46 protein-coding genes and 2 pseudogenes (1 of these 48 cut by a window edge) are annotated in these 47,052 nt (G+C 41.3%); 20 read left to right on the top strand and 28 right to left on the bottom strand.

The features are described from left to right. Positions 1 to 230: 230 nt before the first annotated feature. The 3 genes from UH38_RS16950 to psbQ form a co-directional block, all read right to left on the bottom strand. The gene (locus UH38_RS16950) at positions 231 to 1,076 is read right to left on the bottom strand and encodes an alpha/beta fold hydrolase (RefSeq protein ID WP_045055854.1); all 846 of its coding nucleotides are present in this window, start codon (positions 1,074 to 1,076) and stop codon (positions 231 to 233) included. A gap of 65 nt (positions 1,077 to 1,141) precedes the next feature. Then, entirely contained in the window at positions 1,142 to 2,260 is a 1,119-nt protein-coding gene (locus UH38_RS16945) for an NAD(P)/FAD-dependent oxidoreductase (protein WP_045055853.1), read from the bottom strand. A gap of 82 nt (positions 2,261 to 2,342) precedes the next feature. Further along, the gene (gene psbQ, locus UH38_RS16940) at positions 2,343 to 2,810 is read right to left on the bottom strand and encodes a photosystem II protein PsbQ (RefSeq protein WP_045055852.1); all 468 of its coding nucleotides are present in this window, start codon (positions 2,808 to 2,810) and stop codon (positions 2,343 to 2,345) included. 240 nt (positions 2,811 to 3,050) lie between these two features. On the opposite strand from psbQ, the gene UH38_RS16935 reads away from it, so the two are divergent. Beyond that, entirely contained in the window at positions 3,051 to 3,470 is a 420-nt protein-coding gene (locus tag UH38_RS16935; RefSeq protein ID WP_045055851.1) for a hypothetical protein, read from the top strand. A gap of 1 nt (position 3,471) precedes the next feature. Here UH38_RS16935 and UH38_RS16930 read toward each other — a convergent pair whose 3' ends face one another. Continuing rightward, positions 3,472 to 3,879 carry a thiol-disulfide oxidoreductase DCC family protein gene (locus UH38_RS16930; protein ID WP_045055850.1) on the bottom strand — a complete coding sequence of 136 codons (408 nt, stop codon included), beginning with the start codon at positions 3,877 to 3,879 and terminating at the stop codon, positions 3,472 to 3,474. 120 nt (positions 3,880 to 3,999) lie between these two features. Between UH38_RS16930 and UH38_RS16925 the strand changes: the two genes are divergently transcribed. Beyond that, entirely contained in the window at positions 4,000 to 5,664 is a 1,665-nt protein-coding gene (locus tag UH38_RS16925) for a response regulator (RefSeq protein ID WP_045055849.1), read from the top strand. A gap of 184 nt (positions 5,665 to 5,848) precedes the next feature. Here UH38_RS16925 and UH38_RS16920 read toward each other — a convergent pair whose 3' ends face one another. The 5 genes from UH38_RS16920 to hpsJ-B all read right to left on the bottom strand — a co-directional run bounded on the left by UH38_RS16920 (position 5,849) and on the right by hpsJ-B (position 11,771). Then, entirely contained in the window at positions 5,849 to 7,234 is a 1,386-nt protein-coding gene (locus tag UH38_RS16920) for a PP2C family protein-serine/threonine phosphatase (RefSeq protein ID WP_045055848.1), read from the bottom strand. A 307-nt stretch (positions 7,235 to 7,541) separates the two neighbouring features. Further along, on the bottom strand, positions 7,542 to 9,137 hold the full coding sequence (gene ftsY, locus UH38_RS16915) for a signal recognition particle-docking protein FtsY (protein ID WP_045055847.1): 1,596 nt from the start codon (positions 9,135 to 9,137) through the stop codon (positions 7,542 to 7,544). A gap of 155 nt (positions 9,138 to 9,292) precedes the next feature. Next, complete coding sequence (nusB, locus tag UH38_RS16910; RefSeq protein ID WP_045055846.1) at positions 9,293 to 9,958, bottom strand: transcription antitermination factor NusB; 666 nt, start codon at positions 9,956 to 9,958, stop codon at positions 9,293 to 9,295. Between the two features lie 49 nt (positions 9,959 to 10,007). Then, complete coding sequence (locus UH38_RS16905; RefSeq protein ID WP_200892482.1) at positions 10,008 to 10,703, bottom strand: DUF502 domain-containing protein; 696 nt, start codon at positions 10,701 to 10,703, stop codon at positions 10,008 to 10,010. A 228-nt stretch (positions 10,704 to 10,931) separates the two neighbouring features. Continuing rightward, complete coding sequence (gene hpsJ-B / locus UH38_RS16900) at positions 10,932 to 11,771, bottom strand: hormogonium polysaccharide biosynthesis protein HpsJ (RefSeq protein WP_045055844.1); 840 nt, start codon at positions 11,769 to 11,771, stop codon at positions 10,932 to 10,934. A 242-nt stretch (positions 11,772 to 12,013) separates the two neighbouring features. Between hpsJ-B and ald the strand changes: the two genes are divergently transcribed. The 3 genes from ald (at position 12,014) to UH38_RS16885 (ending at position 14,757) form a co-directional block, all read left to right on the top strand. Further along, on the top strand, positions 12,014 to 13,105 hold the full coding sequence (ald, locus tag UH38_RS16895) for an alanine dehydrogenase (protein WP_045055843.1): 1,092 nt from the start codon (positions 12,014 to 12,016) through the stop codon (positions 13,103 to 13,105). 78 nt (positions 13,106 to 13,183) lie between these two features. After that, entirely contained in the window at positions 13,184 to 14,053 is an 870-nt protein-coding gene (locus UH38_RS16890) for an MBL fold metallo-hydrolase (protein ID WP_045055842.1), read from the top strand. Positions 14,054 to 14,133: 80 nt separating this feature from the next. Beyond that, complete coding sequence (locus tag UH38_RS16885) at positions 14,134 to 14,757, top strand: MarC family protein (RefSeq protein ID WP_045055841.1); 624 nt, start codon at positions 14,134 to 14,136, stop codon at positions 14,755 to 14,757. Positions 14,758 to 14,794: 37 nt separating this feature from the next. On the opposite strand, the gene UH38_RS16880 is transcribed toward UH38_RS16885, so the two are convergent. After that, entirely contained in the window at positions 14,795 to 16,480 is a 1,686-nt protein-coding gene (locus UH38_RS16880; RefSeq protein WP_045055840.1) for an NAD-binding protein, read from the bottom strand. Between the two features lie 282 nt (positions 16,481 to 16,762). Here UH38_RS16880 and UH38_RS16875 point away from each other — a divergent pair, with 282 nt between their 5' ends. Together UH38_RS16875 and UH38_RS16870 are read left to right on the top strand one after the other, a co-directional pair. Beyond that, positions 16,763 to 17,257: a DUF192 domain-containing protein gene (locus UH38_RS16875; RefSeq protein WP_045055839.1), complete on the top strand. Its 495-nt coding sequence runs from the start codon at positions 16,763 to 16,765 to the stop codon at positions 17,255 to 17,257. A gap of 456 nt (positions 17,258 to 17,713) precedes the next feature. Further along, on the top strand, positions 17,714 to 17,905 hold the full coding sequence (locus UH38_RS16870; protein WP_045055838.1) for a DUF2949 domain-containing protein: 192 nt from the start codon (positions 17,714 to 17,716) through the stop codon (positions 17,903 to 17,905). A gap of 124 nt (positions 17,906 to 18,029) precedes the next feature. Here UH38_RS16870 and UH38_RS16865 read toward each other — a convergent pair whose 3' ends face one another. Together UH38_RS16865 and UH38_RS16860 are read right to left on the bottom strand one after the other, a co-directional pair. Continuing rightward, the gene (locus UH38_RS16865; RefSeq protein ID WP_045055837.1) at positions 18,030 to 19,184 is read right to left on the bottom strand and encodes a pyridoxal-phosphate-dependent aminotransferase family protein; all 1,155 of its coding nucleotides are present in this window, start codon (positions 19,182 to 19,184) and stop codon (positions 18,030 to 18,032) included. Between the two features lie 130 nt (positions 19,185 to 19,314). Continuing rightward, complete coding sequence (locus UH38_RS16860) at positions 19,315 to 20,484, bottom strand: baeRF7 domain-containing protein (RefSeq protein ID WP_045055836.1); 1,170 nt, start codon at positions 20,482 to 20,484, stop codon at positions 19,315 to 19,317. Positions 20,485 to 20,749: 265 nt separating this feature from the next. On the opposite strand from UH38_RS16860, the gene UH38_RS16855 reads away from it, so the two are divergent. After that, entirely contained in the window at positions 20,750 to 21,826 is a 1,077-nt protein-coding gene (locus UH38_RS16855; protein ID WP_045055835.1) for a PEP-CTERM sorting domain-containing protein, read from the top strand. A gap of 266 nt (positions 21,827 to 22,092) precedes the next feature. On the opposite strand, the gene UH38_RS24925 is transcribed toward UH38_RS16855, so the two are convergent. From UH38_RS24925 to UH38_RS16835, 4 genes are all read right to left on the bottom strand, one after another. Next, positions 22,093 to 23,070, bottom strand: coding sequence for a tetratricopeptide repeat protein (locus UH38_RS24925; protein ID WP_052672430.1), 978 nt, complete (start codon positions 23,068 to 23,070; stop codon positions 22,093 to 22,095). A 121-nt stretch (positions 23,071 to 23,191) separates the two neighbouring features. Beyond that, positions 23,192 to 23,653: an FxLYD domain-containing protein gene (locus UH38_RS16845; RefSeq protein WP_045055834.1), complete on the bottom strand. Its 462-nt coding sequence runs from the start codon at positions 23,651 to 23,653 to the stop codon at positions 23,192 to 23,194. 107 nt (positions 23,654 to 23,760) lie between these two features. After that, positions 23,761 to 25,302, bottom strand: a complete 1,542-nt coding sequence (locus tag UH38_RS16840) for a multicopper oxidase family protein (protein ID WP_045055833.1) — start codon at positions 25,300 to 25,302, stop codon at positions 23,761 to 23,763. A gap of 415 nt (positions 25,303 to 25,717) precedes the next feature. After that, positions 25,718 to 26,725 (bottom strand): hypothetical protein, encoded by a 1,008-nt coding sequence (locus tag UH38_RS16835; protein WP_045055832.1) that lies wholly within the window; start codon positions 26,723 to 26,725, stop codon positions 25,718 to 25,720. Positions 26,726 to 26,792: 67 nt separating this feature from the next. Here UH38_RS16835 and UH38_RS16830 point away from each other — a divergent pair, with 67 nt between their 5' ends. Together UH38_RS16830 and UH38_RS16825 are read left to right on the top strand one after the other, a co-directional pair. Further along, complete coding sequence (locus tag UH38_RS16830; protein ID WP_045055831.1) at positions 26,793 to 27,347, top strand: hypothetical protein; 555 nt, start codon at positions 26,793 to 26,795, stop codon at positions 27,345 to 27,347. 283 nt (positions 27,348 to 27,630) lie between these two features. Next, entirely contained in the window at positions 27,631 to 28,485 is an 855-nt protein-coding gene (locus tag UH38_RS16825; protein ID WP_045055830.1) for an SDR family oxidoreductase, read from the top strand. 145 nt (positions 28,486 to 28,630) lie between these two features. Here the strand turns inward: UH38_RS16825 and UH38_RS16820 are convergent, their stop codons facing one another. Both UH38_RS16820 and UH38_RS16815 read right to left on the bottom strand, forming a co-directional pair. Continuing rightward, on the bottom strand, positions 28,631 to 29,080 hold the full coding sequence (locus tag UH38_RS16820) for a hemerythrin domain-containing protein (protein ID WP_045055829.1): 450 nt from the start codon (positions 29,078 to 29,080) through the stop codon (positions 28,631 to 28,633). A gap of 182 nt (positions 29,081 to 29,262) precedes the next feature. Then, on the bottom strand, positions 29,263 to 30,297 hold the full coding sequence (locus tag UH38_RS16815; protein WP_045055828.1) for a hemerythrin domain-containing protein: 1,035 nt from the start codon (positions 30,295 to 30,297) through the stop codon (positions 29,263 to 29,265). A gap of 364 nt (positions 30,298 to 30,661) precedes the next feature. Between UH38_RS16815 and UH38_RS16810 the strand changes: the two genes are divergently transcribed. The 5 genes and pseudogenes from UH38_RS16810 (at position 30,662) to UH38_RS24920 (ending at position 35,137) form a co-directional block, all read left to right on the top strand. Continuing rightward, complete coding sequence (locus tag UH38_RS16810; RefSeq protein ID WP_045055827.1) at positions 30,662 to 31,396, top strand: LmeA family phospholipid-binding protein; 735 nt, start codon at positions 30,662 to 30,664, stop codon at positions 31,394 to 31,396. Positions 31,397 to 31,446: 50 nt separating this feature from the next. Next, positions 31,447 to 31,992 (top strand): DUF2231 domain-containing protein, encoded by a 546-nt coding sequence (locus UH38_RS16805; RefSeq protein ID WP_045055826.1) that lies wholly within the window; start codon positions 31,447 to 31,449, stop codon positions 31,990 to 31,992. Between the two features lie 65 nt (positions 31,993 to 32,057). Then, a pseudogene (locus tag UH38_RS28240) lies at positions 32,058 to 32,462 on the top strand (ribosomal maturation YjgA family protein). Between the two features lie 401 nt (positions 32,463 to 32,863). Beyond that, a complete protein-coding gene (locus UH38_RS16795; protein WP_045055866.1) occupies positions 32,864 to 33,418 on the top strand; it encodes an HPP family protein in 555 nt (184 codons plus the stop codon). Between the two features lie 354 nt (positions 33,419 to 33,772). After that, entirely contained in the window at positions 33,773 to 35,137 is a 1,365-nt protein-coding gene (locus tag UH38_RS24920; RefSeq protein WP_052672429.1) for a serine/threonine-protein kinase, read from the top strand. 5 nt (positions 35,138 to 35,142) lie between these two features. Here the strand turns inward: UH38_RS24920 and UH38_RS16785 are convergent, their stop codons facing one another. After that, a complete protein-coding gene (locus UH38_RS16785) occupies positions 35,143 to 36,036 on the bottom strand; it encodes a c-type heme family protein (RefSeq protein WP_045055864.1) in 894 nt (297 codons plus the stop codon). A 78-nt stretch (positions 36,037 to 36,114) separates the two neighbouring features. Here UH38_RS16785 and UH38_RS16780 point away from each other — a divergent pair, with 78 nt between their 5' ends. The 4 genes and pseudogenes from UH38_RS16780 (at position 36,115) to UH38_RS16765 (ending at position 38,798) form a co-directional block, all read left to right on the top strand. After that, positions 36,115 to 36,996 (top strand): phosphate/phosphite/phosphonate ABC transporter substrate-binding protein, encoded by an 882-nt coding sequence (locus UH38_RS16780; protein ID WP_045055863.1) that lies wholly within the window; start codon positions 36,115 to 36,117, stop codon positions 36,994 to 36,996. 35 nt (positions 36,997 to 37,031) lie between these two features. Continuing rightward, positions 37,032 to 37,700, top strand: a complete 669-nt coding sequence (locus UH38_RS16775; RefSeq protein WP_045055825.1) for an SOS response-associated peptidase — start codon at positions 37,032 to 37,034, stop codon at positions 37,698 to 37,700. A gap of 219 nt (positions 37,701 to 37,919) precedes the next feature. After that, positions 37,920 to 38,323 (top strand): annotated as a pseudogene (locus tag UH38_RS28235) (DUF6932 family protein). A gap of 16 nt (positions 38,324 to 38,339) precedes the next feature. Further along, the gene (locus UH38_RS16765; RefSeq protein ID WP_045055824.1) at positions 38,340 to 38,798 is read left to right on the top strand and encodes a helix-turn-helix transcriptional regulator; all 459 of its coding nucleotides are present in this window, start codon (positions 38,340 to 38,342) and stop codon (positions 38,796 to 38,798) included. 34 nt (positions 38,799 to 38,832) lie between these two features. Here UH38_RS16765 and UH38_RS16760 read toward each other — a convergent pair whose 3' ends face one another. From UH38_RS16760 to UH38_RS16745, 4 genes are all read right to left on the bottom strand, one after another. After that, positions 38,833 to 39,201, bottom strand: a complete 369-nt coding sequence (locus UH38_RS16760) for a DUF1823 family protein (RefSeq protein WP_045055823.1) — start codon at positions 39,199 to 39,201, stop codon at positions 38,833 to 38,835. A gap of 5 nt (positions 39,202 to 39,206) precedes the next feature. Then, complete coding sequence (locus UH38_RS16755; protein ID WP_045055822.1) at positions 39,207 to 39,923, bottom strand: ABC transporter ATP-binding protein; 717 nt, start codon at positions 39,921 to 39,923, stop codon at positions 39,207 to 39,209. Continuing rightward, positions 39,920 to 40,705, bottom strand: a complete 786-nt coding sequence (locus UH38_RS16750) for an ABC transporter ATP-binding protein (protein WP_144405707.1) — start codon at positions 40,703 to 40,705, stop codon at positions 39,920 to 39,922. The genes UH38_RS16755 and UH38_RS16750 overlap by 4 nt, the downstream gene beginning before the upstream one ends. Positions 40,706 to 40,794: 89 nt before the next feature. After that, the gene (locus UH38_RS16745) at positions 40,795 to 41,736 is read right to left on the bottom strand and encodes a branched-chain amino acid ABC transporter permease (protein ID WP_045055821.1); all 942 of its coding nucleotides are present in this window, start codon (positions 41,734 to 41,736) and stop codon (positions 40,795 to 40,797) included. A 46-nt stretch (positions 41,737 to 41,782) separates the two neighbouring features. On the opposite strand from UH38_RS16745, the gene UH38_RS16740 reads away from it, so the two are divergent. Further along, entirely contained in the window at positions 41,783 to 42,475 is a 693-nt protein-coding gene (locus UH38_RS16740; RefSeq protein WP_045055820.1) for a Uma2 family endonuclease, read from the top strand. Positions 42,476 to 42,481: 6 nt separating this feature from the next. Here the strand turns inward: UH38_RS16740 and UH38_RS16735 are convergent, their stop codons facing one another. From UH38_RS16735 to UH38_RS16720, 5 genes are all read right to left on the bottom strand, one after another. Further along, on the bottom strand, positions 42,482 to 42,718 hold the full coding sequence (locus UH38_RS16735; protein WP_045055819.1) for a DUF6887 family protein: 237 nt from the start codon (positions 42,716 to 42,718) through the stop codon (positions 42,482 to 42,484). Next, positions 42,702 to 42,893 (bottom strand): DUF6888 family protein, encoded by a 192-nt coding sequence (locus tag UH38_RS28230; protein WP_144405708.1) that lies wholly within the window; start codon positions 42,891 to 42,893, stop codon positions 42,702 to 42,704. The genes UH38_RS16735 and UH38_RS28230 overlap by 17 nt, the downstream gene beginning before the upstream one ends. A gap of 123 nt (positions 42,894 to 43,016) precedes the next feature. Next, complete coding sequence (locus UH38_RS16730; protein ID WP_045055818.1) at positions 43,017 to 43,967, bottom strand: branched-chain amino acid ABC transporter permease; 951 nt, start codon at positions 43,965 to 43,967, stop codon at positions 43,017 to 43,019. 8 nt (positions 43,968 to 43,975) lie between these two features. Then, the gene (locus UH38_RS16725; RefSeq protein WP_045055817.1) at positions 43,976 to 45,196 is read right to left on the bottom strand and encodes an ABC transporter substrate-binding protein; all 1,221 of its coding nucleotides are present in this window, start codon (positions 45,194 to 45,196) and stop codon (positions 43,976 to 43,978) included. A gap of 231 nt (positions 45,197 to 45,427) precedes the next feature. Further along, a protein-coding gene (locus tag UH38_RS16720; RefSeq protein WP_045055816.1) for a GAF domain-containing sensor histidine kinase crosses the window boundary here: on the bottom strand, positions 45,428 to 47,052 show its 3' portion. 154 nt of this gene lie beyond the right edge of the window; only the last 1,625 of its 1,779 coding nucleotides appear in the window; its start codon lies off the right edge, out of view; it ends in the stop codon at positions 45,428 to 45,430.

Raw genomic sequence — 47,052 nt, 5'->3', positions numbered from 1 at the left:
CCCTGCAAAAATCATCAATCTGACAAAACAATTCTTCTAAACTAGACATAGGACGGAGGCGCTGAATCGTTAAACTTAATTTCAGCTTACTTGCCTCCTCCTTTTCTTATCCCGAACTGACGTTAACTTGGGATGGCAAACAAATCCAATTAGTTCCCGCACGTAATAAAAAATGCTAGGAGCTACAATTCATGAATCGAGCATCCTAGCTAACCCAAACAAATTTATCCTTATACCACACGACGCAGAAAAGGCGACAAGCTTTCCAAAATTACATCGGAGTGATGTTCTTGAGGATAATGCCCTACATCATCTAGCTCAACTAATTCTGCGTGTTTGATAGTTGAGGCGAAGTTTTTTGCCATACTTACAGGCAACCAAGGATCTGTTAGTCCCCAAATAATTGTCGTTGGGTACTGCCATTGTTTAAAACCAGCTTCTATCTCCGCCATTGCTGCAGGCATCTGCATATTGCGAATAGCGTACATCAAACTTCGTCCTGCTGCCGAACTTTTGAGAAACGGTTGCCGATATATATCTAAATCCGCATCTGCTATTCGGTAACGACTGCCACCTTCAAGAGTCCGATCTACCAATAAAGGATCTTGAGTTAGCATATCACCAGCAAACGGCAAACCCCATTGTTGCATTTTCCAGGGCAACTTGGCTGTAGCAGCAATTGGCGTATTGAGAATCGCCAAACTTTCAATTTGTTCGGCATGACGCAAGGCGTATTGCAAGCCAATAGAACCTAAAAAGCCTTGTACTACCAAAGAAAAGCGATCGATTTTTAATGCTGCAATTAGTTCCGCTAACGCTGTAATAAAAGCATCGGGAGTATAAGCAAAATCTCTTTTATCTGGTTTACTAGAATAGCCAAACCCGATCCAATCAGGTGCGATCGCTCTTGTCCCTTTATCTGCTAATGCTGGCATAATATGCCGCCAACTGTAGCTTTGCGATGGCAACCCATGTAAGAGAATGACAGGTAACAAATCTGTTTCTCCTCTAGGAGCAGATTCGCGGTAAAACCATTCTAAAGAGCCGACTTTAATTTTATTTTCGGTAACTTTCACTTCTTTGACTGCAGATATTATTAATTTAAAATCTTCTCGTGAAAGTACACATAAACCAATATTTCTTAGCTAGGCAAAATCATCTGCCGGATCGTTTGCGCTGTAGCAGGCGCTAACAACACGCCGTTACGATAATGACCTGTAGCTAGTAATACGTTGCTAAACCCCGTCAGTGGCTCAATAATCGGCGCTGGACGTGCTTCAGGACGAGGGCGCAACCCCGACCAAGCTTTAATAATATTACCTGCGGCTAAATCTGGACAAAAAGCGATCGCACTTTGCCTTACTTCCTCAAGTTTGACTGCATCTGCAACAATATCCGCTTGTCCTTGGGAAAATTCTACCGTTGCACCAATCCAGTAATCAGTTATAGGCATATTCCTAGTTACGCAAGGCACTATATGCACATCATTACCAGTAATTACAGGTTGAAAATTGCGATCGCCCAAACTATCAGGTAAACGTATTTGTATTGCTTGACCCAAAACAGGTCGAACATCAAGTTTAGGTGGCTGTAGCCTTGAAGGTAAAGCTTGCAGCGAACCAAGTCCAGCAGCTACTACTAACCAATCTACAGCTAAAGAATGCCCGTTACTACCACTAATTTGTACTTGCTCAACGCTAGAGGGAGTTTTTAACTTATAGTTGCTAACATTTGCCCCAAAATGAAAAGCCACCCCTCTTTGCTTGGCAGCATCTACCAAAGCTAAAGTCAAGGCTACAGGATCAACTTGTAAATCTTGAGGTGAGTAAACTGCTGCGGGAATATTTTGACAATCTAGTTGCGGGCAATGAGATTGTAATGTAGCTTTATCCCAAATTTCTAACTGCCAGCCTTGAGACGCACGAATTCTTACTAAATTTTCCCACTTACTTAAATCTTCTTCCTTTGAGCAAAGCATGACAATTCCCTGACGATTGCAAGGAATTTTGCGCCCTGTCAATGCCTCTAATTCTGGAATCAGACTTTGATAGCGTTGGATGCTGCTAGAGCGCATTTGCCACGCTCTACCTTTAATTTTATGGCTAATCGCACCCATCAAGACACCTAAAGCGGCTCCTGTAGAACCTTGTGCTGGAGCTTGCCGATCTATAACTGTAATATTAAGTCCAGGAACTTGACTCAGTTCGTAAGCGATCGCCGCCCCTACGATACCGCAGCCAATGATAACTACATTACTCATAAAAAATAGTTTTAAGTTTTAAATTCTAAGTTCTAAGTCTAATCAACTCAAAACTCAAAACTCAAAACTCAAAACTACTGTGTTACTCCTCTGCTGCTGATTGCGCTTCTTGAGGAACTAACTCTAGGAACTTATTGATATCTGCTAATGTTGCTTGATAACTGCGTACTGCTCCTTGAGTATTGTTTTCTTCAATTGCTTGCTCTACTTTGACTAAATCGTCAAACAATTGCCGCGTAACATCTCTTGCTGCTTTTTGCTGCGAAGGAAGCAAGTTGCGAGTTATATAAGTCATCTTTAACCGCAATTCGCCTAAAGGTCCGTGAATAAAATTCCGCACGCCAATCCAATCGCGTCTTTGAATCAAAATAGGAACTTCACTCATGCGATTGCGTAAAGACACGAGATCGGGTAGATACTCTTGAATTTGCTCGATTTGTACTGGAGTATATGTCTGAGGTAATTTAGCTGCTGTAGGACCACCACAACTAACAAGGAATACTGCCACAATTGCCAGAATCAATGACAGAATCGACCGAGAACGCACCATAACCTAATTTTTATTTGTTAACCAACAGTGTTATTTTAGATCGCCACCGGACGCGATCGCGCAAACAAGGGCAGAAACAATCGATCTGATATCTTGGCGATCGCCAGCTACAATTTTTTCAGCATAAATGCTTATTTAAATACCAAATACAGTTAGAGATTTGATAAGCTAAACACAATAACAGCAAGCTTTATAGCAGTTTATTTTATCTGCGCGTACCATACAGGAGCGTCCGATCTCGTGAATGCATCTGAACAAGCAACTAACCTGGAATTGGTAAGTGCGATCGCCGCCGTAGTAAATTTATTCAAAAACGAGTTTCCCGAAATTAAATCGGATCTCAAACCTTGGCAAAACGATCCTGAAACTAGGGAATTAGTCGATCCTGACTCGATTGATATTGGTTTTCACTTTCCTGGGAGAAGTAAATCGTTCCAAAGTCGCAGCATCCTAATTCAAATTCGCTTCCACCAAGATCCACTAAGCGGCGATCGCACTTGCATCGGTGTGGAAGCTGCTGGCTTCGATCATCGCGGTAAACAATGGCGACTCTCGACAATCGAAAATTGGCAGTGTGAAGGCGAAACTCAACCTCAAGCAGAAGCTAGCGAAAAGTTAAAACAGTTTTGCCGCCAAATTATGGAAATTTTCAACACCTAAATCAAACCTTATTGCAATTGCAAGACGCAGCATAAGCTGTTTGATAAGTGCTAGAACGCTTGCCAAACCAGCTATAACGGTTATCGCGAATTTGTTCGTAAACGCGATCGCCTGCCCATTTCAAGCCTGGAAGCGATCGATAAGCAGTCACAAACACTTCCCCCAAAGGTAACAATCGCCCAATCTCCTCAGCCGCAGCACTACCTTGCCATCTACGTTCTGGGGCATCAGCATCAATCAAAATCATCCCCAATTGGCAATCATCGGATGTAATTCCCCATTGCTCGATCGTTGCTTCATCCTGCATGGGCGCGTATTGAAACAAGTTCCCTCGATCTAGAGTTTCTAAAACTTGTACCAGCGAAGTACAAAGATTGCAGTTACCGTCATAGATGACGTAGTAGGTCATAAAATTAACAAAGATTACAAGTTATTTTTATTCTAGTAAGTTAATTTATGACTTTCGGGTAAGAATACCTGAAATGCCAACAGCGAGCAAAAGCATCTCCAATCAAGTATAAGGGTCACTATGGCTAAACCTGTAATTATGACCGTTGACGACGATCCTGAAGTTTTGAGAGCGATCGCCCGTGACTTGCAAAAAGAATATGGCGATCGCTTTCGCGTACTGCGTGCTGAATCAGGCGCAACTGCCTTGGAAGCACTAGAACAAGTTAAACTCCGCAACCAAACAGTAGCGCTATTTCTAGTAGATCAAAGAATGCCGCAAATGTCAGGAGTAGAGTTTCTCGAACAAGCGCTAGAACTATACCCCGATACCAAACGTGCTTTGCTCACAGCCTACGCGGACACAGATGCAGCAATTAGAGCCATCAACACCACAAAGATCGATTACTACTTAATGAAGCCTTGGGACCCCCCAGAGGAGCGCTTATACCCCGTTCTCAATGACTTGTTAGACGACTGGCAAGCGAGTTTTCATCCGCCATTTGAAGGTATCCGCGTAATTGGCAATCGGTGGTCGCCTCAATCCCACGATATCAAAGACTTCTTAGCCCGCAATCAAGTACCTTATGAATGGTTAGATATCGAATCATCATCAGAAGCGCAAAAGTTAGTAGAGTATGCTGATTGCGATCGCCTGCAATTACCGCTAGTTTTATTTCCCGATGGTGTCAGCCTGCTGCAACCGACAAATATCCAAGTTGCCGAAAAGATTGGTCTGCAAACTCAAGCGGGCAATCCCTTTTATGACCTAATAATCGTTGGTGGCGGTCCTGCGGGTTTAGCTGCCGCCGTTTACGGTGCTTCTGAGGGGTTAGATACGGTCATGATCGAACGCGAAGCCCCAGGCGGACAAGCAGGGACGAGTTCGCGGATTGAGAACTATTTAGGCTTTCCTGTCGGTTTAAGTGGTAGTGACTTAGCGCGGCGGGCGGTAACGCAAGCTAGGCGATTTGGGGTAGAAATTCTCACCCCGCAAGAAGTAACAGGCATCCGCGTTGAAGATCCCTATCGGTTTGTGCAGCTAGCAGATGGCAGCGAAATTAGTTGTCACGCGCTGATTTTAGCCCTGGGTGTATCGTGGCGACGGTTAAACGTGCCAGGATTGGAAAAGTTTACTGGGGCGGGTGTTTATTACGGTGCGGCGCAAACAGAAGCAATTTCTTGTCAAGGTGAAGATGTATATATTGTGGGCGGGGCAAATTCAGCCGGACAAGCAGCAATGTATTTTGCTAAATATGCCCGTCAAGTAATTATGTTGGTGCGCGGCGACTCTTTGACAAAAAGTATGTCTCAGTACCTCATTGACCAAATTGAAAGTACGCCTAATATTCAAGTCAAGGTACATTCAAGTGTAGTTGAAGCGAAAGGGGAAAATAGTTTAGAAGCAATTGTTATTGCCGATGCGATAACTGGCGAAACTCAAACAGTAAAAGCAACTTCGCTATTTATCTTTATTGGGGCAACTCCCCGTACCGAATGGCTAGATGGCGTTATTGAAAGAGACGATCGCGGCTTTATTTTAACAGGACAGGATTTGAAACATGGCGATCGCCGTCCGCAAGGTTGGAAGCTGGAGCGAGATCCGTTTTTGTTGGAAACAAATATCCCAGGAATCTTTGCTGTTGGCGATGTTAGGCATAATTCAGTCAAGCGCGTTGCTTCAGGAGTAGGTGAAGGTTCGATTTGCGTTCAGTTTGTGCATCAATATTTGAGCAAGGTACTGTAACAGTGACCAGTGACCAGTAATCAGTGACCAGGTAGAAGAGAAATAGGAAAATACCTTTATTTAAGTAGCTGATGAATAAGAACTGCTGATAAGGAAATAGTTAGTAGCTCGGACAATTTACAGTAGCTAGCTACTGTTTCTTAACTGGTCACTGGTCACTGGTTACTGGTCACTGTAAAAGTCTCTACTGGATTTGCATTATGACTAGGGTCATGTCATCGGCATTTTGACTTGCTGAACCCATGAATTGACGGACTTTATCGAACAAATATTCTAGAATTAACTGCGGTGATAAGGAACGCTTGCAAGCCCATTGGAAAGCGCGGATGAGGTTTTCTTCGTCAAAGCGATCGCCGCTTTGATTGGCTGCATCAGTTAGCCCGTCGGTATAGTAAATAATCGTGTCTCCAGATGCTAACTGGATGTGAGAGTTTTCGTATTGATTGTGAGTATCTAGCCCGATTAACATTCCCAATGTATCGAGGCGTTTAATAGTGTTAGTTGCAGCTTGCCACAACAAAGGGGGATTGTGGGCGGCATTGCTATACGTCAAAATCTTGGTTTGGGCATCGTATTCGGAGCAAAATAGCGTCACAAATCGATGAGAATTTTCTAAATCGGCGTACATTACCCGATTTAAGTGTTGCAAAATTCGCGCTGGCGAGTGACCGTTTAATACTTCACCACGTAGCATTCCCCGCGTCATTGTCATAATTAGCCCTGCGGGAACGCCTTTACCCATGACATCGCCAATAACTAACGCCCAGCGAGTAGATACAGGTGCGATCGCTTTTGGTTTGAGCGCATCCTCGTTGGTAGGAATAAAGTCGTAGTAATCGCCACCTACACGATTTGCTGGTTGACAAAATGCTGCCAGCGATACGCCAGGAATATTCGGGCATTGGCGAGGTAAAAGTTGCAGTTGAATTTCTGCGCCAATTTCTAATTCCCGATCTAGGCGTTCTTTTTTCCGCAGTTCTACTGTTAGTTCGTCATTTTCAATTGCTACAGCAGTTTGATCGGCAACCAAACGCACTAGCTTTTGTCTTTCTTCCGTCCACGTGTAGTCACGATTGCCGCTAAAAACGTACAATCGCCCTCTTTCGACGTGTCTCACTAACACGGGAGTGCCAAATAGTTGCACGTTTGCGCCCAGATGATTGCTAATTTGAGCATCTATAGTTGCTGTTGCTGGGACTAATTGCGCTGCAGTTAAGGAAGCGGCGATCGCGCTTGTTGCTGCTTCTAGTGCCTTGCGAATGATTTTTTGTTGGCTGCTATCTTGGCAGTGCAATCTTTCTAAGCGAACTTGCCCGTTGGGTTTATATAAAATTAGCGCTCCGCCATCGGCATCTGTCACCCGTGTTGCCATCAGCGGAATCAATTCTAAAAACTGGTTGAGGTTGTTAAAGCTTCTTAGGGCAAATCCTAAAGAGCTTAATAAGTCCTGAATCTTGTGCTGTTCTCGATGCAGACGCGCCACCAGTTCTTTGAGCGCCAAGACTGGATTAATATCTGTAGTAGCATTACTACGGTCAGTAGGTTGAGAGGGCGGTTGAGGCACAGGCACAAGCGTTTATTCCATTTGGCAAGATTGATTTAGCGCTAGAACGCGATCGCGCTATGCAAAATTTTCTGAATTTAGAGTTGGATTATCTTAACTCAAAAGTTACTTATATCGCTGCCTAAATATATCTATATATATGAGATGTTGCCCTACCCAAATAGAACTATTTAGGTTAGCACCTGCGTATGCTACCAAATTCTCAGGAAAAAGCTATAAATTTTTTGTAAATTCTTACGAGAATTTTGCCTGCCTATAACAAACTATGATTCTAAATGGGCGCAAAGCATTGCACCCCTACAGCTTTCCTTACTTAACTACTCAATAGTGCTTCAACAAATTCGTAGCTAGAAAACGGGCGCAAATCTTCAATGCCTTCACCTGCACCAATAAAGCGAATTGGTAATCCTAACTGTTGGACTACAGCTAAAGCCACGCCACCTTTAGCCGTACCATCTAGTTTTGTTAATACAACACCACTCAATTGTGCTGCTTCGGCAAAAACTTCAGCTTGTCTCAGTCCATTTTGACCGAGGGTAGCATCCAAAACTAACAGCGATTCAACTTTTGCCTCAGGGGCTTTTTTGTCTACAATGCGCCGAATTTTGCTTAATTCATCCATCAAGTTTTTCTTATTTTGCAATCTTCCGGCTGTATCTACTAGCAGTAATTCTACAGAACGCGATTGAGCCGCTGCGATCGCATCAAATACTACTGCTGCTGGATCTGTATTTTTGCCTGGGTTGGCGACTACTTCTATACCGCTTCTTGCTCCCCAAATTTTTACTTGTTCGACAGCCGCCGCTCTAAATGTATCTGCCGCACCAATTAAGCATTTATAGCCAGATTTTTGGGCAATATGAGCAAGTTTGCCAATAGTTGTCGTTTTTCCAGCACCATTAACACCAGTCATCAGCCAAATATTCAAGCTATCTTTTTCAGGGACAAAAGTTCGTGAGTATGATTCTAGAGGGCGATCGAGCATATCGCGGAGGATTTGCTTGAGATAGGCGATCGCTGCATCTGCTGGTAATGCTTCTTGTTTGAGCTTATTTTGCAGCGAATTAATAATAAAATCTGTTGCTTCTACGCCTACATCTGCTTGCAATAGCAATGATTCTATTTCTATAACCGCCGCTTGATTGAGCGGTCCTTGACCTACTATTGCTTTTAGCTGGTTGACTAGGTTGCGGCGAGTTTTATCTAAGCCTTGGCGGAGTTTTTTGAGCCAAGTAATTTCTTCTACTGAAACATCTTCTGGGCGACGACCTTGAGCGGCTAAAATTTCTGCAGACCACAAAAATCCTTCGTCAAAGGCAAGTTCTGGGAGTGCTGGTGCTGCAACTTGGGGCTGTTCTACTTCTGGTTCGGCGATCGCACTTGCTTTGAGCCTTTCTAGTCTTGCTTGTCTATCTGCTTCTGCTTGCGCCCAAAATGGTACAGGGGTTGCTGGTTCTACCTCAGACGGCGTGCTAGCTTCAATTTCTCCCTCTGGTTCTGCCTCAGAAGTGTCAATTTCTGCTGATTCTAGCTCTGTACTAGATGTTTCTGAGTCTATTTCTGCTGATTCTACCTCTGTACTATGAACTTCCGCATCTGGTTCGTCTGCTACTGGTTCTACTTCTGTAGCTGGGTTAGGCGGAGTTTCGGCATCTGGTTCATCTGCTGGTTCTTCAGAAGTTGCAGCAACTTCTGGAGGTGCTGTTGTTGCCTGTTGTTGAATGTTTTGATAAGCAGCTTTAGCCCATTGCAAGTATTCTGCGGCTGTATCTGCTTGAGATGAGTCGCTTGGTTCTGCGGGAGATTCTATAACTTCAGGTGGCGACTCTACCTCTGGTAAGGTAGTTTCTGTCTCCTGTGAAGACTCTTCTTTCTCGCTAAATTGTCGGCGGAACCAGTTAAAAACCATTGGACTTTGACTATGTAGAGGTATGGGAAAAACGAACCACAAAGAATCGTTTGCAAAGTGTAGCGTTTAGAGCGCGAAGGAAAATTAAAGTTTAAGAGAGGTTTTGTGCAAGTTCTATTATTTTAGGTGAGATGCAGGCTGAGGCAAGGAAGAAATTAACTATCGCTGCTTGTGGCTGGAGCAACTGAGACTTTTGCTTGGTCAGTTACTCGGCGCATTACGCCATTAATGAATCTGAATCCTTCGTCTTCGCTGTATTTTTTTGCTAATTTTACGGCTTCATCTATAGCGACGCGATCGGGAATACCAAGAAAGAATATTTCTGCTACGGCAATTCTGAGAATATCGCGATCGATTCTTGCTAGTCGATTTATTTGCCAATCTACTAATGCGTCTTTGAGAATTTCGTCTATTTGGTCGCGTTTGGCGCTGACTGTACTGACAATTTGAATGGCGTAGGTGCGAACTTCTGGCTTGTCGTCGGTACTTTGAATCCACTGGGGCATTTGTACGGCTGCACCCAAACGGTTGATCGCGCTTTGGGTCGTTTCGATCGCTTCTGCTAACATGGTTCTGGCTGTTGCCAAATCTGTTGTGCGAGTTTCGCTGCTTAACAGGCGATCGTTGCTGCGTTGCAGTTCTCCTGCTGCTGTCGCTAGCGCGTCTTGGGCTTCTGTTGTCAAAGTTCGGATTGCTGCTTGTAATAAGCTGGCTATTTGTTGCGTTTCTATCTTTTCTTTTGACTGTGGTAACTGGCTAATGCCTAACAAGGCAAGTTCGCGGGCGATTTCACGAGCGGGAGTAGTACGAGAAGATGGCATCTTTAAATAGTTATGAGTTATGAGTTTTGAGTTATTAGAGTGTTAGTACCTATAATTTTGGTTCTGTTATTGGTGCTTCTAGCTGAAGCTCTTTGGGTACAGGTAAAGGAGCTAGTTGGGTGTTGGGGGCTACGATACCGCCTGAGACAATTACTTTAAAGGCATCTTCTATCGACATGGAAAGGTTGATTACTTCATCTTCTGGTACTACTGCATACCAACCAGTAGTGGGATTGGGTGTTGTAGGTACAAATACACTGAGCATTGGACGCACCATTTGCGATTGAATTTCATTGCTCATGCTGCCTGTAACAAATCCGATCGCCCATACTCCCCGTCTTGGATATTCTACTAAAACTACGCGGCGAAATCTGCCATTGGTGTCTTTTAAGATTGTTTCTAATAGCTGTTTGAGGGTTTTGTAAACTGCTCCTGCTAATGGTATTGCTACCAGTAAATCTTCGCCAACATCTAGTAACCAACGCCCAGCAATGTTACGCGCCATTAAGCCAATAATCAAAATACACAGCAAAGGTACAGCCAAACCTACTGCTAGATTCAATAAATTGACTAAAATTGGGTGCATATTATCAAACGGATTTATTTGTTTGGGAATCCGCGTGAGAAAGTTAATTACCCAATTGGCGATCGTAATTGTCAGCCAGATTGTAGTAGCTAGGGGAATCACTACCAATAACCCAGCAATTAAGTCATTCTTTAAATCTTGTTTGAAGCGTTCGAGCACTAATTGCCCACTCTCCTTGTCAATAGTTTTGCGTCGATCCGATCTACAGGCGGTATATTGCTTTTGGCTATCGCTTGAGAGTCATCCAAATCCCGATCCAACCTTTTTGACGTTACTAGCGCACCAAGGTTCACTTCAAAGTAAGCTGACAAAGCACGCTACAGCTTTTAATAGTTAGTTTTGTAACAATTATTTTGATTGTAGCGTAATTCTTACTCTGCTTAGGTTTTATACAGGCTTGCTAGCCGATAACATATTTCTTAGTCCCGTCCAGCCGATCGCAATATAACCAATGGCAATCAGTAAACCGCGAATAGCCATTCTAATGCTAGATTGTAGGGCTTCAAGTCTTGCTTGAGATTGCGCTTTTTGCTTTTGCTGTTGCAGTTCGTCGAGTCTTTCTTTGCCTAAAGTTACAGGATCGCTTTGCTGGGCGAGATATTTTTCTAAAGCTTGGGGATTAGCTTTAAATTCTTGGAGTAATTTTTTTTGTTCGGGGGGCGTGCGATCGCTCTTTATTGCTTGCTGATATAGCTGTTCGTTTTGGAGCAAGGCTGTAACTTGGGCTTTAAACTGATTTTTTTGGTTCTCTAACTGAGCGCGATTTTTCTCGTCTCCTAATTGAGCTTGCAGTTGGTCTAATTGCGATTGCAATTGAGCTTCTGCTTGAGTAGAATCGCGCTCTATGCGTTCTACGGCTCTAGCACTTTCCTGATTCACATTATTGATATGAAAAGGAATAACCAGCAAAAATAGCAGCCCTAACAAGCTAGATAACAGGAGCGCCCAAAATTTTAAACTCAACCATAATGGCGGCTTAGTTAGAGCATTATCGCTGCGATCGTACAACCAATAGCCAATTAACAGCAGCGCCAATCCAATCATCGGCGTAATTCCCCTGTCAACCATAGCTGTTGCAAAGCCAATTTGCCACAGTCCATCTCGTGGTTGGGCAGGGAAAGCCAGAATTATAAAATCTAACAAAAAAGACAAAATCAATATACCCCCAATCAGCTTGAGAAGCTGGGCGACAAAGGGGGCTATTTGAGGATTACCGATCGCTTTCATAAAAATTAAAAATATTACTAAGTTTAGGAGGTATTTTGCTGGCGATCGCCAGACAACTATTTTTCCGATTTCAACAAGATGTTACCACAAAGCAATTTTTAACCTATTTGGTAGCAATCTGCACGAGACATGAGTATTTAATCTTACATTGGCGATCGCCAAGCGCCTATTTGTAGTAATTCCTGCCCTCTGCTGCTAGAACAAACAATTAAGCTATAAGTAGAATCTCAAGAGATAAAAGCATGGAAATAGGCGTTCCCAAGGAAACAAAAGACCAAGAGTTTCGCGTGGGGTTAAGTCCAAGTAGCGTCCGAGTGCTAACAGAGAACGGTCATACAATAAAAGTAGAAACTCAAGCAGGTAATGGCGCTGGATTTACAGATGCAGATTATCAGCAAGCTGGAGCGCAAATTGTCTCCTCAGTAGCAGAGGTTTGGCATCAAGAGCTTGTAATCAAAGTTAAAGAACCGATCGCCTCAGAGTACCAATTTTTGCAAAAAGGGCAATTATTGTTTACCTACTTGCATTTGGCAGCAAATCGGACATTAACAGAGCATCTAATTGATTCTGGAGTAACGGCGATCGCTTATGAAACTGTAGAACAACCAGGAAGCAATAAGCTACCTCTACTCACGCCCATGAGTATTATTGCAGGTCGTCTCGCCGTACAATTTGGCGCTAGGTATTTAGAACGCCAACAGGGAGGTAGAGGCATTTTGCTAGGTGGCGTTCCTGGAGTTAGACCTGGGAAAGTAGTAATTTTAGGTGGGGGTGTAGTTGGTACGGAAGCAGCGCGGATTGCTGTAGGAATGGGCGCATCGGTGCAAATTATCGATCTCAACGTCGATCGCTTGGCTTATTTAGAAACTATATTTGGTTCTAGAGTTGAGCTACTTTACAGCAACTCAGCGCAAATTGAAGCCACCGTAAGCGATGCAGATTTATTAATTGGTGCAGTATTAGTCCCAGGACGTAAAGCGCCGATTCTCGTCCCGCGCAGTCTAGTAAAAAGTATGCGATCGGGTTCGGTAATTGTCGATGTTGCAGTAGATCAAGGCGGTTGTGTAGAAACGTTGCACCCTACATCTCACACGCACCCAACTTATGTAGATGAGGGAGTCGTGCATTATGGCGTACCAAATATGCCTGGTGCTGTACCTTGGACGGCAACTCAAGCATTAAACAATAGTACCCTGCCATATATTTTGCAATTAGCTAATCTAGGAATGAAGGCTTTAGAATTTAATTCCTCTTTGGCTTGTGGTGTGAATGTGGATCGCCATCAATTGGTGCATCCGGCGATTAAAGAGGTATTTCCCGATTTGGTTCATTGATTGATTAGACGTAGACACGTAGCGTTAGAGACGTAGCAGTGCTACGTTTCTACATCAATAACGTTCCCACACACTGATATGGCACATTTAAATTTACGCCGTCCGCAAAATACTAGCGGTGACTTTTACGTTGATAGCACTTGTATAGACTGCGATACTTGCCGCTGGATGACTCCAGAGGTGTTTAATCGCGCTGCTGGTAAGTCTGTGGTGTATCATCAACCAGAAAATGAATTAGAAAGATTGCGAAGCTTGCAAGCGCTGCTAGCTTGTCCTACAAGTTCGATTGGTACGGTGGAAAAGCCAAAAGACATTAAAGCAGCACAACTTAGTTTTCCGATTCCTGTTGCCGAAAATGTTTATCATTGCGGCTACCACTCAGAAAACTCCTATGGCGCAGCTAGCTATCTAATTACTCGAAAAGAAGGCAATATATTAGTAGATTCCCCGCGTTTTACGCCGCCTTTAGTCAAACGGCTAGAAGAATTAGGCAAAATCCGCTATATGTATCTCACCCATAGAGATGATGTCGCCGATCATCAAAAGTTTCACGACCATTTTGGCTGCGATCGCATTCTCCACAGCGATGATATTACTAGCGATACTCGTAATGTAGAAATACAGTTAACTGGCATTGCACCCTACGCCCTAGACAGCGATTTATTAATTATCCCAGTTCCAGGACATAGTAAAGGTCATACTGTATTGCTGTATGCAAATAATTTGTTTACAGGCGATCATTTAGCTTGGTCGGATTCTCGCCAGCAATTAGTCGGTTTTCCCGATGTTTGCTGGTATTCTTGGTCAAAACAAGTTGAATCTATGCGCCAGTTACTAAAATATGACTTTGAATGGGTGTTGCCTGGTCACGGTCGCCGCTATCATGCAGATGCAAGAACTATGCACGCGCAAATGGAAAAGTGTGTAGCTTGGATGGAATCGATTTGAGGTTGATTAGCAAGCGCACCTACACAAACAAAACCCGCTATTATGCAGGTTATCGGTGCAATCTGTAGAGGATTTTTGCTGTGACATCCTTCGTCGTCAAAGCTTTTCTAACTCTGTTCGTCGTCATCGATCCTATTGGCTTGACTCCTATCTTTATTACTTTAGCTGGCGATCGCCCTGCTAAAGAACAATCGCGGATCTCTCGTCAAGCAGTGTTAGTAGCTGGATGCATTGTATTTGCTTTTGCTTTGGGTGGAACTTTATTGCTGCGCTATTTGGGTATTAGTATTGAGGCTTTTGAGGTAGCTGCTGGCATATTGCTATTTAAGATTGCAATTGATATGGTATTTGCCCAAAGAGAACGCGAAACCGATGAGGAAGAAAAAGAAGCAAGATTGCGAGAAGATATCAGTATCTTTCCCCTAGCGATTCCTTTAATTGCTGGACCTGGAACCTTAGCTAGCGTGTTGATTTTAGCAAACGAAGCCGAGGGCTATTCTTTTGGTTTAACGATAGTTTTAGCGATCGCGGCAATTGTACTAGCGATCGCTTATATTTTGCTCCGTCTTTCTAGATATTTAGCTAAAATCTTAGGTCAAACTGGTATCAACGTAGTGACTAGAGTTTTAGGAGTTCTACTTTCAGCCTTAGCCGTCCAGTACATCGCCAATGGTGCAGTAGGTTTACTTAAAGTCAATGTTTAGGTAAGGTGCGTTGCGAACAACGCACCCTGCTTTAGCTTTAGCTAGCTATTAATTGTGAAGGCGCAGTACGCCACAGTTGCTCTAAACCCGTTGCAGGCATAGTTAGATATAAAACATCGCCAGCACTTAGGCAAGTATTGAGCAAATCCCAACCGTGAATAGTTTGACAATTTGTCTCTAAGTATAAAGGTACAAAGTCAGTCGCCATTGCCATATCTTTGACTGCACGACCGCAAAAGGGATGAGATGGAGTAATCAAAGTTGCTAAAGCCACCCACAAACTATCGGCTGTAATGCCATTACCAATAATTCTCCCTCCCAAAGCAGCAGCAGCAAATGCGGGCGCAGCTAGTTCAGCCGGACTTAATACTGCTTCAAATTCAAACACTTGCTGCGTCATTCGGGCAAAATCAGGATCTTCATAACGGACAATGACGGGAATGTTAGGTTTTAGCCCTTTAGCATTAAGCGCAATTTCTAAATTAACCGCATCATTGCTAGTAACGCTAAGTAGCGCTGCTGAAGAATTTAAATTACCAGCTTCAAGAGTAGCAGGTAAACTTGCATCTCCAAGAATTACCGGAATACCCAAAGAACGAGCAGTATTAAGAAAACGGTTATTAGGATCGCGCTCAATAATTACGATGTCATGTCCGCTACTATGTAGTTGCTGGGCGATTTGAATACCAATCCCACCCAAACCGCAAATAATATAATGGTAGTGCTGGGGGACTCTAGCAGCATCCCAAAATTGCTTAAAACGAGTTCCCAAGACAAAATCATTGAGTAAGGCGTACCAAATACCAATCACACCCGTACCAATCAGCATCATCACCACCGTAAATAATTTAATGCTATCGGGAGATTGTTCGGCTACTCGGTCGTTACCGCCTGCGCCTGTAATCATGCCTACAGAAAAATACAGCGCATCGACAATAGAAATACTAAAATTGACGCAAATATAAGTAAAAGTAGCAATCAAGATAGTTATTAGCAGCACAAAAGCAACCACTACAACCGATCGCCCGTGTTGCTGAAAATGCCTCAAACTGGTGAAAACTTTAACTAATTTAGAAATAATTGACTTGCGCGGACTGCGGATCGTAGGCTTTGTCCCGACAATTAAGCGATCGCCTATTTGCAAAGCGCGATCGCGCACTACAGCCGAAACCAAATCTACGCGCTCGTCTATAGGCAAATAATAAATTAGCATCCGCCCGCGATTGTTCCACAAGTCGCGTAACTTCTGCCCTTTCCAGCGATGGTTTTCATCGATATATTCTTCGTGGATGGGCCAAGTTTGATTAAATAGTTCTAACTGACCGATCGCGCGATCGCCCAAAGCGTCAAAAGCAAATACAGGTGCAGCCAAAGCCGCTACGCTCATCGTTACATGATCTGGCAAAGTTCGGTCGAGGCGATCGCCCAAACTCGTATTAAATAAGCGATTGATTATCCTAATTTTGGGATTGAGTACCCGCGCCTGCACCAAAATTGCCAAATTTAAGGCATCATCTCCTCCAGCTAACACTAAAGTGTGCGCCAATTCAATTTGGGCAGCCATCAATGTAGTAGCCGCTTGAAGATTGCCAACAACAATATCAGTTTCTCCAGGTATGGGTAAATCGTGAACGCCAATTACCTGCGCTAGCTGCTGTCTGAGCAAGCAGAATATTTTATACCCAGTTCGATCCAATCCGCAGACAATAATCCGAGGTTTCATGAGTTAGAGGCAAGCAGACAAAAAGCGATCGCAGGATTGCTCCCGTTTTCCCTAAACTATTATTTTTAACTACTACAGCCGCCAGAACTGTAACTCAAACAACAATTAGCAGGCGCAAAGAGATGGTTGTAGTATCAAGCCAATTTTATAAGAGCTAGATAAAGTCAAAAGTCAATAGCACTCAAACCACAACCCAACGTAATACTATTTTGTTTTCCTACCTAGAAAAATAGTAGTTATTATTGAAGTTGGCAGCAGTTAGGTAATTGGGGAGAAAACTAGGTGAATCGTTGGTTAGGCGTAGTCGGAATAATTATTGGTGTAATGTTAATGGGCTGCGACGCGGTAACTACAGCGACACCAGAAGTTGCCACCAATATAGGGCAAAGCTTGCCTATTTCTGCCCAAGCTACCATAGGCGATCGCTTGGTCAATCTAGAAGTAGCCAAAACGCGGCAACAACAAGCAATTGGCTTGATGGGTAGAACTAGCCTTGCTGACGATCGCGGGATGCTATTTGAATTTAAACCACCACAACCTGTAAGCTTTTGGATGAAAAACGTCCGCATCCCTTTAGACATGGTTTTTCTCAAAAATGGTCAAGTAAATGCGATCGCGGCTTCCGTACCTCCTTGTACTGCTGAACCTTGTCCTACGTACGGACCTAATAACACTACAATCGACCAAGTGATCGAACTTAGAGGCGGACGCGCTGCCGAACTAGGCTTAAAAGTTGGTGAAACAGTAAAAATTAACTACTTACCAGCAAAAAACTAGGGAATTTACCTACCTAACCTTGTAATTATTAAAGTAAACTAAGCAAAATGTCTAATTTTGGCATTTAGGGCTTAAAATCTAATCTATTCTTGGATGCTAGGCAAAGTCATAGTTGATATTTATCTATTTTGGATTACAGCGTATTGCAATTGAGCGATCGCTAATATCCTCCTTGCTATAGATAAGAAAGATAGAAGCGCTAAAGTATAAAGATATTTAATGAATTTAGCTTGGTTGATTTAATTAAAGCTAAATCAGTCCGAACGCGCTACAATCTTAGTCCATATCTGCTATAAAAAGCATTTTGCCAAGAAGACAACTGACGGAGAATTCGTAAGTATTTTAGCTTAATATTGGCAAATTCAACTGAGGACAGCTTGAAAACTGTCTAAAGGTACAAAAACAAAAGTAAAGTTAGGGTAGAAAATTAGTTTTCAGCAAGGAGGTGAAGAATAAGTGGCTCCGTCAACGTACACTCGGTTTATCAATTTTCTCCAAGAGGATTTAGCAATTTCCGCTGCGGCTATTGCTGTAGCACTGCGCCATCGGGAGCAAGATCCAGGACCTTTACCTATGATTCTCTGGCAATACGGCTTAATTACGCTCGAACAGTTAGACCGAATCTATGACTGGTTGGAAACTGCATAAATTACTAAGTCCTAATTTGGGAGTAAGAATGAATGCTGGCTCGATCGCAAGTGATGAGAAACCCGATATATAAAGTAAAAAGCGAGTTATTCAACTCGCTTTTTTGATATTCTAATATTGACACTTAGGATTGAGCAAAAACTCTAGTTGCTGCGGCTACCCCAGATCCAGGCGTAAACCCTTCATAGCCTAGTTCTTGCAGGACAACTTCTAGAGAAGCGATCGCACTTAAGACATCGCGATCGCTGACAAAGCCCAAATGCCCGATGCGGAAGATTTTGTTTTTCAAATGGTCTTGTCCGCCAGCTAAGGCAATATCAAAGCGCTTTTTCATTAGATTGCGAATTGGATCTGCTTCTATTCCTTGAGGTGCAACCGAAGTAATTGCTGGGCTTGCATTAGTATCTGGGGCGAATAGAGGCATATTCAAACCCTTAATTGCCGCACGAGTAGCATTCATTAACCTTTGGTGGCGGCTGAATATCGATTCTAAGCCTTCAGCCTGCATCATGCCCAAAGTAGCGTGCAAAGCCACCATCAAATTGACAGGTGGAGTAAAAGGAGTAGTATTTTTTGCTGCTGATTTGCGGTATTTACCTAAATCCAAATAGTAGCGAGGCAGTTTTGCAGTTTTATAAGCTTCCCACGCTTTCGGACTAACGGCAACAAAACCCAAACCTGGGGGAATCATATAGCCTTTTTGCGAACCAGAAGCAACTACATCCAAACCCCAAGCATCCATCGGCAGATTTACCGCGCCGAGACTGGTCACAGCATCAACAATCATCAAAGCTTCACCGTGTTCTTTGACGAGGCGGCTAATTGTCTCTAAGTCATTAAGTACGCCTGTAGAAGTTTCGCTATGAGTAACGACCACTGCTTTAATTTGCTTTTCGGTATCTTGCGTTAGTTTTTCCGCAAATTGTTGGGTGTCGAGAGGTTGTCCCCATTCGGCAGTAATTCTTTCCACATTCAGACCGTAAGCATCGCCAACTTCTGCCCAACGTTCGCCAAATTTGCCATTGCAGCCAACTAAAATGCGATCGCCAAGGCTGAGGAAATTAATTATTCCTGCTTCTACAGCGCCCGTTCCGCTAGTAGTGAGCATCATTACGTCGCTTTGGGTTTGGTGCAACCATTTGAGGTTTTGGGTCATTTCCCCAATCAGGTTGCTAAATTCGCTGGTACGATGCCCAATGGGGTGCTTTGCTAAAGCAAGTAAAGCCGTTTCTGGTACTGGAGTAGGACCTGGAATCATCAGCATGAGTTTGTCGTCCATTGTTACCTTACCTGTTTAAATAAGTATCAAGAATATTTAGGATGGCACAATTCTGGACGAATGAGCGCTGCTAGGAAAGTTAATGTTAAAGTCCGAAAGAAAAGTATGGCGATCGCAATTTAATTTGTTTTTAGTATCGGAAAATAGCTGCTGCAGTTGCTCCATCTGGCACATTATCCGGCTCTACTGCATAAACCGTACCTCCATTTAATAGTGTATGAATTGCCGCAAAATCTAGCATATCTTCGTCATCTGCCTCTGCTTCTGGATGAATGTAAACTGTCATATTATCTGGGTCAAATTCGCCCCAAAGTTGCTTTCCTACTGGCACAAATAAAGCATCAACTCGCTGAAAATAAGCTGCGGGAATAATTTCTTGAGGATCGGATGAAGCTTTGCCTGTATCGGAACCTGCAAGTTCCTGGTAGCGCTCTTTAGCTGCTTGTTCTGCTTGATTTAAGATTGGCTCAACAATCTGCCAAGCTTGAGCTTGTAATTCCTCTGGTTTGAGAATTTCTGGATTGCCAGTAATGCCTTCTTCAACTAAATGCTGGTAAGTGTTTGCTTCTTTATAAATTGGGTGAAGATATTCAACTGCTGCGAGTATCAAAGGAGCTTTTCGATTGCGTAACTTCTGATGCAATGCGTCATCAACAGCATGGAAAAATTGTCGGATTTGTTCTTGATGTTTATCGCGATCTGGGCTTCCTTGTCCGTGAAATGCGCCAGGTTGAGCAAAAGAATTAGACGTTCCGCCTTTGGATGCAGCTATTCTAAACTGCCCTTCTTTAGCAGTTTCATCTAAATTGAGCGCTTCATCTAGGCTATGAGGCATATTTTGTACTTTCACCTCTTTGACGTTATAAGGTGTTGCTTCAAAGAACCTAACGTCTTTTTGGCTGAGGGCTAAAATGTAGAATCTGCGATCGCTGTTAATTAGTGCTAGCAGAGGTTTGAGGTGAAATTGGTCGCTGACGACTACTAATTCTTGAAACTCAACGGGTAAAGAGTAATAGCGAAATAATTGGGGAGAAATAAATATCGCCAATCCGTCATCATGATTTTCCCAAAATTCAAGAGTATCGAGTTCCTGCGCTTGTTTCAACAATGCACTTGCTTCTGGTTCAAGAATGCCTATTTCATCTAGGCGTTGTTCAACTTGACGGATGAGGTTTTTAAAGCGAATAGGATTTTGCTTAAATTCTGCTCCTGCCTTGAGTACGGGCATATATAGGGAAATGCAAGGTTTTTGAGGATTTTCTACTAATGTTTTGAGTTCGTCTAGAGATAGTAGTGGCATGAGTATTTGACTCCTATCTGATAATTTCAAGCCTAATTAGCCCTATTTCAAATGCAGATTGAGCAGCTTTCATCTCTCTTTCGAGGAGTTGTAGACAAAAGACTTCGCATTTGTGCAACGACTAAAAATAGTATTTTATACACGTACTATTTATATCTTTTGACTTATTCCAGGCAACGTAAAAAACTGTTAGCCTCAGCTACGGGTGCATCGGCTTAATTTGACAGAGATTTTGTGTAAATACCTATTTTGTAAGCACGAGCAAATGAAAAGTAACTTAGGCAAAAGCGCGTACACCTCTGGTGTCGGCGGAGCCATCGCCCTTTGTGTTTCCACAGTAGTAGGATTGACTACTTTACCTGCCCAATCTGCGTTGCTAGTAAGTAGCTCTGGTGACAACAGCATCAAACAGTACGATGAGACGACAGGGGCTTATATCCGCGATTTTGTGACTTCTGGTAGCGGCGGTTTATTCAACCCTCAAGGCTTGACGTTGGGACCAAATGGCAATTTATTTGTTGCTAGCGGGGATAGCGTTAAAGAGTACAGCGGTACTACTGGAGAATACATCAAAGATTTTGCTGGTAGTGGACTAAGTGATGCAAAAGGGTTGAGTTTTGCCCCCGATGGTAGTTTATTTGTTGTTAGTGATTTTATCCCAGGTACAGAACAGGAAGTAGCAGGACCCAATGTTGTAAGTTGGAGTAGTGGTTTACTACAATATGATGGTACTACTGGAGAGTTGATAGGTAACATTCCTACTGGTGGTTCAGGCAGAGGTTTAATTGCTACAGGACCTCAGCCAGTTGATGTAGTGATTGGCGGACCAGATAATAATCTCTTTATCAGTTCAGGTAGCGCTCGGTTCAATAGTGGTGGTATTGGAGTGTACGATTCAACGACAAGAGCGCCTGTTGGCGGACTGCCAAATCAAGTCTCATTTCTCGATCCAGGAGGATTAGCTGTAGACGATAGCGATATTTTCTACACTAATTTTTCCACAAGCGTCGGTCGCGCTGACTTAGCGACTGGAATTGGCGATTCATCATTTATTGGTAGTGGGGAATTAAATGGAGCCGAAGACGTAACTATTGGGAGTAATGGCAACCTATTTGTTAGCGATTTTGGTTCCGATAGTATCAAACAGTACGATCGCCAAACCGGTGATTTCTTAGGTGACTTTGTAGCTTCTGGTAGTGGTGGTTTATCTGCTCCCACCTACGTGACCACTGCAAATGTTCCAGTTCCCGAACCTTCTTCTGTATTAGGTGTACTAGCGTTTGGTGGATTATTTGCTGGCGGTGCTTTACGCCGTAAGCGAGGAGTTAAATTGCCAAAATAAGCTGCATATCTTTAATAGCAGTTATTTTAGGGAAGCAGTTGCAATGCAACTGCTTTCTTGATGATTTAGCGATCGCTCTATTAACAATTGCGACAATTAATTTGCCCTAAAATCTACAAAATCTCTACCTTTAAGTTTATTTACTTATGTGCTGATACTTTATATCTTCCCCATAGGGTGCATCAGTTCGAGCGGACGAATGGTTTTAGTCATCAACTGTAAGTTTTGTTTAAGTTACACCGCTAGCCGGAACTAAAAAATTCTTGCTATCTTGTCGCTCGTGCTGGGACTAAGCGTTGCTTAAGTGCTTGCGAGAGGTTTCTTGCTTCCTGTAATTCTGCTACATATCCTTGCTCAGAAAAAAGTTTTGCAGCTTGTTGATAGTCTGCGATCGCTTTTTCGTGCAGCCTTGCAGATTCTCGCTCGTCTTTGCTATATCTTTTAATGTTGCCTAACTTGACATAAAGCTTACCTCGATTGAGATAAGCTTCAGCGCGAGCGGGATTAATAGCGATCGCGTTTTCATAGTCTTTCATTGCCGCTTGATAGTTTCCCAACCTAGCTTGCACAGCACCTCTATGGGTATAGCCAATACCATCTTCAGGATACAGTTCGATTGCTTTACCGTAATCTCCCATTGCGTGATGATAGTTGCCGACAATCTCGTATATTTCTCCTCGGCTGACGTAATTAGACCAATATAAGGGATTTAGTGCGATCGCTTGGGTGTAATCTTTAACTGCGGCTTTATAGTCCTTCATGTGGCGAAGAAGTTCCCCCCGCAAGCGGTAGGTTGTTTCGTGTTCCGAATTCATTACCAGCACTTTATTAAAGTCAGCAAGTGCGCCTTGATAGTTTTTCTTAGCAAGTTTTTCTAATCCTTGGTTCACCAACTGCTCAACCTCACGTTCTTGAGGCGTATGTGTTGGAACCTCGAAGTGTTCAATTTCTTCTTCAGTTATTTCAGCTTGTCCTTGAGGAGGAGTTTTTAGGGATGAATTTTGTTCTTGTGTAGTTGTTCTATTTAACAATGAATCCTGCTTTCGCTCTGAAGTTGTTGGCGATGAGCGATGTCCTTGTGTGGTTGTATTTGTAGGTGATGAATGATCGCTGTGTTGTGAGTTTGCAGGTACTAAATAAGCTATAACATTTAGCCCACTTAATGCAGTTACTATTCCTATTTTTACTCTTCGATTTAGGAAAGGAAGTGTAGCTTTATTTTGTGTATTTTTGCTTGTATTCATGAGAATCGTTAGAAACAATAGTTAATTAGTGTTTTGTGTAGATATTACTTGTACTTGAATGTTGCCATAATTATCTTCGCTGCAAAAGGAAAATATAATTTATGTGCTTTAAAACTATTTATTACTCATATTTAATTACTTCTACCTTAACTCCATCTTCTGGTAAGCCGTCTATGCTACTACCGATCCCTGCATTAAAGGAAAGTGATTCTCCTGGCTGCAAACCATTACCTGTTTCTACTTGAATATTACTAGCAGCAACAACTCGATTATTTGCTAGTAATTGAAAGTATATTGTTTTTAAAAGTATTACTTTATTAGATCGATTGGTAACAGAGCCTTGAATTCCAGCAGATTTAAGACCAGCTATTGGCGGTTGAAATTCAAGACCGCTAAACTCTAAAGGTTCTGCTGTTTGCTCGTCATTTAGAGTACATAATTTATTTAGTTCAACTACTGTACCTGCTGTTGTAATCAAAAAACAGCCTGAATATTCTTGAGCAATAACGCTTTTAAATGTAGCGATCGCACAAACGAATGGAAGCAGGGCGATGCCTATAGTAGTTGATATATACTTTTGCATTGTCTTACCCACAACTATTATCTGTGCTTAATAGAGGTGTGAATAAAGCTCTATTACTAAGGTTTTCGTAGAGCGGTCGCACTGGGGCGATCGCCCTCAACTAAGAATTAAGGAAAATTAGGTACAGTAGGTGGCGTAAACGTTCGACTAGGTATCACCTCAAACTGACTCATCATGTCATGGTCTTCGTGGTATGCGTTGTGGCAATGGAAAACAAATCTACCTGTGTAAGGAGCCCATCTACCAATAACGCGGACGTGTTCGTTTTGACCGATAAAAGCAGTATCTTTTAGCCCGCGCTCGTATGGGAAAGGCGGTTTACCATTACGGTCAAGAATCTTAAATCCGTTAATTATCAAGTGAATGTGGATAGGATGCCACCAACCACCTGCTTTGTTGTACAATTCCCAAATTTCAATATCGCCATTAGTAGGAGTAGCATCTACTCTTTGCGTATCCCAGACTAAACCGTTGATTGCCCACAATCCATTTCGTCTTCCCCACTCGAACTTGCGAGTTCGTACAGCATTAGCTGGAATAAACTCTTGTTCCATAATTCTTTGTACGTCAGGACGCAGTACAGAGGGAATTGTGGTGGTATCCGCTTCTTGGCGCACCACGTCAAAACGCATAATAGGTGTGGGATCGCCTATATCGTCCCAGATGTTTTGTAACACTACCTGAGTGCCAACGGGATATTTAGAAAAGTCAATAATGAATTCGTATCGTTCTGCCGCACCTATTCTAAAACTTTCCACCGTCTGCGGTCTAGGCATCAGTGCAGTATCAGTCCCAATCATAATAAAGGGATCTCCCGTACTGAGGCGATAGTGATGAGCTAATAAATCTGACCCATTCAAAACTCGGAAGCGATACTTTTTAGTACCTACTTCCATTCTGGGCATTGGCGCACCATTTACAAGGAAGATATTCCCTGCAACGCCTTGATTGCCTTGAACTTCATAAATCAACTGCCCGTCAGGTGCAAATAACCTATCTGCAATTACTAAAGGAATATCGTCTACACCATAAGTTTTTGGGATAGGTAGTTGAGCTTCTACTTCATCTCTGAGTATGTATAAACCAGTTAGCCCTCTATATAAGTGCGTCGAAGTCATGTGCAGAGCATGATCGTGATACCACATTGTGGTAGCCAAGTTTAAATTAGGATACTTATATATCTGGGATTGACCTGGTTGAATCAGGTCTACTGGGTAGCCATCGTATGTATGTAGCGTTGACTGTCCATGCAAGTGAGTTGACACTGGATCTGGCAGTCTATTAACTTGGCTGACATTTACTAAGCGATTTTTCTGGGCAATAATTGTCGGTCCAGGATAAATACCGTTGTAACCCCAAATGCGAGTTGGTGGTAATCCTGGAATAATCTGCTGATTTGCCTCCTGCTGCACGATAGTGTAGTAATCAGTTGTGGCATCTCTGCGTGTAGGTTGAAGTACCGGAGGAATGGGAAGTTTAACTTGAAAGGGAGGTGGTGGGTCGATGGGTTCAGCTATAGGATCTTGAGGAAAATTGCCTCCTTCATAAATGTCCTTTGCCCAAGTACGCTGTGCCAGCCCTACGGGTAGTAAAAGTCCGCCGCCTGCTAGCGCACCTAGTTTGAGTAATTCTCTTCTGTTGAATCCCACTTTTGTCTCCTCATTACCCTTGCTTTGTGTAATTAACTATCTGTACTTGCATCCGAATTCTTTATTGCTTGTCAAACTCAGATTGCAGTTGAATTTCAGTTACTCAAAAAATCAAAATCATCCAACTTTGTTAAGCTCATACATTTTCACAACTTAATAGTCATCAAGTGCCTAAGTTATGTCTAAGCTATGTATAATTTGTGACTAATTTATGGAAATAAAAAAGTTTATAAAAACAGCATTAGTAGAAATAGAAATAATTAGATTAAAACATCTATCGCAGGAATTAAATAATTAGAAAGTAAGCAGTTTTTTAGCAATTAATAGTAAATATACTTAAAGACAACCTCACCTAGTAAGCAGATTATGAAATATTTGGGTGCATGAGCGATCGCCAAAAAACTTGCCCTTTTCCCTACTTTCGTTCTGACCAAATAGGTAATTTATTAACGTCTTGCAGCGTTAAATCTACATAAGTCACGCCCTTGGAATTGACCATAGCTTGACCAAAATACCCCTCATCGCCGTCATGAGTATGAGGACCGCTACTTTGAACTGCATAATGGTTCTGTATCCGCGCTTGATTGAATGGTGATGCTACACTCCAACGCCAGCGCGAAGGAAAGACGATCGCACCAATATTTTCCACCCAATCTCGTTCCCCGTGTAAGTGGTAAACGCGATCGCTAGCTATAAATCCATTTGTACCTGCAAATACGCCACCTAAAGAGATGACAGTAATTTCAGTGTTTAGCCTGCGATTGAGATAATCCGCCGCACCCAAGGCAACTTGAACGCCGCCGCTAGTACCAACGAGAATAAGTTGCAATGGTTGTTTTGTCCCTTTAGGAATAGGCTGCTGCGCTTCCATGCGCTCGATTACTGCTGTCGCAATGCCTTGGTTGTATATTGGACCGTAGCGAGGATCGGCAGAAATGGCAAATCGCCACAAATTACGAATTTTGATAATAACATTTGTTACCGCCAGCCAACCTTGAGCGCGATCGGCAAAGTTCCATAAGGGAGCAAGTACCCGCTTTCCGCCTAAGCTTTCATTGTTTGCTGAGTAAGGAAATACATCGCTAACGGCGATACAGTTAGGATGAGAGGCAATTATCTGGTCTAAAAATACCTCTTCTCCTGGCGTTAGTTGGTTTGCGGAGAAATCTCCTACTCCTGGTAGAAAGACAATATAACAACTTAGCTGCGAAGATTTAGGAGTTGAATTTGTGTTGTTGCTTGGTGGCAACACTTTAGAATTGCTTCTCAATCCCAGTAAATCCACACCCTCATTTGCCCACCAAATTAACGTTCCAACAGGTGAAATCGTACCCCAAACTAACAAAATTATTAGTGCTATTGTTAATAGTCTTAAACTCCCGCCTCGCAACCAGAAAATTATTTTAGCTAGTAATTGCAGCATTTAATATATAGTTAATAACTTAAGTTAAATAATAACCTACAGTTATTTAAAATTATAGGAATTGATAGTGAGGAACAAAGAAACAAGAAGAGGGCTATTAAAAACATTGGGCAGCGCTTTAGCTTTGGATGCTAACTTTTATGAGGATGCGCGTAGCACGCCTTTAACCGATCGCGTAGCTCAAACAATTGTTATTTTAGCTGCTATTTCTCACGCTTTGGGTACTGCTGTAGTTTTCATCATCAACTGGACAGCTATTTCTATTTTGCCTTTAGTGCTTTTAGTCGATGGTCTTAGCGTTTTATTAGGATATTATTTTTGGACTTTAACTATTTGGCTAATTGGTAAGTTAATAAGACAAAATCCGCCAAGCTATAAAGATCTATTAATTCCTATTGGGTTTGCTTATGCACCTCAAGTCCTCAACTTTTTAACATTAATTCCACTTTTAGGGGAGCCGATTGAACTTATTTTGTCTGTTTGGAGTTTATTAACTGTAGTTGTTGCAGCCCGCCAAGGATTAGATATTAACACTGCTTGGTCTACTGTAATTTGTTTATTGGGATGGCCCTTGGTGCAAATAGCTATCGGTTTTATTCAAGAAGCTTGGAGTGGATTTTAGCGATCGCATCTATTAATAAATAGCTAAGTTATTAACATCACAGTTAGAAAATTTTTGTCTGCCTCAAGATTGATAATCAAATATTTTTATCTCTCCTTAGCATGAGAATTTAACATACTCCAGTTGGTAAATTTTTAGTTAGCCGATAACAACTAAATTTGGCTGGTAGGGAAATGGTATTTAAAGGAAAAATATCCCTTCTTTTTCCTTTTCCCAGCCAAAAGCGCAATGCTTATTTAGTTAAAGGTCGTTTTAATACAATACTATTGAGGAGCTAAATGATATGCCAGAAGAACTACAACCGCCGCAATCTCAAGACCAACAACCAGGTATAGAATCGGAAATGACCCCCAAACCCAAAGCTGACGATTCTCAGTATCGCGGTAGCGGGAAATTAGAGGGTAAAGTTGCTTTAATTACAGGTGCAGATAGCGGTATTGGTCGCGCGGTGGCGATCGCATTTGCCAAAGAAGGCGCAGATGTAGCGATCGCCTACTTAAACGAACACGACGACGCTAAAGAAACAAAGCAGTTAGTAGAAAAACAAGGTCGTCGTGCTGTAGCGATTGCTGGTGATATTGGCAGTGAAAACTTTTGTCAGCAATTGGTACAACAAACAGTTGATGAATTTGGCCAACTCGATATTTTAGTTAACAATGCAGCCGAACAGCACCCACAAGAAAGTATTGAGGATATTACCGCCGAACAGTTGGAGAGAACTTTCCGCACTAATATTTTTTCGATGTTTTTCTTGACTAAAGCAGCGATGAAGCACCTCAAAGAAGGTAGTGCGATCGTCAATACTACCTCTGTAACTGCATATAAAGGCAACCAGCAATTATTAGATTATTCCTCAACCAAAGGGGCAATTGTTGCCTTTACGCGATCGCTTTCCCAAAGTTTGGTAGAAAAAGGTATTCGCGTCAATGCTGTTGCGCCTGGTCCAATTTGGACACCATTGATTCCTGCTACTTTCCCTGAAGATAAAGTTGCAAGCTTCGGCAAAGAAGTACCAATGGCAAGAGCGGGACAACCAGAAGAAGTTGCTCCTAGCTTTGTATTTTTAGCTTCAGATGATGCGTCTTATATGTCAGGTCAAGTTTTACATCCCAACGGTGGTGCTGTAGTTAATGGCTAAATTGTCATAAAACCAAGGTGAGATTCAAATTTTTCTATAATTTCGCTTAAGCTTGAAAAGTGAGAAGATAATATGCTATCTTCTCACTTTTTTGTAGATTTTAAGATAATTTTATGACTTTTCGAGCGAGAGTTGAATGCAAATTTTAATTCATCATTAGTTCTTGTTGTAACTTATTTTTAAGGTCGACAAATTTATTGCCTAATTGTTCTTTTTCCTGCTGGCTTACTAATTTCTGAGATTGCATAAAAATAAATTTTTCTTCTTTCTCCCAGTGTTGATAAACCACCTGTTTGAGTTGCTGAAACTTATGTTTAAATTCAGATGAAGTAGGACTAAAAAATTCCATTTCTTCTAATAATTTCTTTGATTCTTGATGCTCTGCTTTAGCAACTTCAATTAATTCTTCATTTCCTTGATATTTGCTCATAGATGTATATAAAGTTGACTCTTCAGCTTGAGAATATGTAATTAATTCTTCGTAAATCTTATTAAAGTATTCATATAACTTTTCAGTTTCTTGTGCAGTCTCAATTTTTAAAAACAATTCTTTAATTGTTTGACGATTTTGTTTGATTAACTCTAAAATATCCATCAGCCCTTATCACCTCCAAATGATTAATCTTTACGTTAACAAATTGTTGTTGCATAGTGCAGCATAATAGAAAAAAATTAGTGCAATTCCGATAAAAAAGTCTACCGTTTTGCATTGGTAGACTTTTAGCTCAAACTATGTATTTAAGAAATTTGACTCAGACTTAGAACCCAGAACAAAGACTAGGACATCTTTTGTTGGATCTGGCTCTTAGCAGACTTGAACTGTGTAGCCAATTGCTCGCTTTGGTCGCTGCTCATGTTGTCGCGGATAGCGGCAAACATTGTGCTTTCCTCTTGACGAATGTGATCGCCAACAGCATCCATTAGCTTTCTAATCTTCGACTTGAATTCATCTGTTGCTGCTGGATCGGATGCTTTAATTTCGTCTAGCATCTGCTTCATTTCAGCTTGCTCGTCGTACAACTCGGTAGTATCACTTTCGCCGTAGAAAGGACGAACAGCAGGATACACTACTTGCTCTTCAGCTTCAGCATGAGCAAGTAGGTCTTTGTAAATCTGACCGAAATACTCTTGTAACTTTTGCGGATCGTCTGTAGCAGCAACCTGAGTAAACAAAGTATTTACTTTGGCATGATCCATCCGAATGATGTCTTGGATGTTCATGTCCTGCTTGTCGCTAGTTTGGGTAACTACGCTACCTACAACACCGCTTAATGCTGCCATAGCGTCTTGAACGCGACCCCAGATGCCTTGATCTACTTCTTGACCTGTGAGTTCGCGTACGCCAAGAACTTCAAGAACGCCCTTGAGTTGCTCTTGGTGAGCGCGGTTTTCAAAGTTAATAGTGTTTAAGGGAGCGATCGCCGCCAATACGTCAGCACCAATTTTTTGTGCTGCTTTGTGTACTGTCAAACCGCTCATTACTTGCTGGTGCTTGAGCAATTCATGTTGAAATACTTTTTCGTAAATGGTAAGTTCAGAACCTTGCATGAGTTGCTGCAGCTTGTCTACCATTTGCTTAATTGTATCTTTGGGTTCACCTTGAACGCCATACTGCACAATTACTGTGTCTAATACGCCCAAATTCTTTTGGTCATCTTCGAGCATATGCTCAAAGCGGTCGCGAATTTCTTGGTCGTTAATTTCACTGATAAACTTCTGTTCGTTGGAGATGAGCAAGTTTTGAATTGCTTTTATGTCTGCCAACTTAACACCCAGCGCAGAGCGTTTGGTATCATCTAAGGTTGTTACCATTTTTAAATATCCTCTCAAATTTTCGGATCGGCTGATGTTTTTAGGGTGTCACAAATGAACTTTGAATTCCATCCTTCTTTTGACGGATCGGCTACTAATTAAAAAGAAATAATTGAAGATATAGTAGATAAAATGCAGTTATATAAAGGCTCTTAGTAACCGCTTAATATTTTATTCTTTCTAGTTGGCAGACATTTATAGAAAAAATCAATAGATTCTTTAGTTAGATAACTACCTTGACCCTTCTAATAAGGATAAATAATTAAGAAAAAGCTTCCTCCACCAGAAGACAGATACATATTCATAGAGCAAATCGCTAGATTTACGTGAGTAGGGATCAGAAAGTTGAAGCACAATAGTAGTAATGCAAGACCAGCCAGGATTAGGCGAACAAGCCTTGAACAAGGCAGCGGAAGTTGGTATATCTAGCCAACTAGATGAAGTAGAAAATTTAGATGTAGATGTCAAGACCGATCCAATTAAGTTAGTTCAAGGTCAGGTAGATGAAGTAAAAATTGCTGGCGATGGTCTGGTGATGAAAAAAGACCTCCGCGTAGAAGAGTTGGATATGCACATGAAAGGTGTAGCTGTAAATCCACTCAGCGCCACGTTTGGTAAAATTGAACTGACTAAGCCTACTGATGCGAGCGTCCGCGCAGTTCTGACACAAGCAGATATAAACCGCGCCTTTAATTCAGAATACGTGCGATCGCAACTGAGTAATTTGCCAGTGCAACTTGAAGGTGAAACTACCACAATTAGCGCCCAGAAAGTAGATTTTCAACTACCAGGCGACGATAAAGTAGTGCTAAGTGCTAGCGTATCGGCAGGCGATCGCACAAGTCGAGTGGCATTTAGTGCTAAACCAGTAGTTAGCTCCAACGGACAAACCATATCGCTAGAAAATGTCGAGTACGGTGAAGGTGAGGAGCTATCGCCAGAACTAACCAAAGCTTTAGTCGCTCAAACTAGCCAAATTCTCAATCTTAGTAACTTTGACTTACAGGGTATGTCCTTACGTATCAAAAAGCTCAAAGTAGAAGCTGGAAAAATAACTATGCAAGCAGAAGCCCACGTTGAAAAAATCCCTTCTGCTTAGAATTAATTTGTAGAATACAGACGTAATCTCTGGGGAGAGCAGGAAAACACATGGAAACAAGACAGCAAACCAGTAGTACGCCGTTCCCGAATATTCCACCAATAATTGAGAGCGACGATCGCGAATACCAAGATACAGGCGTACCTAGTACAGTAGCGATCGCCGGACATCCTTTGCATCCCTTAAGTGTTATTTTCCCGATTGCCTTTTTAGCAGGCGCTTTAGTAACGGATGCTGTTTATTGGCTATTGCGCGATGAATTTTGGGCGCGAGCATCATTTTGGCTAATTGTTGCTGGCTTAGGTGGCGGGGTTATCGCTGCTATTATTGGCATGAGCGACTTTTTGCAAATAGAAAGAGTCCGCAAGCGTACCGCAGGTTGGGCGCACATGATTCTAAACGTTACCCTTCTAGTTTTAACTGCAATCAACTTAGCATTACGTTGGGGCAATCCTATAGATGGCGTACTACCTTGGGGATTAGTTTTGTCAACGATTGTCGGTACTCTTACTAGCTTGTCTGGGTGGTTTGGTGCGGAGTTGTCTTACCGTCACAAGATAGGCGTAGTTGGTGCAGGTAGCCGCACTCAGCCCTAAATGCTGCTTCTCAATCTTGTAAAAAGTATGTTATACAAGGCACGCAATAACTAACTTCTGCTTGTATGACATTCAATCAAAGTAAATATTTCAATAATATTTTTTCTTTGCTCATCATTACAGCGGTGGGCTTTTTTTTCAAGTTTTATAACGGTTTTGGTCAGCAGTGGCTAAATGATTATGGCGCAGCAATATTTTATGAGATATTTTAGTGTTTATTTGCTTTTTTGTTCGTAAAAAGTCGCAAAACAGTTAACCAAATTCCTATATTGATTTTTGTTGACACCTGCCTGTTAGAATTTTTGCAACTGTGGCATCCGCCTTGATTAGAGCAAATACGTTCTACCCTTGTAGGTAGATTGCTACTTGGTTCTACGTTTTCTTTGTGGGATTTTCCCCATTATGCAATTGGTTGTATTTCAGGCTGGTTGTGGTTGAAACAACTAGCAGCAAAAAGCAATGAGAGTTAAACCAAATTCAAAACAACAAAGTATTAAATTATAAAACTTTCGCTAATCAAGTAAGCTACTCTTTTAAAAACTTTTAAACCTAAAAGTCTATATTTCTCTTTATATAAGCAAAGCTAATTTTATATATAAATTAATATTATAAAGTTTGATTCTTATCTGCAAACTTTACTAAGGTACAATTAGCAAATACGACAAGTCATGGAATCTTGACATTTGTAATTTAGTAATTTTGAAAGCTTAGATTTACCAGTGTAACCCCCTGTTCTCCTCGGCAAAAATTTGTATAACGAGGATTTCACTAAACACTTACTATCATTTACCAATTGTTTAGTTTATTTGCTGTGAAAAATCATCAAGAAAACTTATCCAAAGGACGAACTAATTCTACCTATTTGTCCTGGTTGAATTACAAAATCATTCAGTTGAAATGGAATAACTACTGGTTCAAGATTCGCGGAAAGTGGCGTTCATGTCCTCTAACGTGTCCTATAGATAAACCTAATCACCAGCATATCTTTTGGAGTTGGTTTGGTAGTTTTATCGCCATAGCAACAACGGCTTACCTGTCTACGAAAACTAACACTCCTTTGCTGATGGCTCCCTTCGGTGCTACTAGCGTCTTAATCTTCGGTGTACCTGATAGTCCTTTAGCTCAACCCCGCAATGTCATTGGCGGCAACATCGTAGCTGCTCTAGTTAGCCTAAGTATTCTGTATCTCTTCGGTTCTCACCCTTGGGCAATGGGTTTAGCAGTAGCAACAGCAATTGGGATGATGCAGTTCACCAGAACCGTACATCCACCTTCGGGAGCAGTTGCGTTAGTTGTCATGATGACGAACCCATCTTGGCAATTTCTGCTTACCCCCGTCTTGGAAGGTTCAATTATTCTGGTCTTGTGTGCTGTAGTTTTTAATAATTTGGCAGACGAAAGGAGTTATCCTACCCACTGGTTCTAAACTTTTTAAACTTTATTACTGCATCTATTATTCTCGTAGCCTACCAACTTAATTTTGAAAAGTAATAAGTTGTTTGAGACAAGCAGAAAAGTGTCCTAATAGTAGCTTGTCTTCAGTTGAGATATTAAAGGCGATCGCTCCTGCCTGAAAATCTATCCAATTGCCAGCGCAATCAAACTTAACATAACAGCAGCGGAAAAATACTCGTTAGCTGTGAAGATATCTACTGTTTGAGTTATAAGTGATATTAATCATCTAGCTGTATAAAATTATTCAACCAAAGAATAACAGTATAGCTATACTGGTAAATTTCGATGTAAGCTCGATAAGTTACTCAAAAAGTGAAATACTATAATGGAAACGATGCTTGCGGGTCACTATCAAATCGTTAGGCATCTTAGTAGTAGTGAATTTAGTCAGACATACGTAGCTAAAGATTGTTACTTACCAGGTAAGTCGCTGTGCGTAGTCAAGCGATTTCAGCCAAAAGTGCGGGATTTAGCAACGCTGAAAGCAGCCAGACAATTATTCGACTGCGAAGCTGAAGTCTTATATCGATTAGGCAGTCACGATCAAATTCCTCGGATGTTAGCTCATTTTGCTCAAGAAAATGAGTTCTTTTTAGTGCAAGAGCTAATCGCAGGTCATCTTTTGAGCGAAGAATTGATCCCAGGCAAGAAATTCATCGAAGCAGAAGCGATCGCCTTATTACAAAGTATTTTACACGTCTTAGATTTTGTCCATACCAGGCAAATTATTCACCGCAACATTAAACCTACGAACTTAATTAGACGTAGCGATGACGGCAATATAGTTTTGATGGATTTTGGTGCTGTAAAAAAAGTAATCGCCCAACTTGCTCATCCGACTGGGATGAAGGTAGCAGTTGGTTCCCCCGGCTATATGCCTAGCGAACAACAAAGTTGTAACCCCCAATTTAGCAGCGATATCTATGCAGTAGGCATGATTGGTATCCAAGCTGTCAGCGGCATAGATCCTTTAGATTTGCCTCAAGATAGCCGCCATAGCGAAATATTATTTAAAAATGTAACTCGCGTTAGCCCCAGTTTGGCAGATATTTTAGAAAGGATGGTACATTATGACTACCGCCAGCGCTACCAAAACGCCAGAGAAGTATTAGCCGCCCTGCACTCCCTAAATAGCCATACAAATATTACTCAAAAACCAACAAACTACAACACGCAGTATTTACTATCAGTTGAATTAGCCAATCAAGACGTATTTACCCCGCGTGTAGAAGAGTTCGAGTTACCTAGAGATGTGCAAGAGCAACTGCACCGACTATTGGTTAATGAAATTGGACCTATTGGCTTAGTCATGCTCAAACAAGCCTTAGTTTATGCTGTAAATTGGCAAGACTTGGTAGAGCAGCTGACAGAACGTATGCCTACAGAAAAGCGATCGCAATTGCGATCGCAACTAAATCTACTATACAACGACCAAAACTCCTTACTATTGGCGGAGCAGCCTATATCTGCTAGTTCGGCGATCGTCCATACACCAATTGTTGAGCCAGAATTTGTCATGAAATGCCAATTGGAACTAGCAAAATTAATTGGACCGATTGCGGCATTATTTGTCAAGCAGACTGTAGCTACCAAACCAAATATATCGAAAACTCAATTAGTTGAAACTTTAGCTAAATGTCTTCCTAGCAGCGAACTTAGCCAATTATTTACTGAATCGCTGCAAAGCTAATCTAGTTATTTATCAAGGAGATTCATCGCCATCACTAAGCTAGTTTTCATGCGATTGAAAGCTACTGTAAGTTTGCCAATTTCATCTTTTGACGGCTGTTCAAACTCCGCATCTAAGTTACCTATACTGACATCGTTAGCTACTCTAGCGATGCGTTCTATTGGGCGAATTACTGTTCGTTGCAGTAAAAAGTTAATAACCAACATAACCAACGCTAACGCCCCTGTAACAATCCCCATCAGAAACATGAAATCTTGACGAGTGCTATCAGCAACACCACTTGCGGGTACAGAAATTATTTGAGCGCCAACGATTTGATTTAACTTCCAGCCAAACCCGTTAGTCTTCCCGTAAGTAGTTAATTGGCTCTTGGGAGCAGCTTCGGGGGTGCTGTGACAGCGCAGGCAACTTTCTTTCCCAACTATAATTGGACGAGCAATGTAAAATAGATTGCCAGCAGGTGATACACGATAACCTGTTAATTCTTTGAGGGCAGTATTAGATTGAAAGCGTCTGACTAACTCCGTCTCAAAACCATCAGCGCGATCGCGTAGATTAGTAGGATTGAGAGTAGCTTCTTTGTAGAAAAAGTCAGTATATTCTGGATTTTTGCGAAATTCCTCAAATACTTCTCGCGCCGAATAGCCAGGAACAGTTTGCGGCAAAAATTCTGCATCTGTTTCTAACCGAGGCGCTAACTCTGGATTGACTTGAGTCAAAGTATATTGCCGTACCGAAAGCATAGTTTGCAATAGCAGTGTTGCTCTTTGAGTTACTTGCTGTTCGGTGTTGCGATTGAGGATTGTCGAAAAAGCGATTCCACTACAAACAACTGTTACTAAAAAAACTGTCAGCAACAATACGTTAAATTTTCTGCTAAGTTTAAAGTTTTTCAGCATCGCCACTTCTAAAACACTTTTAATAGATGATACAAATACTACGTCTTGCAAGAGTGGAAATCCGCAGATATTTTGCCAATGAGTATAATTTCACGCCGTATATTGCTCGCTCAAATTCTCTTGCTCTTAGCCAGTTGTACGCGATCTAAGTCCACCCCAACCAAACAGTTAGAAAAATTAGTCATTGGTATAGTTGCCTATGGAGAGGGGGTAGGTTCTGCCCAGCAATTTCAAAGTTTTATTAACTATTTGCAAAGTCAAACCAAAACCTTAATAGAGTTAGAACCTGCATACAATGAAGTCCAAGCAGTGAGGCAAATTCAGCGTCAAGCTTGGTCTTTAGTATTTGCACCACCAGGATTGGCTGCGATCGCTATATCTAGGGCGAAGTACGTACCTTTATTTTCGCTGCAAGGGTTAAGCAATCGTCGCTCTATTATCATCGTGCTTAAATCTAGTCCTGTCCAAGCCTTAAATGACTTAAATGGTAAGGTTATAGCTTTAGGGCAACCAGGTTCGGCTACAGGCTATTATGTACCGCTATATAGTCTTTACGGTACGACTCCCAAACAAGTGCGTATTTCTCCTACGCCGCAAACAACTTTAGAATGGGTAGCCAAAGGGGAAGTCGCTGCGGGAGCATTATCTAGAGATGAGTTCGATCGCTATCGCCCTGAGATTAAAGCAGATTTTCGAGTTCTGTTTACTAGCTTAAGAGTACCAGCAGGAGCGGTGTTGATTAGTCCTAGTGTTGAATCTAGTCGGCGTAATGCGATCGCCCAAGCTATGAATGAAGCTTTACCAGATATAGCGCAAGCAGCAGGCTACCTGCCAAGTGTCAAGCCACCTGAATATAATACTTTGATTACTTTTATCGAGCAGGTTAAACCGATTGAAGCACGCATTCAGGAACAACCTGCACCTTTATACCAAATAGCTGAGGAAAAAAAGTTGCCGTAAGCACTAAAATTTAGTAGCTATTAACTATTAAATTTATGTGCGGAAGATTTACTTTGAGCCAGCCGACAGATGCGATCGCCTCTACTTTTAATCTCCCCGAAATTCCTAGTTTAGAGCCGAGATATAATATCGCACCTACTCAATCGATCCCAGCAATATTATTAACACCCGAACGGGGTGAAAGACAGTTACAAATGCTGCATTGGGGTTTAATTCCTACCTGGGCGAAAGATGCATCTATAAGTGCAAAATTAATCAATGCTCGCTCCGAAACGGCTAGCGAGAAGCCATCATTTAAATCTGCTTTAAGACGGCGGCGATGTTTAATTATTGCTGATGGTTTTTATGAATGGCAGCGTCAAGATGGTAAAAAACAACCTTATTATTTTCGCTTAGAAAGCGGACAGCCATTTGCTTTTGCGGGTTTATGGGAAAATTGGCGATCGCCTGATGGAGAAGCGATCGCATCATGTACTATTTTGACCACAGAAGCCAACGATTTATTACGTCCTATTCACGACAGAATGCCAGTTATTCTTGATGCTAAAGATTACGACACTTGGCTCGATTTAGAAATTCAACAGCCTGAATTAGTGCAACCACTTTTACATCCCTATCCAGCTAATTCAATGCATAGCTACGCAGTTAGTACCAAAGTAAATAATCCTAAAAACAATACTCCAGAATGTATCAACAGTCTATGAAACATGATGAGATTTCATATAACTTAATTGCCATCTAGCTGCAGTAGTCATCTGAGTTTGTCGATAAAGTTTATGGCACAGAGGTGTTAGTCAAGCTAGTAACATCGCGCCGACATGAGTATAGACGGTAGCTAATGTTTTTTGATATCCAAGCGAATTCTTAAAACAAAAAGAGTGTTATTATCAACTTGTAACACGCTTTTTTTGCTGGGTTGTTAAATGCCCCCATTTAATGAACTAGGATATCTCCCGCCAGGAGTCTATGAAATTTCCTGGCAGGAGTTAATACAACGGTTTGCAACCAATCCCCAAAGGCAAAGATTGACAACAGGTTTAGCCGCAGCCCTGCAGAAATAGCTATAGCTGGTTGTACCCGCGTCGTTATTGGCGGGAGCTTTATTTCTGCTAAAGAAGAACCACAAGATTTTGATGCTTACTATGACAATTTTGGACTCGATTTCGATCTGCTCGATCCATTATTCGTGGAAGATATCGATTCCCAACAAGATGTTTTTTGTGGAGAACTATTTCCTATCATTGGTTACGATCTATTCTTGCAAACTGATAAGTTGGGTAATCCCAGAGGAGTTGTTGCCCTCGATCCGAGAAAATTAAATGATTAACTAAGAGGATAAACTTATGATTCAAAACGAACGTCAATACAAGGTTACTCAAACCAAACTCAGGGAATTAGAGCAAGCATCAGTTAATATCGATTTTCAAGATGCTAAATTACATCCTCGGCAGGTACTATCGCAGAAGAAAAGCTATGAGAAGCTAATCGCTCGTTTAAGACAGGAAATTGCTGAGTACGAAGAACTTAAGGGCGGCTGTATCGAAACTTTGCAAATTGCAGATATAAACGAACTACCAGTTGTTCTAATCAAAGCCAGAATTATTTTAGGCATGACGCAGAAAGAACTAGCAGAAAAAATCGGTACTCAAGAACAACAAATTCAGCGTTATGAAGCCGATCGCTATGCAGCAATTAGTTTTGACCGTATGATGAAAGTGGCTAGAGCTTTGGGGATGAGTTTGAAAGGTAGTATGGAAATTGCGATCGCTACTCAATCTAATTCTGTTGCTGTAAAGCAGTAGTAAGTGGGAAGTGCTACCAGAATGTATCAACAGTCTATGAGATATTATTAAACTTCATATAGCTTAGTAGCCAACTAGCTGCTGTAGCCCGCCGAGTTTGTCTAGGTCCAAATTCGCCTATCTTATAGCCTTTAAACCCTAATTCTTCTTTTAAAAGTTGCTTATTTTCAGCAGGAATTGAGCGAGTCAATTTTACAGTTGCAGGGCGACTGTCAATAAAGTCTGGTGGTTCTGGATATTCGCTTTGCCAATCTGAAGCAACGTGAGTATTATCCCAAGAATTTGTTTGCTCTTGATAGCGATATCCTAAGTAATGCCATACCAACTGATTTACTGTAGCGTCGTCAATTTCATCGTTTAAAATAGCCCATATAGTATCTGTATTTAGTGCTGGTATAGACATAAAATTTATCCTAAATAAGCTTTTTTCACTCGTTCATCATTGAGTAAGTCTGCGGCTTTTCCTGACAAGGTAATACAACCTGCTTCTAATACGTAACCGCGATCGGCAATTTGCAAAGCTAAGTTAGCATTTTGTTCGACTAAAAGTATCGTAATACCTGTAGAACGAAGATTTTGAATAATTGCAAAAATATCTCGCACTATTGCAGGTGCTAGTCCTAAACTTGGTTCATCTAATAATAATAATTGCGGCTTACTCATCAAAGCGCGAGCGATCGCTAGCATTTGTTGTTCTCCCCCGCTAAGGGTTCCAGCTAATTGATTGCGACGTTCTGCCAGACGGGGAAAAAGTTGAAATTGTCTGTCTATATCTGTTTTAATACTATTATCTGAGCGAATATAAGCTCCCAAATTTAAGTTATCTAATACAGTTAATCGACTAAGAATTTTTCGCCCTTCAGGAGAATGGGCAATACCAAACTTAACTACTTTATAAGCTGGATAGCGGCTAATATTGCGTCCATTGTAATATATATTTCCTTGCCGATAATTGACTAATCTAGATATAGCCCGTAATGTCGTACTTTTACCTGCACCATTAGCGCCAATTAACGTTACTACCTCACCTTTATTGACAAGTAAATCGATATTCTTTAAAGCTTGAATACCGCCGTAGTTAACGCATAAATTTTTAATTTCCAAAATTTGTGCAGCAACAGTCATACTTCCGCCCCTAAATAAGCTTCAATTACAACTGGATCGGTTTTTACTTCGGCTGGATTTCCCAAAGCAATTAGTTTACCAAAGTTTAATACAGCAATGCGATCGCATAATCCCATAACTAGGGGTACGTGATGTTCGATTAAAATTACTGTCAAGTTAAATTCAGTAGAAATCTGTCGAATAAATGCACTCAAATTTTGCTTCTCATTTGGATTCATCCCTGCTGCTGGTTCATCTAGCAGTAATATTTTAGGTTTTAAAGCTAAAGCGCGGGCAATTTCTAATCTTCTTTGATCGCCGTAAGAAAAGTTACAAGCTTTTTCATCAAAGCGATCGCCCAGCCCTACTAATTGCAATAAATCTAAGCCTTGTTGCCTAGTATTAGCTTCTTCCCCAGGTGCAGGTGGCAGATTTAATATGCCTGTAAATACGCTACTATTAGTATGAATATGTCTAGCAACAATTACATTTTCCAAAGCTGAAAGGTTGCCGAATAAGCGGATATTTTGAAACGTTCTCGCAATACCCAAGCTAGCAATTTTATGAGGACGAAGTTTAGCGATCGCTTTATTTTGATAAATTAATTCTCCGCTAGAAGGTGGCATCAAGCCGCTGATGAGGTTGAACAACGTTGTTTTACCAGCACCATTAGGTCCAATTAAACCAAAAATTTCATTATTATTAACATTAAAAGAAACATTATTAACCGCAATTAATCCACCAAAGCTACGAGTTAAGGCTTTTACTTCTAGAAGAGGAGTATCGCTAAGTCTTGCATCCATTAGATAAATTAATTGGGTAGCGAAAAAGGTTTTTAAACGAACCGCCAAAAGCGCCAAGGAAAAAGTAGTTGAAAATTTGGTTGTGTGTTCTAGTGTTCTCTTAACTTTTGACTTTTAACTTTTGACTTTTTAAACAATTCTGGCGTTACTAAACCTTGAGGAAAAAATATCGTACCGAATACAATCAGCAACCCAAATATAATTAAACGCCCATCGCGGAGAAATTGGGCGATCGCACTAGGTAAACCGCTAGTATCGGCAATTGCCCTTAATACTTCAGGTAGTGCTGTAAATACCATACCTCCTAAAACGGGTCCTACAAAGCTTCTAGAGCCACCAATCAAGACAAAGGTCAAATAGATAATACTGGCATCAAACGTGCCTTGACGGGCGTTCCAGGTGTTTAAGAAGTGAGCGCTAATTGCCCCTACCATCCCTGCTAATATTGCGCCTAAAGTAAAGGCAAGAACTTTGTAGTATGTAGGATTGATACCCATTGCATCGGCGGCTAGTTCATCTTCTCGAATCGCTGCAAAAGCCCTACCGACTTTAATTTGCTCTAGACGGTAGAGAAATACCATACTAAGTAAGAGTAAAGGTATAGCTACCCACAAATAAGCGATCGCACTTTCAAATGGTTGCGGTACGCCAAAAATCCCCACTGCACCGCCAGTAATCTCTAAGTTTAAGGATACTACGCGCAGAACTTCGACAAAAGCAATAGTTGCGATCGCTAAATATATTCCCTTCAAGCGCAACGCAGGAATACCTACTACTATCCCCAAAATGCCGCAAACTACGCCAGCAATTAACATCTCTAATAGCAACAAGGGAATGGGAAATAATGGCGCAGAAGATTTAAACACGCTAGTAGATAAAATTGCCGCAATATAACCACCTAAAGCATAAAATCCAGGACTAGCTAGAGATAATTGTCCAGCCATCAAGGGTAAATATAGAGATAACCCTAACATTGCCCCTAGTACCATAGAGACAATTAAATTTCCATAAGTGGCGATAAATTCAGCCATTTTTTGCTAATAAGATGTAAGTTAGATAGTTCTGGGGCAACTTACCATGTTCGAGTACCGTTCGCAACAATATTTGCCTACTGCCGAGGACTTACCTAGTTCTGACGATACTCCCCTAGATAATCAACTGCAACATCTAATTCCAACTTTGTTAGAAGAAATCCTAGCTAGAATCTGGGGAGATCGTTGGGATTGGTATTTTGGTGTTGATATGGGGGTATATTACGATCCTGATGAACCTGCGATCGTGCCTGATGGATTTTTAAGTTTAGGGGTTGAGCGTCTAATTGATGAAGATTTGCGCTTAAGTTATTTAGTTTGGGAGGAAAAGCAACTACCTATTTTAGTCATCGAAATCGTTTCAGAGACTTATCGCGGCGAATACAGCAAAAAAAGGGCTAAGTATGCTGAAATCGGAATTTTGTACTACGCTGTGTACAATCCTCGCCGCCGTCGCAAGCCACCATTAGAAGTTTATCGCTTGGTTGAAGGTAGCTATGATTTGCTCCCAGGTAATCCTGTATGGATACCAGAAATTGGTTTAGGAATTGGTAAAGAAGAAGGAACGCATCAAGGAATTACCCGCGACTGGTTATATTGGTATAACGAGCAAGGGCAAAGATATTTGACAGCGCAAGAGTACGCGCAGCAAGCAGAACAACGTGCGATCCAAGCCGAACAACGCGCTCGAATGTTAGAAGAGAAATTGCGATCGCAAGGAATAGATCCAGATTTGTGACTTAATTTATTCTGATAAAGTGCCAGAATTATTGCGCTTATTATCTTTCTGAGCAACTATCTGCTTAAACTGATCGAACTGCTGTTTTGCTTCCTCTTCTGTTTGAGGAAGATTGAACCAAACAGCTTCTGCATCCGGTGTTCTACGTTGATAAAGAACTCGCAGAGGTTCTATGTGTTCCCGATGAGCAAGAGCATAGGCAATTAGCTGTGCATTTGTCATTGTCTCAAAGTTCGGTTGCATCCAAAAATCTCCATTGTCCTTGAGAGTTAATAATTACCTGTAGTTCCTCTCCTGCAAAGACGAAAACAACTCCTATCTGCTCGTCGAAACGGAAAAGCTCAATGTTTCGGTAGCAGTTAGAAAACATTTGACAAACCCGAAGGCAGGCTTGTGCTTGCTCGTTTGTTGGTAGAATAACACGCTCCTTAATTGTGCCACAAAATTGTTAGACTACCGTTGTATCATAATTTACCTCGTGTTTCAGTAAATAACTTAAGGATTGGATTACGATCCGAGCGATATTTTCTATTAGTTTCAACTAAACTTTTTGAATCAAGCGCCTTCCCAGCAATCCTTGCGGACGCACTACTAGCATAATAAACAGTATGCCAAAAGCAACAGCATCTTTATAGGCTGAATATTCTGCTGGAACAAATGCCTCAATTAAGCCAATCAATAAGCCTCCCAATACAGCGCCAGGAATACTACCTAACCCGCCTAATACAATTACAGCTAATCCTTTTAAACCAAAATTAATACCAAAAAAAGGACCAGAAATACTTACGCTAGAAGCCACCAAAGTTCCTGCTAATCCAGCTAGGAAGCTGCTGATAAAAAACGTCAAAACTATAAAGCGATCGCTATTTATTCCGAGTAAGCTTGCTGTAGTTGCATCCTCAGCGATCGCCTGCATTGCTTTACCATATTTTGTGTTATTTATAAAATAGGTAAGCACAAGTAAAATTACTACCGATACGCAAAATATTACTACCTGCACAGTGCGAATTGGCACAGGATTTTCTACCGTACCGAAGTTTATTGCTGGTGGTAAATTTCCATAAGTGTTAGTAGGAAATGTATAGTTTTCTGCTCCCACTAAATACTGAATTAAGTTTACAATTACAACAGCAACACCTAAGCTAGAAACAACAGTAAGCAAAGGATCGGAACCTTTACGTCGCAACGGGCGAAAGGCAAAACGTTCGACCGCAACGCCTACTAATCCAGCTAATATACTACCTAAAATTAGGGCAAAAGCAAAAGGCAATTGTATAGGTAAAGCTGCGTTTGCTAATAAACCGCTAAAACCAAAAGCTCCACCCATTAAAGTATAAGTAAAGTAAGCGCCTAGCGTGAAAATTGCCCCATGAGCAAAATTAATAATTCCTAAAATTGAAAATATTAACGTATAACCCAAAGCAAAAATAGCATAAGCGCTACCGATAGATAACCCGTTTAAAAACTGCTGCAAAAATATAGTTATGTCCATAATTTTTGCTATTTGATGTAAGCAAACTTACCAGCATTGCCATCTGGACTCATATCTATTTGCGCCACATAAAATTCGTTTTGGATAATCTCACCTTCTGGGGTAAAGGCAATTTCGCCTAAAGGAGTTTGATATTTTCCTACTAATAACTGCTTGTTTAATTCAGTTCTTAATTTATCAATTGGTAACGTACTAACTTTTGTCTTTGCATCTACAGCTTTGAGTGCATCTACATATACTTGCACAGCCGTAAAAGCTTGAGCGCTAAATTGCGGCGGTTCTTTCTTATATTGCTCTCTATATGCAGTGCGAAAGGCATTATTAATTTCTCCAGGATGATTGGGACTATAAGCTTGTGCTATGGTTACGCCATCGCAAAGTGCTTTACATACAGCAAATACATTTGAAGTATTTAAACCATTACCACCAATAATTAAACCTTTATAACCAAGTTCGCGCAATTGTTTAATTAAATTACCACCATCAGATGCTAATCCAGAAATAATTATTAAATCTGGTTTTAAATTAATTGCATTTGTTGCTTGGGTTTGAAAGTCAGTATCGGTAGTTTGAAACTTTTGTACTGTAACTAAATTAAGCCCTTTATCCTTCACTGTTTGCTGAAAGATCTCTGTTTCTGACTTGCTAAATGCATCATTTTGTGCGTAGAATACAGCTACTTTTTTAGTATTAGGATTAATTTTTATAGCTGCTGCTACAGAATTAGGAGCTACTACAGAAACAGGTGCAGATACACGCGCAATATATTCACCTATTTGCGGGATACCCTTAGCAGTATTAGAAGGTCCTAAAACGGGAACTCTTGCCCTTTCAGCAATGGGGTCAGCGCTAAATGCTTGTTGTGATAATGTAGGTCCTACTATACCTACTACTTTATCTCTAGTAATTAAAGTCTGAAAAGCATTAATTGTGCCAGATTCATCGCCAGCAGTATCTTGAAATACTACTTTAATCGGCGTGCCATTGATGCCACCTTTATCGTTAAAATACTTTTCAGCAATCTTTACCCCAGCTACTTGTTCTTGACCTAATAACGCTACATTGCTAGTTTGCGCTACAGCAATACCGATAGGAATAGGCTTTGCAGAAGTAGTTGTAGTTGATGTTGTAGTTGTTGTAGTTGAAGTAGAATTTTGAGTTTGACTGCAACCAGCAACTAGAAAAGCAAAAGTAAGAAATAAAGTAGAAGTACGAGTAATAATTCTCATAATTAAACTACCTAAATTAGGGTAATATCTGACAAATGGTGGTACTTATTTTATAGCTGATAAGCACTATTATATTAATGAGCAAGCGTTTATAAGCCTAATAGTAATTTAAATCGTTGTCAAGAAAACATCCTCTTAGTTTTACTTAATGACAACTTATAAATGTTTATTAAGCTTGCATATTTTGATTGGATTTGTAATGAGACTGTTAATATTTTGGCTATGAAAATATTAATTTGCTGAATCATCAATTGGTGCTGAAGACATTACAGGTTCTTGGTATAACGGTACAGTAAACATAACTGTAGAACCTAATCCCTCGCCCATACTAAAGAAGTAAACTTCACCGCCCATAGCTTCTACAAGCTTTTGCGAGATTGTTAGACCTAAGCCAGTACCACCATAAGGGCGTGTTAGAGTACCATCTACTTGACTAAATGATTGAAATAGCTTTTCTTGTTTTTCTAAAGAAACACCAATACCAGTATCGACAACGCGGATTTTGACAATACCTGGAAGTTCGTAGTCTTGAAATACAATCTTTTTCCGCACGACATCAGCGCTAATAGTTATTCCGCCTTCATCGGTAAACTTAAGTGCGTTGCTAACTAAATTCAGCATTACCTGCAACAAACGCTTGTAGTTACCATAGACAACAATTTCATCAGCCGTATCGGGCTTTTGAATCATGAAGCTTAAATTCTTTTGTTCGGCTTGCGGCTTAGTAAAATTTTCGACGTGACTAAACAAATCATCTAGCTTGACTCTACCAAGTTCTAGCTCCATTTTGCCAGCTTCAATCTTGGCAATATCTAAAATGTCATTAAGGATATGCAGCAAATGGATAGCCGAACCGTAAGCCTCTTTGATAAATTCTTGCTGTTCCTCTGGATCGTCCGCCATCCCTTCTAAAATTAGCTTGAGAAAGCCCAGCATTCCATTTAACGGCGTGCGGATTTCGTGAGAAGTATTTGCTAAAAACTCGCTTTTTAGCCTAGAAGCTTCTTCTGCTTGGATTCGCGCTTCTTCTAATTCCTTATAGAGAGTAGCATGAGCGATCGCCGTTCCTACTTGTTCTGCTACTTCGCGCACTAACTCAATTTCATCCGCCGTCCACTGGCGGGGAGGTGTAACTAAGTCTGAGCGATCGCTTTTTTGCTTTGGCGATCGCCGCACGCATTGGCGCAGACTAATCAACCCGTTAGGCTTACCTTGATAATATGTAGCAACTACAAGTAAAGACTGCTGAAAACTAGGGCTATCTATTTGATCGACTACTACAGGTTCTAGAGTTTTTAGCGCTTGACTAAAACCAGCATCATCAGCAATGGATATTTCTACGCCTACCATCGAACGCACAGGTATTTGACGGTATTCGGCTACTACGTGTACTTGTTCGGAATTTTCCCGATAGGCGCAGACTATACAATGACTTACGCCTAGCGCTTCTCCCAAACTATCTACTGTCTGCTGCCAAATTGTATTTAAGTCTAATGTTCGGCGGATGTTACGCGCAATATGAATCAGCAGTTTCTTTGATTCTGCTGACGGCACGACAATCGATTGACATACAGTTTGAGGAGTAAGAGATAATTGTTGTGTCGCTTCTTGTTCTAACTGCCTTCCCATTACCAAAACTCTATTTGCCGTTTGGCTTGTTGATGGGATGGGGCTAATAACTAATTCAAAACTCCATAAATATTGTTTATATCTAAACAAACACTTACAGCGTTCGGGAGTCATGCTAGACACAATCCGCTGTACCCTCTGTAAATATGCAGCTAAGTCTACAGGTGCAAAAGTTTCGTTTAGAGAGCGCGTAACAGTTTGCTCGGCATTTAAGTCAAAATTCTCAG

This window comes from Aliterella atlantica CENA595 (genome assembly GCF_000952155.1).
GTDB lineage: Bacteria > Cyanobacteriota > Cyanobacteriia > Cyanobacteriales > Chroococcidiopsidaceae > Aliterella > Aliterella atlantica.
Note: the sequence above shows the minus strand (reverse complement) of the source record. Positions and strands in the feature narration are given on the sequence as shown.

Coding starts and splice junctions, on each gene's coding strand:
- UH38_RS16945 (WP_045055853.1), bottom strand. CDS start 2,260: ATGAGTAATGTAGTTATCATTGGCTGCGGTATCGTAGGGGCGGCGATC.
- psbQ (WP_045055852.1), bottom strand. CDS start 2,810: ATGGTGCGTTCTCGGTCGATTCTGTCATTGATTCTGGCAATTGTGGCA.
- UH38_RS16930 (WP_045055850.1), bottom strand. CDS start 3,879: ATGACCTACTACGTCATCTATGACGGTAACTGCAATCTTTGTACTTCG.
- UH38_RS16925 (WP_045055849.1), top strand. CDS start 4,000: ATGGCTAAACCTGTAATTATGACCGTTGACGACGATCCTGAAGTTTTG.
- ftsY (WP_045055847.1), bottom strand. CDS start 9,137: ATGGTTTTTAACTGGTTCCGCCGACAATTTAGCGAGAAAGAAGAGTCT.
- nusB (WP_045055846.1), bottom strand. CDS start 9,958: ATGCCATCTTCTCGTACTACTCCCGCTCGTGAAATCGCCCGCGAACTT.
- hpsJ-B (WP_045055844.1), bottom strand. CDS start 11,771: ATGAAAGCGATCGGTAATCCTCAAATAGCCCCCTTTGTCGCCCAGCTT.
- ald (WP_045055843.1), top strand. CDS start 12,014: ATGGAAATAGGCGTTCCCAAGGAAACAAAAGACCAAGAGTTTCGCGTG.
- UH38_RS16890 (WP_045055842.1), top strand. CDS start 13,184: ATGGCACATTTAAATTTACGCCGTCCGCAAAATACTAGCGGTGACTTT.
- UH38_RS16880 (WP_045055840.1), bottom strand. CDS start 16,480: ATGAAACCTCGGATTATTGTCTGCGGATTGGATCGAACTGGGTATAAA.
- UH38_RS16865 (WP_045055837.1), bottom strand. CDS start 19,184: ATGGACGACAAACTCATGCTGATGATTCCAGGTCCTACTCCAGTACCA.
- UH38_RS16860 (WP_045055836.1), bottom strand. CDS start 20,484: ATGCCACTACTATCTCTAGACGAACTCAAAACATTAGTAGAAAATCCT.
- UH38_RS16855 (WP_045055835.1), top strand. CDS start 20,750: ATGAAAAGTAACTTAGGCAAAAGCGCGTACACCTCTGGTGTCGGCGGA.
- UH38_RS24925 (WP_052672430.1), bottom strand. CDS start 23,070: ATGAATACAAGCAAAAATACACAAAATAAAGCTACACTTCCTTTCCTA.
- UH38_RS16845 (WP_045055834.1), bottom strand. CDS start 23,653: ATGCAAAAGTATATATCAACTACTATAGGCATCGCCCTGCTTCCATTC.
- UH38_RS16835 (WP_045055832.1), bottom strand. CDS start 26,725: ATGCTGCAATTACTAGCTAAAATAATTTTCTGGTTGCGAGGCGGGAGT.
- UH38_RS16825 (WP_045055830.1), top strand. CDS start 27,631: ATGCCAGAAGAACTACAACCGCCGCAATCTCAAGACCAACAACCAGGT.
- UH38_RS16820 (WP_045055829.1), bottom strand. CDS start 29,080: ATGGATATTTTAGAGTTAATCAAACAAAATCGTCAAACAATTAAAGAA.
- UH38_RS16815 (WP_045055828.1), bottom strand. CDS start 30,297: ATGGTAACAACCTTAGATGATACCAAACGCTCTGCGCTGGGTGTTAAG.
- UH38_RS16810 (WP_045055827.1), top strand. CDS start 30,662: ATGCAAGACCAGCCAGGATTAGGCGAACAAGCCTTGAACAAGGCAGCG.
- UH38_RS16805 (WP_045055826.1), top strand. CDS start 31,447: ATGGAAACAAGACAGCAAACCAGTAGTACGCCGTTCCCGAATATTCCA.
- UH38_RS24920 (WP_052672429.1), top strand. CDS start 33,773: ATGGAAACGATGCTTGCGGGTCACTATCAAATCGTTAGGCATCTTAGT.
- UH38_RS16785 (WP_045055864.1), bottom strand. CDS start 36,036: ATGCTGAAAAACTTTAAACTTAGCAGAAAATTTAACGTATTGTTGCTG.
- UH38_RS16780 (WP_045055863.1), top strand. CDS start 36,115: ATGAGTATAATTTCACGCCGTATATTGCTCGCTCAAATTCTCTTGCTC.
- UH38_RS16775 (WP_045055825.1), top strand. CDS start 37,032: ATGTGCGGAAGATTTACTTTGAGCCAGCCGACAGATGCGATCGCCTCT.
- UH38_RS16765 (WP_045055824.1), top strand. CDS start 38,340: ATGATTCAAAACGAACGTCAATACAAGGTTACTCAAACCAAACTCAGG.
- UH38_RS16760 (WP_045055823.1), bottom strand. CDS start 39,201: ATGTCTATACCAGCACTAAATACAGATACTATATGGGCTATTTTAAAC.
- UH38_RS16755 (WP_045055822.1), bottom strand. CDS start 39,923: ATGACTGTTGCTGCACAAATTTTGGAAATTAAAAATTTATGCGTTAAC.
- UH38_RS16750 (WP_144405707.1), bottom strand. CDS start 40,705: ATGGATGCAAGACTTAGCGATACTCCTCTTCTAGAAGTAAAAGCCTTA.
- UH38_RS16745 (WP_045055821.1), bottom strand. CDS start 41,736: ATGGCTGAATTTATCGCCACTTATGGAAATTTAATTGTCTCTATGGTA.
- UH38_RS16740 (WP_045055820.1), top strand. CDS start 41,783: ATGTTCGAGTACCGTTCGCAACAATATTTGCCTACTGCCGAGGACTTA.
- UH38_RS16735 (WP_045055819.1), bottom strand. CDS start 42,718: ATGCAACCGAACTTTGAGACAATGACAAATGCACAGCTAATTGCCTAT.
- UH38_RS16730 (WP_045055818.1), bottom strand. CDS start 43,967: ATGGACATAACTATATTTTTGCAGCAGTTTTTAAACGGGTTATCTATC.
- UH38_RS16725 (WP_045055817.1), bottom strand. CDS start 45,196: ATGAGAATTATTACTCGTACTTCTACTTTATTTCTTACTTTTGCTTTT.